The 57,671-nt window shown below is 69.9% G+C and carries 31 protein-coding genes and 2 pseudogenes (1 of these 33 running past the window's edge); 18 read left to right on the top strand and 15 right to left on the bottom strand.

Annotated elements, in window-relative coordinates; translation table 11 throughout:
* The 5 genes from hutH to K8612_RS33295 form a co-directional block, all read left to right on the top strand.
* On the top strand, positions 1-1,502 hold the 3' portion of the coding sequence (gene hutH / locus K8612_RS33315; RefSeq protein WP_223765191.1) for a histidine ammonia-lyase. 25 nt of this gene lie to the left of the window's left edge; only the last 1,502 of its 1,527 coding nucleotides appear in the window; its start codon lies beyond the left edge, outside the window; it ends in the stop codon at positions 1,500-1,502.
* Between the two features lie 82 nt (positions 1,503-1,584).
* Positions 1,585-2,484: a DUF6310 domain-containing protein gene (locus tag K8612_RS33310; RefSeq protein WP_223765190.1), complete on the top strand. Its 900-nt coding sequence runs from the start codon at positions 1,585-1,587 to the stop codon at positions 2,482-2,484.
* On the top strand, positions 2,485-3,234 hold the full coding sequence (locus tag K8612_RS33305; RefSeq protein WP_223738029.1) for a DUF5953 family protein: 750 nt from the start codon (positions 2,485-2,487) through the stop codon (positions 3,232-3,234).
* Between the two features lie 145 nt (positions 3,235-3,379).
* The gene (locus K8612_RS33300; protein ID WP_223765189.1) at positions 3,380-4,471 is read left to right on the top strand and encodes a serine hydrolase; all 1,092 of its coding nucleotides are present in this window, start codon (positions 3,380-3,382) and stop codon (positions 4,469-4,471) included.
* 2 nt (positions 4,472-4,473) lie between these two features.
* A complete protein-coding gene (locus K8612_RS33295) occupies positions 4,474-5,859 on the top strand; it encodes a serine hydrolase (protein WP_223765188.1) in 1,386 nt (461 codons plus the stop codon).
* Here the strand turns inward: K8612_RS33295 and tnpB are convergent.
* Both tnpB and K8612_RS33285 read right to left on the bottom strand, forming a co-directional pair.
* Positions 5,828-6,136 carry an IS66 family insertion sequence element accessory protein TnpB gene (gene tnpB, locus K8612_RS33290; RefSeq protein ID WP_255672550.1) on the bottom strand — a complete coding sequence of 103 codons (309 nt, stop codon included), beginning with the start codon at positions 6,134-6,136 and terminating at the stop codon, positions 5,828-5,830. The two genes, K8612_RS33295 and tnpB, sit on opposite strands and share 32 nt — an antisense overlap.
* Positions 6,121-6,549 (bottom strand): hypothetical protein, encoded by a 429-nt coding sequence (locus tag K8612_RS33285; RefSeq protein WP_223765214.1) that lies wholly within the window; start codon positions 6,547-6,549, stop codon positions 6,121-6,123. Before K8612_RS33285 ends, tnpB begins: the two co-directional genes overlap by 16 nt.
* 40 nt (positions 6,550-6,589) lie before the next feature.
* Between K8612_RS33285 and K8612_RS33280 the strand changes: the two are divergent.
* Together K8612_RS33280 and K8612_RS33275 are read left to right on the top strand one after the other, a co-directional pair.
* Positions 6,590-6,784 (top strand): annotated as a pseudogene (locus K8612_RS33280) (transposase domain-containing protein); the annotation flags it as partial.
* Between the two features lie 84 nt (positions 6,785-6,868).
* Positions 6,869-7,138 (top strand): annotated as a pseudogene (locus tag K8612_RS33275) (transposase); the annotation flags it as partial.
* Between the two features lie 180 nt (positions 7,139-7,318).
* On the opposite strand, the gene K8612_RS33270 reads toward K8612_RS33275, so the two are convergent.
* A complete protein-coding gene (locus K8612_RS33270) occupies positions 7,319-10,111 on the bottom strand; it encodes a hypothetical protein (RefSeq protein WP_223765187.1) in 2,793 nt (930 codons plus the stop codon).
* 103 nt (positions 10,112-10,214) lie between these two features.
* Positions 10,215-10,469 carry a hypothetical protein gene (locus K8612_RS33265; protein ID WP_223765186.1) on the bottom strand — a complete coding sequence of 85 codons (255 nt, stop codon included), beginning with the start codon at positions 10,467-10,469 and terminating at the stop codon, positions 10,215-10,217.
* Positions 10,470-10,695: 226 nt separating this feature from the next.
* Between K8612_RS33265 and K8612_RS33260 the strand changes: the two genes are divergently transcribed.
* Positions 10,696-15,765 (top strand): tetratricopeptide repeat protein, encoded by a 5,070-nt coding sequence (locus tag K8612_RS33260; protein ID WP_223765185.1) that lies wholly within the window; start codon positions 10,696-10,698, stop codon positions 15,763-15,765.
* 9 nt (positions 15,766-15,774) lie between these two features.
* Here the strand turns inward: K8612_RS33260 and K8612_RS33255 are convergent, their stop codons facing one another.
* Positions 15,775-16,512 (bottom strand): molybdopterin-binding protein, encoded by a 738-nt coding sequence (locus K8612_RS33255; RefSeq protein ID WP_223738022.1) that lies wholly within the window; start codon positions 16,510-16,512, stop codon positions 15,775-15,777.
* 109 nt (positions 16,513-16,621) lie between these two features.
* Here K8612_RS33255 and K8612_RS33250 point away from each other — a divergent pair, with 109 nt between their 5' ends.
* On the top strand, positions 16,622-17,776 hold the full coding sequence (locus K8612_RS33250) for an acyl-CoA dehydrogenase family protein (RefSeq protein WP_223765184.1): 1,155 nt from the start codon (positions 16,622-16,624) through the stop codon (positions 17,774-17,776).
* Positions 17,777-17,831: 55 nt separating this feature from the next.
* Here the strand turns inward: K8612_RS33250 and K8612_RS33245 are convergent, their stop codons facing one another.
* The 4 genes from K8612_RS33245 to K8612_RS33230 are packed head-to-tail and all read right to left on the bottom strand — an operon-like array spanning position 17,832 to position 23,280.
* Positions 17,832-18,836 carry an NADPH:quinone oxidoreductase family protein gene (locus tag K8612_RS33245; RefSeq protein ID WP_223765183.1) on the bottom strand — a complete coding sequence of 335 codons (1,005 nt, stop codon included), beginning with the start codon at positions 18,834-18,836 and terminating at the stop codon, positions 17,832-17,834.
* 4 nt (positions 18,837-18,840) lie between these two features.
* Complete coding sequence (locus K8612_RS33240) at positions 18,841-19,800, bottom strand: aldo/keto reductase (protein WP_223765182.1); 960 nt, start codon at positions 19,798-19,800, stop codon at positions 18,841-18,843.
* The gene (locus tag K8612_RS33235; protein ID WP_223765181.1) at positions 19,797-20,465 is read right to left on the bottom strand and encodes a YiiD C-terminal domain-containing protein; all 669 of its coding nucleotides are present in this window, start codon (positions 20,463-20,465) and stop codon (positions 19,797-19,799) included. Before K8612_RS33235 ends, K8612_RS33240 begins: the two co-directional genes overlap by 4 nt.
* A gap of 55 nt (positions 20,466-20,520) precedes the next feature.
* On the bottom strand, positions 20,521-23,280 hold the full coding sequence (locus tag K8612_RS33230; RefSeq protein WP_223765180.1) for a polyketide synthase: 2,760 nt from the start codon (positions 23,278-23,280) through the stop codon (positions 20,521-20,523).
* A 334-nt stretch (positions 23,281-23,614) separates the two neighbouring features.
* Between K8612_RS33230 and K8612_RS33225 the strand changes: the two genes are divergently transcribed.
* From K8612_RS33225 to K8612_RS33195, 7 genes are read left to right on the top strand one after another with little or no spacing between them, the layout of a single operon-like run.
* Positions 23,615-24,529: a hypothetical protein gene (locus K8612_RS33225; RefSeq protein WP_223765179.1), complete on the top strand. Its 915-nt coding sequence runs from the start codon at positions 23,615-23,617 to the stop codon at positions 24,527-24,529.
* Positions 24,526-25,437 carry an alpha/beta hydrolase gene (locus tag K8612_RS33220; RefSeq protein WP_223765178.1) on the top strand — a complete coding sequence of 304 codons (912 nt, stop codon included), beginning with the start codon at positions 24,526-24,528 and terminating at the stop codon, positions 25,435-25,437. The genes K8612_RS33225 and K8612_RS33220 overlap by 4 nt, the downstream gene beginning before the upstream one ends.
* Positions 25,434-26,663, top strand: coding sequence for an aminotransferase class I/II-fold pyridoxal phosphate-dependent enzyme (locus tag K8612_RS33215; protein WP_223765177.1), 1,230 nt, complete (start codon positions 25,434-25,436; stop codon positions 26,661-26,663). Before K8612_RS33220 ends, K8612_RS33215 begins: the two co-directional genes overlap by 4 nt.
* 17 nt (positions 26,664-26,680) lie before the next feature.
* On the top strand, positions 26,681-27,607 hold the full coding sequence (locus K8612_RS33210; protein WP_223765176.1) for an ornithine cyclodeaminase family protein: 927 nt from the start codon (positions 26,681-26,683) through the stop codon (positions 27,605-27,607).
* Positions 27,608-27,621: 14 nt separating this feature from the next.
* The gene (locus tag K8612_RS33205; protein ID WP_223738012.1) at positions 27,622-28,590 is read left to right on the top strand and encodes an isopenicillin N synthase family oxygenase; all 969 of its coding nucleotides are present in this window, start codon (positions 27,622-27,624) and stop codon (positions 28,588-28,590) included.
* Positions 28,591-28,599: 9 nt separating this feature from the next.
* A complete protein-coding gene (locus K8612_RS33200) occupies positions 28,600-29,955 on the top strand; it encodes a hypothetical protein (protein ID WP_223765175.1) in 1,356 nt (451 codons plus the stop codon).
* A 3-nt stretch (positions 29,956-29,958) separates the two neighbouring features.
* A complete protein-coding gene (locus tag K8612_RS33195; RefSeq protein ID WP_223738010.1) occupies positions 29,959-31,140 on the top strand; it encodes an ATP-grasp domain-containing protein in 1,182 nt (393 codons plus the stop codon).
* Positions 31,141-31,160: 20 nt separating this feature from the next.
* Here K8612_RS33195 and K8612_RS33190 read toward each other — a convergent pair whose 3' ends face one another.
* The 6 genes from K8612_RS33190 to K8612_RS33165 form a co-directional block, all read right to left on the bottom strand.
* Positions 31,161-32,807, bottom strand: a complete 1,647-nt coding sequence (locus K8612_RS33190; RefSeq protein ID WP_223765174.1) for a delta-60 repeat domain-containing protein — start codon at positions 32,805-32,807, stop codon at positions 31,161-31,163.
* Positions 32,808-33,023: 216 nt separating this feature from the next.
* Positions 33,024-33,866, bottom strand: coding sequence for a CPBP family intramembrane glutamic endopeptidase (locus tag K8612_RS33185; RefSeq protein WP_223765173.1), 843 nt, complete (start codon positions 33,864-33,866; stop codon positions 33,024-33,026).
* A 44-nt stretch (positions 33,867-33,910) separates the two neighbouring features.
* Complete coding sequence (locus K8612_RS33180; protein ID WP_223738007.1) at positions 33,911-34,738, bottom strand: aspartyl/asparaginyl beta-hydroxylase domain-containing protein; 828 nt, start codon at positions 34,736-34,738, stop codon at positions 33,911-33,913.
* Between the two features lie 55 nt (positions 34,739-34,793).
* On the bottom strand, positions 34,794-35,525 hold the full coding sequence (locus K8612_RS33175) for an FkbM family methyltransferase (protein WP_223765172.1): 732 nt from the start codon (positions 35,523-35,525) through the stop codon (positions 34,794-34,796).
* The gene (locus K8612_RS33170; protein ID WP_223765171.1) at positions 35,522-36,883 is read right to left on the bottom strand and encodes an MFS transporter; all 1,362 of its coding nucleotides are present in this window, start codon (positions 36,881-36,883) and stop codon (positions 35,522-35,524) included. The genes K8612_RS33175 and K8612_RS33170 overlap by 4 nt, the downstream gene beginning before the upstream one ends.
* A 60-nt stretch (positions 36,884-36,943) precedes the next feature.
* Positions 36,944-37,852, bottom strand: coding sequence for a cupin-like domain-containing protein (locus K8612_RS33165; RefSeq protein ID WP_223738004.1), 909 nt, complete (start codon positions 37,850-37,852; stop codon positions 36,944-36,946).
* A gap of 180 nt (positions 37,853-38,032) precedes the next feature.
* Between K8612_RS33165 and K8612_RS33160 the strand changes: the two genes are divergently transcribed.
* Positions 38,033-39,841, top strand: a complete 1,809-nt coding sequence (locus K8612_RS33160; protein ID WP_223738003.1) for a fatty acyl-AMP ligase — start codon at positions 38,033-38,035, stop codon at positions 39,839-39,841.
* A 10-nt stretch (positions 39,842-39,851) separates the two neighbouring features.
* Positions 39,852-57,671: non-ribosomal peptide synthase/polyketide synthase (locus K8612_RS33155; RefSeq protein ID WP_223765170.1), on the top strand; the 17,820-nt coding region annotated here is incomplete at its 3' end.

Below are 57,671 nucleotides of genomic sequence, written 5' to 3'. Positions count from 1 at the left end.
ATGGTGACACCCTGAAGCTGGAGGAGATCCTCCAGGTCTCCCGCCACGAAGTCACGGTGGAGCTCGCCCCCGAAGCCGCGAAGCGGGTGCAGGCCTCCCGGGCGTTGGTGGACCGGGTGGCCGCCGGAGACACGCCGTCCTACGGCATCAACACGGGCTTCGGCACGCTGGCGGAGGTGCGGATCGACCGGAAGGACCTGCGGGACCTGCAGCGGAACCTCATCCTGTCGCACGCCTGTGGCGTGGGAAATCCGCTGCCCCTGCCGGAAGCGCGCGTGCTCCTGCTCTTGAGGGCCAACGTGCTGGCGAAGGGCTTCAGCGGCATCCGGATGGAGACGCTGGGGCTGGCCATCGACATGTTGAACAAGGACGTGGTCCCGGTGGTCCCCGAGCGGGGAAGCGTGGGCGCGTCCGGAGACCTGGCCCCGCTGGCGCACCTGGCGCTGGTGCTGATTGGCGAGGGCGAGGCGTTCTTCGAGGGCGTGCGGATGCCGTCGAAGCAGGCGCTGGAGAAGGCGGGCCTGAAGCCGGTGGTGCTGGAGGCGAAGGAAGGCCTGACGCTGATCAACGGCACGCAGGCGATGTGCGCGGTAGGGACGCTGACGCAGCTCCGGGCGGAGATGCTGGCGGACGTGGCGGACATCGCGGGAGCGATGACGGTGGAGGGCCTGCTGGGCAGCCACAAGCCGTTCCTGCCGGAGATCCACGCGGTGCGCCCGCACGCGGGCCAGAAGGCGGTGGCGGAGCACCTGCGCCGGATCCTGAAGGGCAGCGAGCTGGTGGAGACGCACGTCAACTGCAGCAAGGTGCAGGACCCGTACAGCCTGCGGTGCATCCCGCAGGTGCATGGTTCCGCGAGAGAGGGACTGGCCTTCGCGCGGCGCATCCTGGAGGTGGAGGTGAACAGCGGGACGGACAACCCGCTGGTGTTCCCGGACACGGGCAACATCATCTCCGGAGGCAACTTCCACGGTCAGCCCATCTCGCTGGCGATGGACGTGGTGGCCATGGCGCTGACGCAGTTGTCTTCGATCAGTGAGCGGCGGGTGGAACAGATGGTGAACCCGAGCCTGTCGGGTCTGCCCGCGTTCCTGGCGAAGAACAGTGGGTTGAACAGCGGGTTCATGATCGCCCAGGTGACGGCGGCGGCCCTGGTGGCCGAGTCGCGAATCCTGAGCCACCCGGCCTCCGTGGACTCCATCCCCTCCTCCGCGGGCCGCGAGGACCACGTGTCCATGGGCATGACTGCGGCGTTGAAGGGGCGGCAGGTGTCGGAGTTCGCGCGTTCGTGTCTGGCGATCGAGCTGCTGGTCGCGGCGCAGGCGCTGGACTTCCGTCAGCCGGTAAAGCCCGGCAAGGGCGTCCTGGCAGCGTATGAGCTGGTGCGCAGCAAGGTTCCGCACATGGACCGGGACCGCGAGCTGCATCACGACATCTCCGCGGTCACGGCGCTCGTGGAGTCCGGGGCGATCCGTGAGGCGGTGCGGTCGGCGACGGCGTAATCACGGTCGCGAATCAGGCAGGGCCGGATCAGGTCTACTCCGGCCCTGCTTCCAGTCAGAAGCGTGTGCCCACTGAGAGGCTGTGACCTTGAAACTTGGAGCCCTCGCCACGCTTCTGTTGTTCCTGACGGCATGCGCGGCACCAGCAGCGCGTGAAAGCCGCTCTCCCAGGCGCACCAACCTCCAGCGAGCAGCGAACCTGCCGTGGACGGATGAAGGACGGTGCGTCGTCCGGGAGTCGACCGAGCCTTGGCCTGTCCTGGCGGAACGGTGCTTTCACGTCCTCGACCAGGATCGTGTCCGGTTCACTGATCGCGCAGGAAGATGCACGGTCGCCTCTGCTGAAGCCGCCACGCTGGGAATCGGGCTCTGCGTGCTGGCCGCTCCGGAGGTCATTGTTGGCGCGGTCATCGTCATCGGAGTGGTGGTGGTGGCGGTCGCCATCAAGGAAGCGATGGATGAGTCGGATTGGCCTGAAGCGGCCGAACACCCCATCCCCATGCAGAGGAGTGAAGCCGCCGAGCGGGAAGCATCAAGGAACCGAAACCCCAGCCCCCAGCCTTCAGGTCAGGACTTGTTTCCGCCATCGCCGAAGGACCCGTTCGAGCGGGATCGCAGGCCAGAGTGCAGACCCGTCTTGGGGCCACCCCGGGGCGGGAACGATCCGCACAATGAATGCGCCGACAAGATTCTCGGCAACAGCTTTCCCGGCTTCAACGTGCTCATCAATGGCAAGCACTACGACGCCCTGGTCCTGTCCCGTCGAACGCTGTGGGAGGTCAAGACCGACGACTTCGAGAAGCACTCCCCCCGCTCCCGACGATTCTTCGTCTCCATGAAACTGACCGAACTGCAACGCGAAGCCAGGCTCGCCAGAGAGTGTGGCTACGACTTCGTTGTTGGAGTGCGCAGCGAAGCGCATCGGAGCGAATTGAAGCTCGCGGATCCATCCCTCCACGTTGTCATCATGGATTGGTGCTGAATGCCCTCCAACCCTATCGAACTGGCAGTGATTGCATATGCACCTGGTTCCCAGGGCAACGACGGCCGCGCACTCACCATCATCCATAGGCTGGAGCAAGCACTTCCCGGTCTGCACCTGAAGTGGACCTCTTCAGCGACAGAGGACCTCATCCCGTTGTCCAACCGCGACGGGTGGGTTGTTGCAAACGGTCTGAGCGGCAAACTCCCCTTCCTGTGCAATGACGATGACAACAACCTCGTCACCATTTCAGGCTGGGAGAACCCGAACGGACTTTCTTCGGAGGGTCCACCGCACTTCGAGGTCCACGCTGATTTCCGGATGGAGGCTTTCAGCCCCATTGACGCAGCGAATGCGCTGGAAGCCATCGCGGTCGGAGCGCGAGCAATCTGGGGTCATGCCACGCCATTCAAGGCAGCGGTCGAAATCGCGGAGCAGACGGCCCCGACAATGGCCGGTCCCCCTTCCCCACCGAAAGGACTCCCAGCCCTCAAATGCGCCTGGGACATCTCCTCGCCTGAAATTCCACACCGCCTGGGATGGCTGAACTATTGGTCGGCGGAGTCTGCGAGAGCGATCGGATTTCCCGATCCTTCGCGCGACGCGGACCTGCTCTCGCGGACACGACGCACAGCGACGGATGGATGGATAGTAAGCCTCACAGACGCGCCACTCGATCTCGATAAGCCCGCGCATCTGGAAGCGCTCCTGAAAGCCTACGAGCGCTTCCCGAAGATCGGCGGGCGCTGAGGACGCAACTGTAGGCCGTGGGGCTCAAAGCAAGTCCTTGGATCGCTTGTTTCCTCAGAGGGAAAGGCGATTTCATGAAATCGGCATCGACTCCCGACGTACGCGGGATTCGACTGCCCCCCATCCATCGAGGCGCCTCTTGTCCATGAACCACTTCAAGCTGACCTGCCTGGGACTGACGGTCAGCCTCGGCTTCGCACTTCCTGCGCGTGCGGAAGACCCGCTCCAGGAGCAGATCCATCGATTCGTAGCGGACTCGCACTTCAATGGCGTCGTCCTGACCGGGAAAGGCGGGCGTGCGGAGTACGTCGAAGCGTTCGGGGTCATGGACACGGAGGCGAAGAAGTCGGTCCAACGGAACAGCCGCTTCTTCGTGGGGTCGGTGAGCAAGTGGCTCACGTCCATCGTGGTCCTGCGGCTAGTGGATGAGGGGAAGCTGGCGCTCGACGAGCCCATCCTCACCTATCTTCCGGAGTACCGCGCAGACACGGGCAAACAGATCACCCTGCGCCACCTGATCAGCCATGGCAGCGGCCTGCCCAATGGACTGATGGACGCGGCCAAGAAAGACCCCAGCATCGAGCGTGAGACACGGCCCCAGGCGGAAGCCGTCACCAAGTACGCGAGCGGCGACCTGGTGTTCACGCCGGGGAGCCGCTTTGACTACAACATCACCAACTGGATCCTCGTACAGGCCATCCTGGAACGAGTCTCCGGTCAGCCCTATGCGCAGCTCGCCCAGCGGCTCGTGTTCAAGCCCTTGCGCATGGCAAACAGCGGTATCGCGGCGGGTGAAGCCGGGAACGTTCCGCACCTGGCCCTGGGCTACCGCTCGCTGGAGCCCAAGTTGGAGCGTCGCGTGTACACGCTCCCGAACTACCTCGTGGTCGCTGGCGGCTTCTACAGCACCGCGGACGACATGCTGCGCCTGAACCACGGCGTGCTGTCGGGAAAGCTCCTGTCACCCGCCTCCAGGAAGGCACTGCTGACCATCGAGCGCCCTGAATCCAACTATGCCCTGGGCGGTCGCGTCCGGACCTTCGAGGCCAAGGGCCAGGCTCCCCGGACAGTCGCGACGAACGACGGGACTTGCGGCGCCTATCGCACCGTCGCCTGGCGTGACCTCGAAAGTGGCCGCACCGTCATCCTGCTGAGCAGCCTGCGGCCAGATGACGCGAAGCTCTTCGCCTTCACTGAGTCGCTCCTGGGTCTCCAGAGCGAGCAGAAGGAGAATTGATCATGTCTCTTCGACGCTGGAGCCTGTTATTTCTCCTTGGCTGGTCGCAGTGGGCCTGGGCCGCGCCGGACAAGGTGGATGCATTCCTGCGCGCGGAGATGGATCGCAATCACATTCCTGGTGCCGCAGTCGCAGTCGTCCGTGACGGCAAGGTCATCAAGCTCACGGCCTATGGCACGGCGAACCTGGAGTGGAAGGCCCCCGCGAGCACCCGCACGGCGTTCCAGATCGCCTCCGGGACCAAGATGTTCACGGCGGTCCTGCTGATGGACTTCGTGGGCCAGGGAAAGCTCCGGCTGGAGGACCGCGTCTGTCAGTACATCGCCGAGTGTCCTCCCGCCTGGAAGGACATCACCCTGCTCCACCTCGCCAGTCACACGTCTGGCTTGAAGCCGGGCCCGGTGGACGCGGACAACGCCAGCGTCACGGCCGGGATCGTTGCGGCGAAGGGGGCTCCGCTTGCGTCAGCCCCGGGCGAGAAGAATGCCTACGGATCGGACGACTTCGTCCTCCTCACCCATGTCCTGGAGAAGGTCGGCGGCGCGCCCTACGAACAGCTCCTGCGGGACCGCATCTTCAATCCCTTGGGCATGACGAACAGCGGCTTCGACCACGCCACCCTCACCGAGCAGCACGTCGTCATGACCAGCGACGTCGTCATGGAACGCTCTGCGACCTATCAATGGAAGACGGACCACCAGCAGCAATACTGGTTCATGTATCCCTATTACACGCTGTCGGCCGGTGGCCTTTTCTCCTCCGTGATGGACATGTCCCGTTTCACGGCCGCGATGATGAGCGACAAGATCCTGAACTCGGAGCTGCGGTCCGCCATGTGGACCCAGCCCAAGCTCAACGACGGTAAGCCCAGCAGCTTCGCGGTGGGCTGGACCGTGGGCCAGTACCGGGGACGCCGTGAGGTCGGACACAGCGGCGGCCCCGCGCTCTCCGACACGGTCATCTACCCGGACGACAAGCTCGCGGTGGTGGTGCTCACCAACCAGCGGAAGCTGTCCCCCACCCTGGCGCATGGCGTCGCGAACTTCTATCTGCCGCCCCCACCCTTCTTGACCGACTCCGGCATCACCGATGCCGCTCCCGAGCGGACGCAGGTCCTGAAGGAACTCCTGCCCGCCTTGTTCGAAGGCAAGGCGGAAGCCCGTCACTTCACCGGGGCCGCGAAAGAAGCGCTCGCGGACTTCAACGAGTGGCTGCCCATCGAACGCGGCGGATGGCCTCGGCTGAGCCGTCTGGTCCTCCTCCAGGACTCCTCGGACCATCTGTCGCGGACCTATCGCGCTGTGTACGGCAAAAATCAGACTCTGCGTTGGAAGGTCACGTTTGCTCCGGCCGGACTCATCTCCGAGTTGGAGCCGACGGACGAGTGAAGCTCCGGCAGGCCACGCGAATTTCGATGCCATCCAGGAGCATCGCCCACTGCGTGGCGTCCAGCGTCACCGCCTGCGCGCCCGCGTCCACCGGCGGCAGCCGGAATCGGCCCGACTCCAGCCGCTTGTAGAGGAGCACGAAGCCGCCCCGGCTCCACGTCAGCACCTTGATGCGGTCGCCCCGCTTGGAGACGAAGGCGAAGAGGTGCCCCGAGTAGACGTCCTCGCCCCACGCGCCGCGCACCAGCGCCATGAGGCCATCTATCGACTTGCGCATGTCCACTGGCTCCACCGCCAGCACCACGCGCACCGACGCAGGCAGGGCGAACACGGCTTACCGCCCCAGCGCCGCGACGAGCCGGGCCACGTACGCCACGTCGGTGCCCACGGCGAAGCGCACCCGCGCTCCGCGAAGCGCACCCGCGCTCCGCTCGCGGCCACCACCTCCAGCACGGACTCCGGCGCCTCGGAGGCGCTCGCCACTTGCACCGGCAACAGCCGCACGGCTTCGGCTCGCGACGGCGCGCTCCGCCGATGCCGGTACACCCACGACTGCAACGTGCTCAGTCGCATGCCGTGCGCCGCCGCGAACTCCCGCTGCGCCTGCCCGCTGGCCTCGAAGGCCTCCGCGACGCGCGCCCACTCCAGCTTCTCCACCTGCTTCGCCATGCGCGCCAGCGTCCGTCGCACGCCGCTACGTCGGCAATCCCTCACGGCACGTCGTTGGCCGGACGGATACGCCGGCCTCTACGCCCTCGTCGCCACTTGTGAGGCCAACCAGGTCAATCCCGAGGACTACCTCGCGGATGTCCTGCTGCGCGTCCAGACGCACCCTCACTCGCGCATCGGTGAGCTGCTACCCCACGAGTGGAAGCGGCGACATGCCGCCGACCCGCCCGAGTCACCCCTCCAGCCCAGTCCCTGAACAACTGACTCCTCGCGGCGCTCGCCGAGCACGGTCCGCGTCTGTCATCAAGCCTCCCGGCACGTCATTGGCCGGACGGCTACTGACTGCAGGCGCATGGGAGTGACGCCTCACATTGCCCAGACGACGGACACTCGACGCCGCTCGGCCATCGACAGGCGAACGACGAGGCCCGCCGGATACGCCCTCAGCCAGCGGATACGGAAGCGAATCGAAGAAGTCTGGGGCTGGATGAAGACGGTGGGCGGCTTCCGCAAGACGCGCTTCAAGGGAAGGGAGCGGACGGAGCTGTCGGCCTACCTGGTGGGCGCCGCGTACAACCTGGTGCGGATGGCGCGGCTGACTGCCGCATAGGCGCCCTTCGCCCTCTGCCTCCACCGGATGACAAGGTTGAGAACGGAGGGCACGAGAAGCCCGGTCTCATGCCTTCAAACCGGGCTTCTTCAACAGCCTGCTAGAACTTTCAGAAGAGTAACTGAGAATCCACAAACAATGTCAGCACCATCCGAGACACTCCCATCAACCCACAAGCACTTACAAGGAACTCTTTCGTCGCATCGACTTCATACGATCTTGAGCACGCATCTGATGCCTTGAGCCTTGTTGAGCGCGTGAGTACGCCGCGTCCAGATACGCCCTCGCCCTGGCATAGTAGACTTTCGCTTCCGCTTCCTTCTTCGCTCGGCGCGCCAACAACCCCAACCCCTCATTGGCCTGCGCAAGACGAAGGCGAAGATTCCTCCTATCTGGCTGCCCCTCAAACACAACACCAAGCAACTCCAAGGCCCGCCCATAGTTTCGCAACTTGATCAACAACTCACCATAACAAAAGAACACCAGGACTGAATTTGGATTCTCCTCCAGAAGAGCCTCATAAATCTCAACAGCCAAACCAAGATGCCTCGTTGCCCGAAGTGCCCTCGCAAACGAAACCTTAAATTCAAGCTCCGCCCCCTCAAAACGCTCAACATAAATCCGACGCAACACATCAACCCCAAGAAACACGGTCAATGTCCGCACAGCCTGATGAACCACAGACTCACCACAAGACCGGCATCCCAGAATTAATACGAGCGCCCGCTGCCGCAAATCCAAGCTCGTCAGCATCGGGACAACACCCAAAAGAGAGCGCGCGACATCGCTGGACACAAGACTCCCATCCATTCGACCCAACATGGCAACCATGATTTTTTCAACGGCCATCAACCGCTCACCGCCAGCATCTAAAAATCGCCGTTTCTTGCGCCCCCAAGACAAATAGCGATTCAACAGACGCAACACCAAAACCAGGTCCCCCTCTGCATCGAGCGTCAGAGTGCGCACAAAAGTCTCAAGCGGCTCAAGCAACACACCAACAGAGTGCTCAGCAACAAGTCGAAGATAAAGACGAAACGTCGCGCGCTCCTCTGGATGATCTTCGACCCACTGACGCATCACAGGAAGGAGCTTCCCCTTGACATCATCTCCCCGCAGCATCCCCAACACATTTGCCCACTCACTGGCGATCTTGGGCTGTCGATTTACAGCCAATTCCGCGACACGCTGCGCCTCGTCATCCAATCCCTGCGCCCGATAGAATGCATGCCAAATTGGCAACTCAGGAATAGGAGCAGCACAGATGCTTGCCGAAACCTTTGATACGGTGGCCACAGAAAACGTCACTACTTCCTGCGACTGCTGAGCAAACGCACGCATTAAATGCGCCCAGAACCGCCGATGCCGCTCATCCTGAGGATCTATAGTGGAAGCTATCTCATCCAGCAAGTTCAGTGGTGAACGGCCATAAATGGCACTTACTTCGCGCGCAACAAGAATATGCGCCGCACGTATCTGATTCGACCCATCCTCCTCAAAGAGAACCGAAGACGCCGCCTCCCTGTTTACGATGCGATAAAATCTACCCGCCTTGTCAAGCCGCTCCAAGACAATCGCCGGACACGAGACGCCAAATTGAAAAACAAAACAAACATATTCATACACAGCATAGACAGCCGAGTCTTTTTCGCGCAGCCACCTCAAGATGCCATCATAATGCTCGCGGAGCCCTTTCCCGGTTGACAAGACAGTCATCAACACCAGAAAAGAACTCGAAGCCTCGAAGTGCCTCCGCTGCTCGTCCGTTAGATCAGACATCTGCTTATTAAACAGCCGCAAAGCGCGCACCCGCTCGTCTACATCGACCCCCTTCAGCCTAATCTCATCTATTGGCTGACGAATCTGAGCACGACGAAGCTCTCCAGGCCACGCAGCAGTGACTATCGTCACAGGCACATCTAGCCCAACGCTATCCAACCCATCAAACACTCGCGCATCTCGAAACGCATCATCAACCACCAAGACAAACGAACGACGCACTTCTTTGTAGAAGGCACGAAGTTGCGTCCAAATCAGTTCACTTCCGCTTATTCGCGCACGCAGAACAGGCACCTGCATGCGGCGATGCGCCTCCCACGCACTTCGCAGCAGCATCGTGGATTTTCCTGATCCAGGATCACCCACCAAGCAAACTATCCGTGCGGAATCACACGGCTCAAGGATGCGTTCAAGAATCGATGCAAGTTGAGTCCGTTCAACGTCCGCAGACGCAGCCACAATTTCCCAAGACGCCGGATGCCCTTCATAGTACTGCTGCACTCGATGAGCGTTGACAGGCGAATTACCTTGCTCGTCCGTCAGAAGCTCAACAGTTCCAGCGAACCGCTCTAGAGCTGTCGTTTGAACAAAGCGCGAGACTAGCCGTTCAACATCTTCGGCAGAAAACTCAGCACGAGGCTGCAATGCTCCACGAAGCGCCGCAACGGCTTGACGTTGAATTTTCACATCGAAAATTCCCCGCTCCTCCATTCGACTTCGAGCCTGAAGTTCAAACAGCGTCTCTCCATCTGACTCGTCTCCACGCCCGAACTGCATTTCGATTTTTGAAACCAATTGCTCAACAAGAACGGCAAGTTTTTCCGGCTTAAGCCCCAAAAGCTTGTCCGGGGCCTTCACCGTGCCAGTGCTGAGCACGAGATGGCGTGCAATTTCCTCACGATCGCTGTTTGTCCCCGCTCTCGCTATCAAACGATCTACTGCTTCATTGCGATCGTGACTTCGAGCCACCAGCACAACCTGAACATTCGATTTCTCTCCTGCCTCAAGCAGATCAACTGCAAACGCCTGGAGTACAGGCCGCAAAGCAGCAATCGTATACCGTGTCCGAGGTTCGTTTTTCAGCTGAATATACTGCTCAAGTCCGCCCTCATAGAGCAGATCAACATCCTCAACCCCTTCATAGCGGACTTTCTTAAGACCATTCCGACCCACCAGTAAATTTGCGAGCTGCAAGACAGCATAGTCTTCTTGGTATTTTGTCCCATTAACAAGCGCTGCCCCTCCGCGGGTGCGCGAACCAGTGAGACTTGCTGTCCGAATAGACCAGGAGTGCATCTCAGTATCCAATCATGGATTTGTTTGTCCCATAGGACATCATCGCTCTTTCATACCCGCGGCCTTTTAACTGCTTCGTCGGCATCGAGCCTAATGCGCCCACCAAGCCTTGCGGGACTCCCGAGTTCATCCACATCTGCCGGTTCACATCGCAGCCTCGCACCACGAGCATCGATTTGACTTGGTCGAGGCATAGCGACTCGCCGTGTCCGACATACTTCTCCAGGGCCGTTTGGTCCTTGGCGGTAATGGTCATTCGAGGGTCGATCTTGAGGCTGAATCACTAAGAGTGAAGAGCCAAACACGCGCCTCCGCATCGAAGCAACGCGGCCTGCCCGGCACCGTCCCACCGCCCGTCCGCCTGTCCCCCCTGCACTCAAATCGCCAGGAAAGACGGGAAGTTGAGGGGCCGGGCGAGCGCGTGGTACGAACTCCCGTTCAGTCTCCCCCTCTCATTTCCAAAGTGCCTGGAGCCGGCTTCCATGAGCGAGAGCAATGACGTCACGCGGCCTTCGTCCTCCGCATCGGTGCCTCCCCCCGGGGCCCCCGAGGTGGGCGCGGCCCAGACACTCGCCCAGAACGTGAGCACCCTCCCCTCCCCCACCCCCCAGGCCAGCGCCGAGGACGATGCCCGCGAGCGCATCGCTTCCATGGAGCGCGAGGCCAAGGCGCTCGCCACCACCGAGCCGCAGACCGCCGCCCTCCTGTTCCATGAGGTCGGCCTGCTTTGGGAAGAGCCGCTCAAGAACCCTCGCAACGCCGCGGTCGCGTTCCAGAACGCGTACAAGCTGGCTCCGCGCTTCCTCGCCAACATCCGAGCCGCCCGCCGCCTCTTCGCGGACGTCGGCAACTGGCAGATGGTCGTGCAGCTCATCGACGCGGAGCTCGCCGCCTCCGAGGATCCTCGCCAGCAGGCGTCCCTCCTCTTCGAGAAGGGGCAGATCCTCGAGGAGCGCCTGTCCCGCGACAACGACGCCGCGGATGCCCTTCGCCAGGCCCTGGACCGCAAGCCCACCGACGTCACCCTCCTCACCCAGCTCGAGTCCGTCTACGCCGCGCGCAACGACGCGGGCGCGCTGGTGGAGATCTACCGGCTGCTCGCCACCGCCGTCGTGCCGCCGTCCCTTCGCGCCCACTACCTCACCTCCGCGGGCATGCTCCTGGAGGAGCGCCTCAAGCAGAAGGACGCCGCCGCCGCGGCGTTCCGTGAGGCGTTCGCGCTCGACCGCTCCGACCCGCTGCTCCAGGCCGCCGTCAAGCGCGTCGCCGAGCGCGAGGGCCGCACCGACGAGCTCCTCTCCGCCCTCCTCTCCGAGGCCGAGGGCCAGGGCTCCCAGGGCGCTCCCGCCTACCTCCACATCGCCAAGGTCCATGACCGCCTGGGCCGCAAGGACGACGCGCTGTCCGCGCTGCTCGCCGCCCGCCGCGTGAGCCCTCATGAGCCGCTCGTGCTCAGCGCGCTCGCCGGCATCTATGAGACCCAGGGCCGCTTCGAGGAGCTGGCCGACGTGCTGCTCGCGTGGGTGGGCTCCATCAACGACGAGAGCGAGCTCGTCGCCATCAACCTGCGCCTCGCCGCACTTTACGAGGACGACCTCAAGCGCGACCAGGAGGCCGCCGCCCGCTATCAGGCCATCCTCTCCCGCATCCCCAGCCACGCCGCCGCGCTCGCGGGCCTGGGCAAGCTGTCGTACCGGATGCAGAACTGGGAAGGGCTCGTCGCCGTCTTCGACGCGGAGGTCACCGCCGCCGAGGACGCCAAGGGCAAGGCCGCTCGCATGTACAAGGCGGCCGAGATCCTGGAAGAGCGCCTGGGCCGCCAGGAGGACGCCATTGCTCGCTACAACGCGTGCCTCCAGCTCCAGCCGGGTTACCTCCCCGCGCAGAAGGCCCTCACCCGCCTCTACGAGCGCCAGGGCCGCTTCGCCGAGCTGGTCCAGATGTTCGAGCAGGACCTGCTCCAGACGTCCGACCGCGATCAGGTCATCACCACGCTCAACAAGATGGCGGTCATCTACGAGGACCGCCTCGGGGACCTGGACCACGCCATCGAGTGCATGAAGCGCATCCTCGACCTGGCGTCGGATCACCTGCCCACGCTGCGCAACCTGGCCCGCCTCTACGAGCGCGCCGGGCGCTTCCGCGAGCTGCTGGAGACCAACGACCTGGAGGCGTCGTTCGCCGGTGACACCAAGCAGGTCCTGTCACTGCTCCACCGCAACGCGGAGATCCTCGACGAGAACCTGAAGGACCGCGTGGGCGCCATCACCGCGTATGAGCGCGTGCTCGCGCTGTCGCCCTCGTACTTGCCCGCGCTCAAGGCCCTGGGCCGGCTGTACGCGCAGGACGGGCGGTGGGAGAAGCTCATCGACATGTACCGCGCGGAGTCGGAGATCTCTCCGTCCACCGACGCGGCCGCCGCGCTCATCTACAAGATCGGCGAGCTGTACGAGCACCGCCTCAAGCAGGAGAACGAGGCGCTCGCGTCGTACCAGGAGGCGCTGATGCTGGCGCCCAGCTACTTCCCGGCGCTGCGCGCTCTGGCCCGCATCCACCGGGCCCACGGTGCGTGGGAGAGCCTGGTGGAGGTGCTTCGCGCGGACGCCGCCAACCGCACGGATCCGCTGGAGCGCGCCAACGCGATGTACCAGGCCGCCGCCATCTGGGAGGACCAGTTGGGCCGCCCGGAGCTGGCCATCGACGGCTACCAGGAGGTGCTGCGCCTCACGCCGGGCCACGCCGCCACGCTGCGCGCGCTGGAGCGCCTGTACGTCGCGCAGGACAACGTGAAGGAGCTGGTGTCCATCCTCGACCGCGAGACGCAGGTGGGCCAGACGCCCGCGGCCAAGGTGACCGCGTACCTGAAGCTCGCGCGGCTGTACCTGGACCGCTTCCAGGAGCCGTCCCGCGCCGCGCAGTGCTGCGAGTCCGTGCTGGGCCTGGAGCCCGGCAACCTCACCGCCCTCATGCTGCTGGAGCGCATCCGCGTGTCGGACCGCCTCCGCCGCGCGGAGCTGCGCGCCCGCATCGCCGAGCGCGTCACCGACCCGCGCCTGTCCAGCGCCCTGCGCATCCTGGCCGCCGCGGATCAGGAGAAGGGCCCGCCCTCCGAGCGCACCCTGGAGGTCTACCAGCGCGCCTTCGACGCGGACCCCTCCGACGCGCGCCTCGCCTTCGGCCTGGAGCGCGTGCTGCGCCAGAGCGGTGACACCGCCGCCCTGTCGCGCATGTACGGCATGCGGCTGGCCGTCACCACCGACGCCACGGAGGCGCTGGAGCTGCTGCTGCGCGCCGCCGAGCTGGCCGAGAAGAACCCCGACCAGGAGCAGGCCGCCGCGCTGTACCGGCAGGCGCTGGAGCTCCAGGCGCAGTGCCTCCCCGCGCTCCAGGGCGCCCGCCGCGTGGCCCTGCGCCGGGGCGACTTCGCCACCGCGCGCGCCATGATGGAGACCGAGGCCCGCGCGAGCCGCGACACCAAGAGCGCCATCGAGGGCTTCGTCGCCGCCGCGAAGCTCGCGGCCCAGAAGCTCAACGACCCCGACGGCGCCGCGGCCCTCTACCGCCTGGCGCTGGAGCGCGACCCGCTGCACCCGGGCGCGGCCACCGGCCTGGAGGAGCTGCTCGCGCAGCGCGGCGGTTCCTCGGACCTCGCGGCCCTGCACGAGCGGCGCGCGGAGGCCCGGCTCGCGCAGCGCGACGCGGAGGCCGCCGCGGCCGCGTACGTCACCGCGGCCCGCCTGCACAACGTGGCGCTGGGTGACCGCGCCCGCGCGCTCGCGGTGCTGGAGAAGGCCCTGGCGGCCCGGCCCGGCTTCCCCGACGCGCTGGAGACCCGCGGCCTGCTCCTCCTGGAGGCGCAGCAGTACGCGGAGGCCGCGCAGATGCTCGGCCAGCGCGTGCAGCAGGGCGGCGATCCCCGCGTGCTCGCGCAGCACCACCTGACGCTGGGCGCGCTCTACCAGCAGCACCTCAACGACCCGGGCCGCGCGGCGGCGCACCTCCAGACGGCGCTGGCCACCCTGCCCCGCCACCCGGAGGCGCTGGAGCGGCTGGCCACGGTGTACGCGCAGGGCCGCAACTTCGGCGGCGCGGTGGACTGCCTGCGGCGGCTGCTGGACCAGGACCTGCCCAACGACGCCCGCGCGCGCTTCACCGTGGAGCTGGCGCGCATCCACGAAGAGGGCCTGGGCGACGTCGCCTCGGCCACGGCGCTCTACAAGAAGGCGCTGGAGCTGACGCCGGGCGAGCCCGCGCTGGTGGACCGGCTGGTGGCCCTCTACGAGCGCCAGCGCAACCTGCCGGAGCTGGCGCAGATGCTGGAGGCCCAGGCCGCCGCCACCGCGTCCACGGACGTCAAGCGCGCGGTGTCCCTGCGCATCCGCGTGGCCAGCTTCTACGCGGGCCCGCTGGCGGAGCCGGCTCGCGCCACCGTCATCCTCCGGCAGCTCGTGGAGCAGGACCCGCAGAACCTCCAGGCCCGCGCCGCGCTGGCGGAGCTGTATGGCCGCGACATGGCCAGCTACCCGCTCGCCATCGAGGAGCACCGGCAGATCCTGCGCCAGGACCCGTCCAGCGTGGGCAGCCTGCATGCGCTGTTCAAGCTGTGGGACGCGCAGAAGCAGCAGGACAAGGCGTTCGCCGTCGCCGCGGTGCTGACCTTCATGCGCGCCACCAACGAGGTGGAGCAGGCCTTCTACTCGGAGGCCCGCGCCCGGCAGCCGCAGGAGCCGCGCGAGGCGCTGCCCGCCACGGACGTGGACACCGTCCTCATGCACCCGGCCGCGCGCGGTCCGCTGACGGAGCTGTTGCGCGCCATGGGTGAGCACCTGGGCAAGGTGTACCCGCCGCAGTTCGAGATGCTCGGCGTCAACCCGAAGCAGGACAAGCTCAAGCCGGACTCGGCCGTGTTCAAGGCCGTGCGCGCGGTGGCGCAGACGTTCGGCGTGGAGGACTTCGAGGTCTACCTCGCCCGGCGCGGCATGTTGCAGCCGGAGACGACGGAGCCCCTGTCCCTGTGCGTGGGCCAGGACGTCGTGCGCCGCTTCAACGCCCGCGAGCAGAAGTTCCTCATTGGCAAGGCGGTGCTGGGCCTGCTCAACAAGACGGCCGTCCTCTCCAAGCTGTCCCAGGGCGAGACGGTGGACCTGTTCGGCAACGCCATCCGCGTCCACGTGCCGCAGTTCAACGGCCTGGGCCGGCGCAACGACGAGATGTCGAAGCAGCTCAAGAAGGCCTTCAGCCGCAAGGCGATGAAGGCCTCGGAGGGCCCCTCGCAGACGCTGTCCGAGCAGTCGAAGATCGACGTCGCGACGGTGGTGGACGCGCTCGGCTTCTCCGCGGACCGCGCGGGCCTGCTCGTCTGCGGCGACCCGTCCGTGGGCCTCACCATGGTGCTGCGCGAGGATCCGAACATCGTGGCCAACCGCCAGGAGGGCAGCACCGACGCCATCCTCCAGGCGGTGCGCGAGCGCGCGGACCTGAAGGCCCTGCTGTCGTGGCTGCTGACGGACGACTTCTTCCGGCTGCGCCAGCGCATCGGCCTGGCGCTGTAGTCCGGCGCGTTACTCCCGGCGGACCAGCGCGTCCGCCGGGAACCCCGCGAGCAGCCGGCCCACGGCGTCGTCCACGTGGGCCCGCTCGGTGGCCTCCACCGTCACCTTCACGCGGTAGTCCATGGCCGCGTCGAACACCGGATAGGAGCCGATGGCCACGTGGGGCATGTCCAGCGCCACGCGGTCCAGCACGGCGGCCAGGGCGCTCTCGCCCAGGTTGAAGTACAGGTTGATCAGGTGCACCGGCGTGCCGCTCAGCCGTGAGAGCACCGTCTCCAGTTGCAGCCGGAAGAGCTGCGGCACCCCCGGCAGCAGGAACATGTCCCCCACCGTCAGCACGGGGAACCACATGCCCGGCTGGGCCAGGAGCACTGCGCCCTCGGGAGCGTCCGCCAGGCGCAGGGACTCTGGCGTCACCGGCGACGTGCCGGCGCGGGCCTGGATGGCCGACACCATCTCCGGCAGGCGCACCACGGGCCGGCCCAGCGCGAGCGCCACCGCGCGCACCGTGACGTCGTCGTGGGTGGGGCCAATGCCTCCGCTGGTGAAGACGTAGCGGGCCTTGCGCCGGGCGCGGGACACCGCGTCCACGATGGCGTCCACGTCGTCCAGGATGGTCTCCACCGAGACGAGGGGAATGCCCAGCTCCCGCAGCCGCTGGATGAGGTGGGGGCCGTTCTCGTCCTTCACCTTCGCGGTGAGGACCTCGTTGCCAATGATGATCGCCGCCGCGCCGTTCCGCTCCATGGAACCGCGGACTCTACTCCAACGGACCCCGGGGGTGGACTCGCGCGGTGCGCGGGCCCGGACCCGCCCTGTCCTGGAGTCAGCAAGGGGGGACGGACATCCTTCGCGCATGGATTCCACCGAGACCCGGGACGCGATCCGCGCGTCCGTGCGTGCCCTGTGCAACCGCTTCCCCCCGAAGTACTGGCGCACCCTCGACGCGGAGCGTGAATACCCTCACGCCTTCGTCCAGGCCCTCACTGAGGCCGGCTTGCTGGCCGCGCTCATCCCGGCCGAGTACGGCGGCGCGGGGCTGGGCCTGCGCGAAGCGGCGGTCGTGCTGGGGGAGATCAACCACTTCGGCGGGAATGCGTCCGCGTGTCATGCGCAGATGTATGTGATGAACGTGCTCCTCAGGCACGGCTCCGCGGAGCAGAAGCAGCGGTATCTGCCGGAGATCGCCGCGGGCCGGCTGCGGCTCCAGGCCTTCGGGGTGACGGAGCCCAACTCGGGCTCGGACACCACCGCCATCGAGACGACGGCGGTCCGGCGCGGGGACCGCTACGTCGTGAACGGGCAGAAGATCTTCATCTCGCGCGTGCTCCAGTCCGACCTGATGCTCCTGCTCGCCCGGACGACGCCCCGGGCGGAGGTGCGCAAGAAGACGGACGGGATGAGCGTGTTCCTGCTCGACCTGCGGAAGACGCAGGGGCTGGAGGTCCGGCCCATCCGGACCATGCTCAACCATGCGACGAACGCGCTGTTCTTCGAGAACGTCGAAGTGCCCGCCGAGGGGTTGATTGGCGAAGAGGGCAAGGGCTTCTCATACATCCTGGATGGCATGAACGCGGAGCGGGTGCTCGTCGCGTCGGAGGCCATCGGGGATGGGCGCTGGTTCATCGAGAAGGCCGTCACCTATGCGCAGGAGCGCGTCGTGTTCGGCAAGCCCATCGGGGCGAACCAGGGCGTGCAGTTCCCCATCGCGAAGGCGCACACGGCGCTCACGGCCGCGTCCCTGCTGACGGAGCAGGCCGCGACGCTGTTCGACAGCCACCAGCCCTGCGGAGCCGAAGCGAACATGGCGAAGTACCTGGCCGCCGAAGCCGCCTGGGAGGCCGCCAATGCCTGCATGGACACCTACGGGGGCTATGGCTTCGCCGAGGAGTACGACGTGGAGCGCAAGTTCCGGGAGGTGCGCCTGTTCATCAACGCGCCCGTGAGCCGGAACATGGCCCTGTCGTACATCAGCCAGCACGTCCTGGGGCTGCCCCGCTCGTTCACGTAGCGACGGGCGGCGCACGGAGCGACGGGCGGAAGGTCCCGGCTCTTGCCTCCGCGAGTCACCGGGTGTCGCGCGGTGCGTCCTGGTCCTCGCGGACGTGGACCACGACCTTGCCGATGGCGCGTCGCTCCGCGAGGGTGCGCAGGCCGTCGGCGGTTCGCGCCAGGGGGAGGCGCGCGGTAATGCGCGGGAGGATGCGGCCCTGCGCATACCAGGCGAAGAGCTGCTCCAGGGTTTCGCGGAGCGCCGCCGGGTCGTGGTAGCGGAAGTAACGCAGCGACGACCCCAGCACCGCGCGGTGCTTCACGAGCAGCCGGTTGGCGGGGATGTTCGGGACCTGTCCCGCGGCGAAGCCCACGAGCACGTAGCGGCCACCCCACCCCAGCGTCGAGAGCGCCGGGTCGAAGAGCGGGCCACCGACCGGATCGAAGCAGACGCTCACCCCGGAGGCTCCGGCGACTGCGAGGACCTGCTCCTTCCAGTCTCCGGCGGCGTGGCTGATGACGTGGTCCGCGCCCGCTTCACGCGCGATGGCGAGCTTGTCCGGCGTGCTCGCGACCGCGATGACGGTGGCCCCCAACGCCTTGCCCAGTTGCACCGCCGCGAGCCCCACGCCTCCGCTGGCGCCCAGCACGAGGAGGACCTCCGACGGCTTCAGGTGCGCGACGCGGATCAGCGCCAGGGCGGTGCTCACGTAGGCGCTGGTCAGCGCGGCGGCGACGTCGAAGGAGACGCCTGCTGGCAGCAGGAAGGTCTCCCTCACGGAGGCCACTGCCTGCTCGGCATAGCCTCCGTGCCACAGGATGGCCACGACGCGGTCTCCAGGCTGGAAGCCCGAGCCTTCGGGGGCGCTGGCGATGGTGCCGGCGGCCTCCAGCCCTGGGACGAAGGGCAGCGCGGGCCGCGTCTGATAGGTGCCTCCAATCATGAGGAGGTCGGCGAAGTTCACGCTGCAGGCGCGCACGTCGATCTTCACCTCGTCGGGCTTCGGAACGGGCTCGGGGACCTCCGCGAGGGTGAGCTGTTCGGGCCCGCCCCACGTCCCGCAGACAATCGCTCGCATGTCGTCACTCCTGGGTGGAAGGGGCCGCGAGGCTTCGCCAGAGGTCGTCGTTCGCGGGCAGGCTCGACGCCTCGGTCACCAGTTGCTCGAGCTGATCCGGGCTGCGCGCGCCGACGAGGATCGACGTCACGAAGGGACAGTGCACCAGCCACCAGGTGGCCAGGCCCGACGGTGACAGTGCGTGGGCGGCGGCCTTCGCCTTGAGCTGTTCGACGCGGGCCGCGTTCTCCGGAGTCCACGCCTTCGCGTAGAGGTCCCTGCGCTGTCCGATGCGCGTGCCTTCCGGGATGTCACCCGCGATGGCGTACCTGCCGCTCAGCAGGCCGCCCGCCAGCGGTGAATAGGGCGTGTACTGGAGCCCCAGCTTCGCGCAGGCCTCCAGCACGCCGTTGTGCGCGTCGTCCTGTTCGAGCAGGTTGAAGCGGTTCTGGACCCAGCCGAACCCCACCGGTCCGCCCGAGCGCGGAGCGGCGCAGCGCCAGAGGTCGCTCGCGGTCACGTTCGACAAGCCGAAGCGGCGGACCTTGCCTGCCCTCACGAGCGCCTGGAAGGTGTCCAGGACGTCGTCCCACGACGTGGCGGGGTCCGGCACGTGCGCCAGGTAGAAGTCGAGCGTGTCGACGCGGAGCCGTGCGAGCGACCGGTCCACCTCCGCGAACACGTGCTTCCGCGCGAGCCCGCCACGAAGTCCCACCTTGGACGAGATGAGCACCCGGTCCCGCGTCGCTGCGCCACGTGACGCCAACCACGCGCCGATGATGGCCTCGCTGGCTCCGTCCGCGTAGGTGCCCGCCGTGTCGATGAGGTTGATCCCCAGCGCCACCGCGCGATCCAGGAGCGCGTGCGCTTCGGCTTCGGTCTCTCCCTGGCCCAGCAGCTTCCGGGAGCTCCCGATGCCTCCGAAGTTGGCAGCCCCCAGCGCGAAGACCGAGACGTCGATGCCGCCCAGCTTTCGGTGGATCACGTCCGCCACGCCTCCGGAAAGGGCAACGCCAGGTCGCCTTCTCCTCCGCTGGAGGAAGCAGGCTGGCCCAGCAACGTGAAGTGCGCCGTGTAGGTCGCGGCGGGCTCGCCTTCGTCGATGAAGACCTGCGACGTCGCCGTGAGCCGCACCTTGCCTCCCTGACGAAGCGTGTCGGCCTCCAGCGCGGGCAGCGTGTCACAGCGGGCCCGGTAGTCGTGGGTGATGGGCCGATGGATGGCGAACTCGCAGCGGCGAAGGAGGATCTGCACGGCGAGCCGCTCCGCCCACGCCGCCCGTACCAGCAGCAGCCACGGCGCGAGCCCCGCCGAGGTGAACACCCCAGGACCGAAGGCCGTGCCCCGGTGGTTGAGCGAAGGTCCCAGTGGAGCCGTGAGCACGATGCGCCCAGGTTCGAATGACTCGAAGTGGATCCCGAGGAACTTCGTCATCGGGATGCGTGCATGAAGTTCCTGGGCCAACCGCGCCAGGACGTCCTCCGGTGCATCAAGGTGCGCCCCGTGCGCGGCCGGCGCCCCATGATTCGACCCGTGCCCTGGCCGGGAAGCGCTGTTCTCTTGCGCCTCATGGGGGTGCCCGTTCACGACCGGCCTCCCATGAACCGGGTCATGCCCTGCGCGGAACGCACTGTCTCCTGATGGGCCCATGCAGCGCCCCAAGCCATGATGCAGGGAGCGCTCTGTTCTGCGTCCGGGTGGAGGATCATGTTCCTGGCACCTGGAGGTCGGGCCCGGCTTCGAGCACGACGTGGTAGTGGGTGCCTCCGCTTCCCGCTGCGTTGACTCCCGCGAAGCGCGCCTCCTCCAGCTCTTGTGGCTCCGTGAGGACGCGCAGATTGTCGGCCGCTCCAGCGAGCGGAGCCGTCACGCCCAGGGTTGCCGGTGCCCGCTTCGCGGCCAGCGTGAACAGTGCCTTCATCAGGCTCGCGGCTCCCGCGGCCGCACCGGTGTGGCCGATGTTCGGCATGACGGCTCCCAGCGGGAGCGGCCGGGCTCGCGCTGCGCCGAGCGTCCGCCCCAGGGCCGCGAGCTCCGCGCGGTCGCTCGCGGCATGCCCACTTCCGAAGCACTCCACGAAGGCGAGCGCGTCCGCCGACACGTCACACCGGGACCAGGCGCGCCGGATGGCCAGGCTCATCGCGGGCTCGGAGACGAGACCGTGGTCCTCGGGCGTTCCGTACGCGCTCCCCACCGCACGGATGATCCCGAGCACCGGCTCCCCCCGCTCCCGCGCGTCCGACAAGCGTCTCAGCAGGCACACCGTGGCGCCTTCTCCCGGCAGATACCCGTCGGACGCCGCGTCGAACGCGGTCGGTGTCTCCCGCTGGGACAGGAGCCCCATCGCGCCTTCGTCGGCCATGCGCGTGACTCCGAGTCGCATGTCCGCGGTCGCCCAGAACACCGCGTCCGCTTCACGCGATGACAACCGGCCGCATGCGACCTCCAGACCGCCCATGGACGCCGCCGCGCCTCCCGCTTCGATGGCGCAGGTCGGGCCGGTCAGATCGAACGCTCGGGCGATCCTCGCCGCCATGAAGCTGGGCGACAGGTTGAACAGGCTGCCGGCCCACAGCTCCGGCAGGTCGTTCGACAGGCGCTTCATCGCCGCACGCACGGTCCGCGCCACGCCCTTGGGGTCCTTGCCCGTCTCGCGCAACACGCGCTGAAGGTGTTCCTCGATCTCCGGCAGGCGCGCAGCGGCGACCTGACGCAGTCCGTATTCGCTGCAGTGCTCCGCGGAGACGACCACCGGGATGTTGCTCCCCCGCTCGATGGAGACTTTCGACGCCGCGCTGCGCGCCAGGTCCACCAGCAGGTAGTGGAGCGGATCATGCCGGAGGATGTCGACCGGTCGTTCGTCGTACTGGCTGGCGTTGCCCGTGAATCGGGACGCATCCAGGTCCAACGGCGCCCCGAACCCGAACGCCAGCCTCCGGAAGGCCCTGCGGCCATGGAGCAGGTTCCTCCACAGCGCGCCCAGGTCAGGAGCGTCCGCGAACGCACCGGCCATCCCGACGATGGCGATGGGTTCGTCGCTCCTCCCGGTACGCCTCCGCGTGCCTCGCAGCAGCGCCTGGGCTCGCGCGGGAGAAGGCCGGTCCTCCACCACCGCGTGGTAGTTCTGGCCTCCGCTCGCGATGGCGCTCACACCTCCCATGCGCGGCTGCTCGCCCGCTGGCCATGAGCGGGCGGTCTTCTCGACCTCGATGAGTCCTCCCGGTTCGAGCAGGCTCCGGGGCTTGTCCCCATGCACCGGTCCCGGAATGGCTCCGGACTCGAACAGGGCGAGCAGCGCGACCAGGTTCGCCAACCCCGAGGCCTCCTTCGCGTGCCCCAGGTTCCCCTTGATCGACATCACCGGCACCGGCGACGTGGGTCGGGCCTCCTCCCCATGCGCCTTCAGCGCGCGATCAAAGACCTTCGCCTCCACGGCGTCACCGGCCCGCGTCCCCGTCCCGTGCGCGAGGATCACCCCCAGCTCCCGAGGCTCCACGCCTGCCTGCTCGAGCGCACGCCCCACCGCCAGCCCGTGGCCGCGCGGGTTCGGGACCAGCATGTACGCCTCGGCCGCGCCGTCGTTCGCCCCTCCGACGCCGCGGATCACTCCGTGGACGGGGAGCCGCTCCTGCGTCGCCCGCTCCAGGCTCGTGAGCACCAGCAGCACCACGCCGTCGGAGATGACCGTGCCGTTCCCCTTCTGGGCGAACGGGAAGCAGCCCTCGGACGACAGGAGGCGTGAGTTCGAATAGAGGACCTGGTTCACCGTGTCGACGTAGGACAGCGCCCCCGCGATGGCCCACGGCGCTCCCTTCGCGAGCTCCCGCGCCGCCAGTTCAATCGCGGCCAGACCGCCGGTGCAGTTCCCATCCACGAGCAGCGCCTTCTCCGTCGTGCCCAGCGCCTCCGCGATGGCGCTCGCGAGCCGGTGCGTGGCGCGCTCCCTCGGGTCCTCCACGAAGTCCGGTCCGAACGACTCCCGAAGCGACTGGCGCACCTTCCGGGTGAGGTCCGTCAGCTCCTGATGGGAGAACTCATTCGGATGCGCGCCGTGCACCAAATACGGCTGGAGCTGGCCCGCCACGGCCAGCACCGCGGCGTCGTAGAGCCCGTGGCCACCACCGCGTGAGTGCGCCAGGAACACCGGGACGGGCTGCCCACCCAGCGAGCCGGGAGCCAGCCCCGCCGACGCCAGGGCCCGGTGCGCCGTCTCCACCACCCACGGCCGCTGGGAGGCGTCCTCCACGACGCCTCCCAGCAGCGTGGACGTCCGGGCCGCGCCCACGGCCGCTGAAGGATCCAGATACAGCCCCCGGGGAATGCGCTCCTCCGGCCACTGGCCATACGTCGTCTTCCCCCCGTGAAGCACCTCCGCCAGCTCATCGAGGGTGCGAGCGCCAGGCAACGCAAACGCAAAACCAGAGATCGCCACCGGCGCGATCCCATCCAGATTAACCTTCCGCATTACCAATCAATGTAAAGCCATGATCCGGATGCGTCCACGACCAGCCAAATCACATACACCCAGGCCGACATGAGACGGCGCCAGCGCGATCCTACCCAACGTATTCAAGGGGTTTCGTCGAGAGAGCGCGACCGCCCTCCTGGGAGCGTCGTTCCGGAGCCCGGGAGCGGCTGATATGTTTTCAAGCGGCGCGCACCATCTTCAATCCCTATCATCCAGCCAAATCCAGGGTGGATTGACGCCAGACTTTCGCATCTGTATATCAAGTCAGACATCGCGGCCCGCCATCCAGGCATTGGCTGCCGCCCCATTCCCCTCATCCCCTGGACAGCCCATGAAAAGACTCGATCCGAGCCGTCTCAAGGATTCGTTCATCAATGTCTCCACCTTCCCGGCGGACCTGGGTGAAGGCCGCTCGGCGGCTCCGGCCGGTGCGCTGCTCGACGCCGTGGTGGAGGCCGTGGAGAAGAAGAACGGCTTCGCGGTGGTGTTCGGCGTGAACAAGCTGCTCGCGGAGCGCGGGCTGGACATCCACACGGAGTCCGGCGCCGCGCTGGCCCGCGACTACCTGGAGGGCATCTTCCGGGCGATCGCGCCGCGCTTCGACCTGGCCCGCTACAGCCCCACGCCCGTCGCCTATGACCGGGTGGCGAAGATGGACGTGGACGGGTTCAACAAGAACCGGAACTTCACGCCCAACAGCGACCACACGGAGAGCCGCGAGTTCGTCACCACGAAGTGCGTCCACTTCGACTCGGCGACGCCGTTCATCGCGAACCTCTACGGCCCCAACCAGAACATCAGCGGCGGCATGCCGATGATCTGCGACACGCGCCGGTTCTGCCAGGACAAGGGCCTGGACCCGCGCGAGCTCATCGAGAACATCCCCAACAACTACAACGTCGCCGTGAAGGCGGAGTTCTCCGAGGAGATCCTGCGCGACTACTCGTTCGCGCTGAAGCTCGACCTGGAGAACGACATCGTGATGATCGTCCTCCACAACGAGGTGGTGGGAGGGCTCGCGCACGCGGCCACCCAGCCGTCCCTCACCGACGCGAGCAAGGCCGCCAGGCGCCCCATCCGCCACGTCGAGTACCAGGTCGCGGGCACCGACGACCTCAAGCGCTGGTACGACTACTACGGCCTGTCGCTGGAGAAGGCGACGAACCACAAGGACGACGCCAACATCACCCGCTTCGTCCAGGGCGAGCTCAACCCGTACCCGAACGTCATCGAGGTGCGGGCATGACCTCGCGACAGCACGCGGAGCGCAACGCGGCGGAGATGAAGGACCTGCTCGCGTACCTGGACGCGCGGCCCTGGCCGGACGGGTACGAAGCGGCGCGGGTCCACTACGATTCGCTCGGGCTCCCCATCGCCTCGGACATCGGGGTGGAGCCCATCCACGTCAACGGCATCCGTGCCCAGTGGCTCACGCCGCCGGAGTGCGATCAGGACCGCGCCCTGCTCTTCCTGCACGGCGGCGGGTTCGTGTTCGGCTCGCTCGTGAGCCATGGGCACATGGCCGCGGACATGGCACGGCAGGCGCGCTGCCGGGTGCTCCAGCTCGACTACCGCCGGGCACCGGAGCACCCCTACCCCGCCGCGCTGGACGACGCGACCAGCGCGTACCGCTGGCTGCTGGAGCGGGGGTTCAAGCCCGGCCACATCTCCATCGCGGGGGACTCCGCCGGTGGCGGCCTGGTGGTCTCCATGCAGGTCAACGCGCGGGCGAAGGGGCTTCCGCTCGCGGGCGCGCTGGTGTGCATCTCGTCGTGGTTCAACCTGGGCATCCAGGGCGAGAGCTACGAGACGCGCGAGAAGGCGGACGCGCTCGTGCAGCGCAAGGTCGTGGAGGAGGTCGCCCGGCACTACCTCAACGGACAGGACGCGCGGCAGCCCACGATTTCCCCCATCCACGCGGACCTCACCGGCTTCCCGCCCCTGCTCATCCAGGTGGGCGAGCGGGAGCTGCTCTTCAGCGACTCGCAGGCGATGGCGAAGAAGGCCCAGGCCCAGGGCGTGGACGTCACGTTCGAGGAGTGGCCCGACATGGTCCACGTCTGGCACCTGCACTTCCAGCGCCTCACCAGCGGCCGTGAAGCCCTCCAGCGCATCGGCCAGTTCGTGATCGACAAGACAGGAGCGCGGAAGTGACGACGCCCAGCGACGCGGTGATGGGTCCCCACGTTCACCGCAACAACCAGAAGATGATCCCCGCCAGCGAGAGCGCCTGGGCCGTGGCCCGGGAGTCGAACATGCTCAACATCCGCGTGGAGGCGGTGGACGGCCAGAACCGGATGCGCGAGGTGGACACCGGGCACGAGTTCGCCAACCTGTGCTCCTGCTCCTACCTGGGGCTCAACAGCCACCCGGACGTCCTCCAGGGCGGCATCGACGCGCTGAAGCGCGCGGGCATCACCGGCCTGTCGATGGCGGAGTTCCGCATCCGGCTGGGCCTGATGGAGGAGCTGGAGGAGCAGCTCGCGGACCTCTTCGGCGGGCCGGTGCTGCCCGCCGTCACCTCCAGCGCGCTCACGGCGGCCATCCTGCCGGTGCTCGGGTCGGGCCACCTGACGGACAGTGAGCCCCTGGTGATGGTGTTCGACAAGTTCGCGCACTTCTCCATGGCGTTCGTGAAGCCCATCGTCGCAGACGAGACGCGGGTGCTGAACTGCCCGCACAACGACATGAACTACCTGGAGGACGTCTGCCGGAAGTATCCGCGCGTGGCCTACGTGTGCGACGGCGTCTACTCCACGGGCGGCGTCACGGACCTCCAGGCGCTGCTCACGCTCCAGGAGAAGTACGGCCTCTTCCTCTACATCGACGACTCGCACTCGCTCTCCACGCAGGGGAAGAACGGCGAGGGCTACATCCGCTCGCGGCTGCGCGAGATGAACGACCGCACGCTGATCATCGCCTCCATCGCCAAGGCGTTCGGCAGCACGGGCGGCATCGCGATGCTCGGCTCCCGCAAGCACTACGACTTCCTCTACCGGACGGGCCCCATGGGCTGGTCCCAGAGCCTGCGGACGGCGGCCATCGGCACCTCCATGGGGAGCATCAAGGTGCACCGCAGCCCGGAGCTGGCGAAGCGGCAGGAGCAGCTCCGCCGCAACATCGCCCTGTTCGACGAGCACATCCAGACCGAGCAGCGCGGCGACGGCCTGCACATCAAGGTCGTGGAGGTGGGCGAGCAGGACAAGGCCGTGAAGCTCTCGCGCGAGCTCTACAAGCGAGGCTTCTACTGCTCCGCGGTCTTCTTCCCCATCGTGCCCGTGGGGAAGGCGGGCATCCGGCTGATGCTGCGCGGCGACCTGCCCACGGAGCAGGTCCAGGCGTTCATCGGCCACCTGAAGGAAGTCCTCGCGACGCTGTAGGCGGAGGAGCGCGCGCGATGGCTGCCTTCCTTTCACATGAGGTCGTCACCGCGCACGGGAACCTGTCCCGGCTCGTGCGCGAGCTGGAGGCGGCGCTCACGGCGGGCCTGCATGAGCGCATGCAGATCCCGCTGCGCGTCGCCGTCCCCTCCTCTTCCCGGCACGCCGCGTTCGTGTCGATGCCGGCCGTGTCGGAGCACCTGGGCCTCTACATCAACAAGGTGGCGACCCTCTTCGAGCGGTCCGCCACGGACCCGCTGCCCACCATGAACGGCGTGGTGGCGGCGTTCTCCGCGCGCACGGGGGAGCTGCTCGCGCTGCTCGATGGCGCGGCGGTGACGGAGCTCAAGTGCGCCGCCGTGTCCGCGCTCGTCACGGACTTCTGCGCGCGCACGGATGCCCGGACGCTGGCGGTGGCCGGCACCGGGGCGCAGGCCCGGCAACAGGTGCTGGCGGTCCGCGCGGTCCGCCCCATCCAGGAGGTGCGGCTCTGGGCGCGGAACCCCACCCGGCGCGCCGCCTTCGCCGCGGAGCTGCGCGCGTCCCTGGGCGAGGCCGTGCACGTCGTCGCCTGTGCGTCGCTGGAAGAGGCCATCCGGGGCGCGGATGTCATCGGCACCGCGACGTCGTCGAAGACACCGCTGGGGCGCTTCGAGGGCCTCTCCCCCAGCGTGCACATCAACTGCATGGGCGGGCACACCGTGGAGGCCCGGGAGGTTCCGCTCGAACTGCTGCGCACCTCGACGGTGATCGTCGAGGACCTGGCCACGGCGCTCGCGGAGGCCGGGCCGGTGCACGCCAACGCCATCACCCTGGGGCAGCTCGTGCGGAGGGACAGCGGTCCCCTGCGCTCGGGCCGCACCGTCTTCAGCTCGACGGGACACGCCTTCCTGGACGTCCTCACGGTCGCGCACGTGCTGCGTGAACGCGAGCTGAGCCATTGAACCTGGAGGAGCACATGATGAAGGAGTTGCCCCGAATCGATTTGACGTCCGCGACGCCAGGGTCCGAAGCCGAGCGCCGTGCGGCGTTCGAGATCGACCGGGCCTGCAAGCAGGTGGGCTTCTTCACCCTGAGCGGCCACGGCATCGCCCCCTCGGTCTTCGAGGACGCATATGCCCTGTCGCGGGCGTTCTTCCGCCTGCCGCTGGAGGCGAAGAACCGGTGCCGGTTGAAGTCCGGCTTCACCATGGCCGCGGACGACTACACGCCCTACGGCTACAGCGGCATGCTGGAGGAGAACGCCTTCGCGTACATGGGCCGCAAGGGGCTCCCCAGCGACTACGTGGAGAAGTTCAGCGTGGGCCGGCTCATCGAGGACGACAGCGCGAGCCTGCCGTTCAGCGAGGACGCGGAGGGCCAGCGGCTGCGCGCGGCGCTCAAGGCGTACTTCCGGGAGTGCGAGGCGCTGACGGCCCGGCTCACGGAGCTGTTCAGCATCGCGCTGGACCTGCCCCGGGACTTCTTCGCGAAGAAGACCTCCGCGTCCACCGACTCGCTGCGCTCCCTGCTCTACCCCCAGCTCAGCGCGGAGCTGACCAACGACCAGGGCATGGGCGAGCACACGGACGGGACGCTGTTGACGGTCCTGGCGCAGACGGGCCCCGGCATCCAGGTGAAGGAGCGCGGGGGTTCGTGGATCACGCCCACGCTGGAGCGGAGGGATCACCTCATCGTCAACATCGGGGACCTGATGGCCCGCTGGTCCAACGACGAATACGTGTCCACGCCACACCGGGTCGTCCTGTCCGGAGGCGAGCGTCAATCCCTGGCGTTCTTCAAGCTCGCCAACGACGACGCGCTCATCGAGTGCTTCCCCAAGTTCTGCAAGGACACACCCGCGAAGTACGAGCCCGTCGTCTACAAGGCCTTCTCCCTCCAGAAGATGAACGCGCTGTTCGGTGTCACCGACGCCGGACGCTCCTGAGGCCCACCCATGATCGGTGCATTCAACGAAGCGTTCCTCGACGCCGTGGAGGAAGGATGGTCGCCCGAGCGGGATGCCCGGGCGCACGCGAGCACGATCGCCGCCATCCACGACCTGGACTCTCCCATGTACGAGAAGAGCCAGTTCGCGCACCCGCTCCTCTTCAGTGAAGCGGAGTTCCAGGAGCTGAGCCGCGCGTGCCGCCACCTGCTCTCCGCGCAGTTGAAGCTCATCGGCCACCTCATCGACACGCGCTCGCGGGAGGGCCTGTTGGACCTGTTGCGGATGCCCCGGCGGCTCGTGGACTTCATCCACTGGGACAACCTGCGCCACGGCGACGCGACGATTGGCCGGATGGACGTCGTGCCGACGCGGCAGGGCTACTTCTTCTGCGAGTTCAACATCTTCCCCGGCGTGGGCGGAGGCGAGGCCTACGAGGGCTCCCGCGCGGCCACGGAGGCGCTGGGCCATCCCACGGCCGGGTTGATGAACAGCCCGCTGAAGGACCTCGCCGTGCTGTACGCGGAGACGTGCCGCGAGCGGGACCTGCGCCGGGTGGTGATCCTCGACTCCAGGGGGCACTCGGGCCTGGGGTATCCCCGTCAGGATTACCTGAAGCGGTACCTGGAGGAGCTGAACCCGGGCGTGCCGGTCCACATCCTCGACGAGGTGAGCTACCCGGAGGCCTGGCTGAAGCGTGAGGAGGGCGAGCGCACGCTCATCCACCGCATGTTCACCTACGAGGAGGTGACGGACGGCTTCGTGTTCCTGGAGAAGCTCTGGGCCAGCGGCGCGGTGCTCACCAACGGCTTCGAGCCGGAGCTGCGGATGAGCAAGCGGTTCCTCGCGCTGCTGTGCGAGCCGGGCCACCACGCGCTGTTCAGCGACGACGAGGTGGCCGCCATCCGGAGGTACCTGCCCCACGCCTTCTCCCTGTCCGAGGAGAACCTGGCGGACGCGCTGCGCGACAGGGCCGAGTGGGTGTTCAAGATCGACGACAGCAGCTCCTACGGCGGCAGCGGCGTGCTGATGGGGACGGACTGGCCCGCGGACGTGCTGGAGCAGAAGCTGCGCGAGCCGGGCATCGAGCGGTGGATCTGCCAGCGCGTCGTGGAGGCGGAGACCGTCCGGCTGCGCGCGGCGGGCGACTCCGCCCCGGCGGAGTACCGGCTGGTGCTGGGCTTCTACTCGTATGGCGGAAAGCCCAACGGCTTCCTGGTGCGCGGCAGCCGCACTTCGAAGGTGGTGAACATCACCAGTGGAGGCAAGCTGGGGTGGGCGTTCGTCGTCTCCGAGGAGGGACGCCAGGCCTTCATCCGTCACGCGCGGAGCCGCGCGGTGGACGTCACTGCAAGGAGTGCATGAACCATGGCGGCGAACCTCATCCTTCTGGGCGCGAGGCAGTTCATCACGGAGCGGGCGTGGCAACTGGGCCTGCGGCCGTTGATCATCCAGCAGCCGGGCCTGTCCGATGACCACGTGAACCGGCAGTCCGACCGGGTCCTCCTCATGAGCTACGACGACCCGGCGCTCATCCCCATGCTGAAGGCCGCGCACGCGGTGACGCCGTTCGTGAGCGCCGTCACCGTCGCGGAAGAGGCGCTCATCACCTGCGCGCGCATCAACGACGCGCTGGGGCTGCCCGGGACGCCGCTGGAGCTGGTGGAGAAGACGCGCGACAAGCCGGCCATGCGGCGGGTGCTCGACTCCGGCGGGTTCTCACCCGTGCAGTGGGCCCCGGTGAAGACGCGGGAGGAGGCCGTCGCGTTCGCCGAGCGCCAGGGCTATCCGTTCATCCTGAAGCCCGTGGACGGCGTGGGCAGCATCGACGTGCGGCTCGTGCGCTCCGCCGCGGACCTGGAGGGCGTGCTGAACGGCCGCGCGTCGTGGATCGCCGAGGAGTACCTGGACGGCCCCGAGTACTCCGTGGAGTGTTTCTCCTTCGCGGGGCGCCACGTCATCCTGGGCATCAACGAGGAGACGAAGAGCACGGACCCCAACGGCAGCGCGTTCCTGGAGGTCGCGCACCAGGTCCCCGCGCCGATGAGCCCGGAGCGGGACCGCGAGGTGCGCGACTTCATCCGGAGCTTCCTGGACGTGCTCGGGCTGAAGGACGGCCCCTCGCACACGGAGCTGAAGTACACGTCGCGCGGCCCGCGCATCGTGGAGACGCACACGCGGCTGGGCGGCGATCGCCTGTGGGACCTGGTCCGGCTGACCACGGGGCATGACCTGCTGGACATGACGCTCCAGTGGGCCATGGGGACGCTGAAGCCCCTGGAGGCGGATCCGGTGCCCCGGGGCGGCGCGGCCATCCAGTACTTCACCCCGCCCCCCGGCAAGCTCAAGCGCATCAACGGCGCGCTGGCGCTGAAGCGGCTGCCGGGGGTGGTGGACATCTCGCTGGCGGTGGAGCTGGGCGCCACCATCCGCCAGGCCCTGAAGTCGGAGGACCGCGCGGGCTATGTGCTCGCCTACGCGGACACCGTGCAGCAGGCGCAGTCCGTGTGCAGGGAGGTCAGCCAGCGCATCGTGCTGGAGACCGCCTGAGGAACCGCGGACCTCCGCCGTCAGTACGGGTGGAAGCGCGTCACGAAAGGCACGGCTTCGCTCTTGCCCGCCGGGATTCGCGTCCCGGTGACGCGCAGATAGCCCTGCGCGTCCAGCAGCGCGGCCGTGGGCTGCTCGTCACCGGGCAGGTCCGTCCGGTGCGAGCGGAGGATGCTCGCGCCGTTCGGGGACAGGTGGACGACTCCCACTCCGGATGCGCCCTTCGCGTCCTGACTCCAGGTGGCGACCGCGAGGGTTCCATCCGCCAGCACGCCCGTGCCCACGGCCGTGTCCCGCACGCCCGTGAATCCCGCCGTGAAGTAGGTGTAGCCCTCGCGGCCGAAGGACGTGTCCTGTCCCGCGCTCGCGGTCAGCCGCGCCACCATGGCCTGGGTGTCGCCGTCGGAGAACACCGCCTTCCCGCCCACCAACCAGCTCCCGTTCGGCAGCCGCCGCAGCGTTCGCGGCGTGAGGTCCGGCGAGCTGAACGCCGCCAGGTAGCGGAAGCTGTTGTCCGCGGTGCCGTTGGCGTTGAAGCGGCGCACGACCAGCGTGTCCAGGCTCCCCGTGGAGGTCCCCGCCACCACGACCTTGCCGTCGGGCTCGGCTGCGACGCACAGGCCGTCATCCTCGCGGCCCACGTCCATGCTCGCCACGCCGTCCGCGCTGAAGGTCGTGTCCGGGACCCCGGCCGGTGTCAGGCGGACCACCAGCAGGTCCAGGCCGTCGTTCTCCACGGTGCCCGCGCCGACGATGTTGCCGTTGGCGTCCGCGGTGACCGCGTGCAGGGTGGAGATGCCCGTGGAGATCTGGAGCGTGCGCACGCCCGTGCCACCGAACGTGGTGTCCAGGACGCCTGCCGACGTGAACCTCGCCAGCAGCACGCTCTGATACTTCGTCCCCGAGCAGGTGTTCGTGCCGGCGATGGCCCCACCCGCGACGACGATGCGGCCATCCGACTGCATGGCGACGGCGTCCACGTAGTCATCGCCACCGCAGATGTCGCTGACCACCACGCCCTGCGTGCCGAACGTGGCGTCCGGCGTCCCATCCGCGAGCAGCCGCGCCACCAGCACGTCCCGCTGGCCCGTGGCACCGGTGGACCCCACGAGGATCCACTTGCCGTCCGCCTGCTCGGCCATGCCGTTGATCTTCACCGCGGGAAGGCCGAGCTCCACCGTCGCCACGCCTTCCGTTCCAAAGGCACTGTCCAGCGCGGCCGATCCGGGCTGCACCTCCAGCGTGACGGGGAATTCCACACGCGTGCCGCCCCCCTCCCCCACGAGCTTGAGGGAGAACCGGCCATAGGCCGCGAACTCGTCCGGGATGTAGCCCAGCGGCGTCGAGGTCGCTCCCTCGGGGATGATCACCGGCAGCACCTGGGTGGTGCGCACGTGGGGAGGCAGCCCCTCCACCGAGAGCGAGACTGCTCCAGTGAAGGCCGCATCCCGGTCGACCTGGACCGCGAACGCGGTCGAAGTCGAAGGATTGAAACGCACCGTCTGCTCGGAGGCCGTCGACAGGGTGAACGCGGGAGGCGGCCCCCCTGCATCCGGCTCCCCGGTGCCAGCGTCCTGCTCCTGCGTCCCCGCGTCCGAGCCGCCATCCGAGGTTCCCGTCCCCGCGTCCACCCCCGCGTCACGAGGCGGCGTCGGAGAGGGGTCCACGGGCGCTTCCGACGAGCCGCAGGCGCCCGCCATCAAGGCGGCCACCACCAGCACGAGCGCCGGAAGGCTTCGGAGGTGGAACAGTGAGCGGCGGTCAGGACCCGGGGAACGAAGCACGATTGGGCGCATACCAGTCTGGGATGAAGGGTGCGCCCCACCTGATAATGGACCCCGGCGCCGGTGATAAATGAATTCGGAGCGCCGAGGGATGCGGGCTCAGGGTCCAGGCGCGGGACGCGGTGTGACGCCCGCCGGTTGCCGCGGCGCCCACCACCGCGCGATGAGCGCCGCGCCCAGGAGGCTCGTCAGGCAGACCAGGAGGCCGGACTCGCCCACCCAGAGCGAGGCATCGCTCGACGAAGCGTCGAACGCGGCCTGCACCACCGCGTTGGAGCTGGAGTGCAGCATGACGGCCGGCCAGACGCTCCCGGTGGTGAGACGCAGCCGCGCCATCACGTAGGACGCCGCCAGGATGGGGATCAGGAACAACACCGGCGACAGCCAGGGCTCCGGCCCCACCCGGTAGCGACCGCTCACCAGGAGCGGCAGGTGCCAGGCCCACCAGATGAGCCCGCTCCACAGCACCGGGTAGCGCACCCCCGCCGCCATCAGCCGCGTCAGCAGGTAGCCGCGCCAGCCCAGCTCCTCCCCCGTCGCGGTCACCGCCGAGATGAGCAGTCCCCCGGTGAGGTTGATGGCGAGCAGCACGCCGAACCGGGCCAGTGGGGGGAGCCCCTCCAATCCGAAGTCGCGGAGCGTCGGCGGTGAGAAGGCCACCAGCCCGGCCCCCCACGCCACGCCATAGGCGAGCCCCGAGGCCAGCGCCGGCAGCAGCCACGCCACCAGCACGGCCCGGCGTCCTTGCGCGCCGCCCAGGCGGAACGACACGTCCTGGAAGCCCTCGCGCAGGGCCAGCCGGGCCACGACCGACGCCACGGCCGGCGTCCACATGAACGCCAGGGCCAGGCCGAGATGCTCCTCCAACAGCCCCTGCGTGCGCAGCAGCGCCGCCATGCACGCGGCCAGGAGCAGCCCCAGCACGCCGAGAAAGAGCGCCACGCCCCGGCGCGCCGTCCCCGCCTCCGATCCTCCGGGCCCGGCCACTACGCCCACCACTTCTGCCCGTCGAGCCGGCCCTGCGCCGCGTCCACCATCTGATCCACCGCCCCGCTCTTGCCGAGGATGACATCGCAGCGCTCCAGCAGCTCGATCTCCACGTCGGTGAGCTCCGGATGCCACAGGTCCGCCAGCAGCACGAAGCGCGTCTGCGTGCTGTCGTTCCAGACCTCGTGCTCGAAGCTCTCGTCGAACACGAGGCACCGGCCGGGCTGCCACGTCCGCGACTCCGAGCCCACGCGGAAGCGGCAGTCCGGCGGGATGACGAGGCCCAGGTGCACCGTCAGCCGGACGTTCATCGGCCCGCAGTGCGGCTCGATGTGCCCTCCCGGGTTCACCGCCGACAGCATGGCCATGCTCCCCGCGCCGGAGCGCGGAATCGCATCCACCAGCCGCGCCGTCCTGGGGAACAGCTCGCGATTCTGGAGCACCTTGCGGGAGTTGCCCTTGAGATAGACGACGTTCCAGTCCGCGCGCTCCTCGTTTCCCTCCGGGAAGCGCTGGAAGCCCTGCCGCGTCTCCAGCACCGCCAGCAGCTCCTCCCGGACCCCGGCCGCGGCCGACTCCAGCAGCTCCACGGTGGCGGCGACGGCGGGATAGCGGGACGCCTCATGCCAGGGCCGCGCCGTCAGCCCCGGGAAATAGAACGCCGGATCCTGCAACGGAGCGAGCTGGGGACGGGGCACCACGCCCGCGGCGCCCAGCAGGGCCTGCTCGAAGCGCTCCAGCTCGGACGGGGCGAACCGCCCCCGCGCCTCGGTCAGCAATTGCTGGATGGCCTCGAACTGCGACTCGGACACGAATGGCTGATGCATGGACGTCCTTCCTCGAAGGGGGCGCCGCTTCCAGGCACGCCCCGCGAACGGATGCTCAGGCGTATTCCTTGAACGCTTGCGCCGCGGCGCGCGAATAGATGGCCTCACCGTGGGTGTAGCGCCCGTCCTGGTAGCGCCACAGGTAGATGAGCCCGAACCCCGCGGCCTTCAGGTAGGCATCCACCTCGTCGAAGGTGGCGCAGCCGTCGTAGCGGCGCACGAAGTTCACCTCGGTGAAGATGGCTTCGATGTGGGGGAGGATCTGCCGGGCCCCCTGGAGCACCTTCAATTCGGAGCCCTGGGTGTTGATGTAGAGCGTGTTGAACGCCTCCGCCTTGCCCGCGAGCAGCGTGTCCAGCCGCGCGGCCGGCACCTCGCTGCGCTGCACCGGGTGGCGGTCCACCAGCTCCGGGCCGGCCACCTTGAGCCAGTAGTCCCGGTCCGGCTCCAGCGTGGAGTTCAGCGTCGGCACGTCGCTCACCGCGAAGTACGGCGTCGTGCCATCGCGGTCCCCCACCGCCACGTTCACGCACTCCACCCCCTCGAACCGGGGCGCCACCTGCCGCAACTGGGCGAAGGCGACCGGGTTCGGCTCGATGGCGAGGATGGGCTTGAAGCCGCCGGCCGAGAAGAGCGGCACGTGCTCACCGATGTGCGCTCCCGCGTAGATGAGCCCCCGGGGCCCCGTGTCCACGGGCAGCGCGGAGCAGAGCATCGTCTTCCACCAGGCCGCGCCAAACTCGACGCCATCGCTGGCGACTTCGACAACAGGGAGGGTCTGCGTCATGGGTTTCCTTTACCATGTCCAAGGGACTGCCCGTCTGTCATTGGCAATCCGGTTTCAAGTTCCACGGCCCGCACGCGCGGATGGAGCAGGGCCGTCACCGCCACTGCCATTGCGCAGACGCCGCCCAGCACGAACAGCAATGACAATCCCCGGCCCGGCCCCGCGCCCAGCAGCCGGCCCAGTCCCCCGGGCCCGCCGCCCAGCCACAGCCCCTGCAGGACGCCCTCCGACAGGGGGCCCGCGAGCAGCGCGCACACCGGCACGCAGAGCCCCTGGATGACGGCCCGCACGGAGTACACGCGGCCCCGAACCCCGGGCGCGACGCACCGCGCCCAGAGGGCCTGCACGCAGGTGGAGAGCCACGACAGGCACAGGCCGCTGACGAACAGGCCGCCAGCAATCCACGGCACCGAGCGCCACAGCCCGATGGCGCTGATGGCGAGCCCCCCGACGAAGGCAGCGCCCAGCAGGCCGTCCACCAGCCGCCGGGGGCCCCCCCAGGCGCTCATCAGCAGCGCGCCCGTCAGGATGCCCGCGCCCCCGGCCGCGAGCGTCGAGCCGAGCGCCACGGGGCTCGCGAACGACAGCACCAGCGGAGAGACGCCCAGCGTCACCAGCTCCACGATGAAGCTGAGGGCGGCCCAGACGAGCAGCACGCCGAACAGGCCGGTCCGCTGACGCAGGTACACCCAGCCCTCCGCCGCCTCGCGCAGCAGGCCCTGGCGCGGCGCCTCCGCGCCCGCGAAGAGGCGCGGGGGGACGCGCAGCCGGGCCAGCGTGGACAGCCCGAACAGCGCGGTCACCAGGTCGATGACCACCACGCCCGTCAACCCCACCGTCGACACCAGCAGCCCGGCCACGATGGGGGCCGCCAGCCCACAGAGGGCGTCGCTGATCTGCAACATCCCGTCCGCGCGCGCCGCCTCCTGCCGGGCGACGAGCTGCGTGACGAGCGCGAAGTGCGCCGGCTGTCCCAGCGAACCGCACAGCGAGTTGGCCGCGACGATGAGCCAGATGTGCCAGGTGTCCAGCCGCCCCACGAACAGCAGCGCCACGAGCGCCAGGGTGCAGAGCGTGGCGCCCACGTCACTGAGGATGAGCGCCCGGCGGCGGTCCATCCGGTCCACCAGCGCGCCCGTGAAGGGCATGACGAGCACCGCCGGCAGCGAGCCGAACAGCACGATGAGGCCGAACTGGGAAGCCGACCCGGTGCGCTGGAAGACCCAGACGCCCAGGGAGAAGCGCGTCAGGGCGGACCCCGCCTGCGTCACCGTCTGGCCCAGCCAGAACAGCAGGAAGGGCCGTGACCAGACGCGTACGCCGCCCTCCATCCTGTCGGCGGCTCCGGATGGCGTCATCGGTCCCTGCATGGCGTTGGCGGGCCGCGCCCGGTCGGGAGCACCGCTCCCTCCCGCGCGTCAGAAGCCCTCGAGGTTCAGCCTCCGCCCGAGCCGCGCGTACCCCTCCAGCAGCCGCAGCACGGGCCGCCGCAGCGCGGGCGGGGAGAGCTGCCGCGCCGCCTCCGACGCGACGTAATGCACCGCGAAGGGCATGTACCGGGCCGCCTCCGTGACGTGGGCGAAGTTGTAGGTGAGCGAGACGCTGGCGCTCAGCGTGTACACCTCATGCAGCCAGCAGCCCGGGATGAACAGGATGTCGCCCGGTTCGAGGACGGTCTCCACCACGCGCGCGCCCGCGTAGGCCTCCCGCAGCCGTGGCGAGTCCCACCGCTCCGGCGTGCGGGACTTCAGGTCCGGGAAGAGGGGCGCCTGATCCGGGGAGATGAGGAAGCACTGCTTGCGGCCATGCACCTGGCACAGCACGGCGTTCGTCAGCCCGGAGTCCGCGTGCAGCTTCGTCACCGCCCCCTTCGGGGAGACGTAGATGCCGGACGCCGGATGGCGCAGCGTCGTGGGATCCGAGCGCAGCACGTGCGGGTGCAGGTAGAAGCGCGCGGGGAGGAAGGAGGGGCGCGCCCAGTCATCCCGGACGCACCGGAACAGCGCGTCCGTGAACCCGCCGTCCTCGTCCGACCAGCGCAGGTAGGGCACCTCCCCGCCCGCGGGCACGTCGCCGGACTCAAAGCGTGGCAGCAGGTCGACGTAGTCCGCGAAACGCATCCGGCGCGTCTCCTGGAAGCCGCCCCCCTGCAAGCACACGGTCATGTCCCCCAGCAACCCCTTCAGGTAGTCGGGCGTCCACTTCCCCAGGGCGGCCCAGTCGCGCATCGCGTCCGTGACCACCACCGGCCTGCGCTGGCGGAGGTAGTCCCGGACGAAGGCGTGGTCGCTCAGGCCTGCTCGGCGTTCAATCTGTGGAAACTGCACGGACGGTCGTCCTCGCGAGGGCGGATTCGCGGCTGGAAACTATCACCATTCCTCTCCTGGGAAAGCCCCCTTACCTGGACACAACTCGATATGACATATTGGCCGGATTCCAGGCGGCGACTCCAAATGCCTCCCACGCCCCGGACTGAATTCCTCCCAGAACGTCTTGAACGTCCGTCCATGGAAACCACTCGCGTCCGTCCTCCGCATTTCACCGACGAGCAGCCCGCGACACTGATTGAACTCGGACGCCTGCGGGCCGCGAGCCAGCCGGACCGCGTCGTCCACACCTTCCTCCGGGACGGAGAGCGTGAAGACGCCTCACTGACGTTCGGGCAGTTGGACCAGCGGGCGCGGGCCATCGCCGCGGTGCTGCAACAGGGAAGCGCCGTGGGGGAGCGCGCGCTGCTGCTCCAGCCTCCGGGGTTGGACTTCATCGCCGCCTTCATGGGGTGTCTGTACGCGGGCCTCATCGCCGTGCCGGCGTACACGCCCGGCCGAGGCAACCTGAAGCGGACGCTGCCGCGCCTGCTGTCCATCGCGGCGAGCGCCCGGCCGTCGGTGGTGCTGACCTCGCGGGAGATCGAACAGTTCCTGCGCCCGCGCGCGCCCGAGCTCCCGGTGTCGCGCTGGTGCGCCACGGACGTGCTGCCCGCCGGGGCGGAGTCGGCCTGGGTGCCGCCCGCGGTCTCCGGCGAATCGCTCGCCTTCCTCCAGTACACCTCCGGCTCCACCTCCGCGCCCAAGGGCGTGAGGGTGAGCCACCGCAACCTGCTGCACAACCTGGAGGCCATCCACGCGGGCTTCGGGCACACCGAGGACAGCGTCGCGGTGACGTGGCTGCCCGCCTTCCACGACATGGGGCTCATCGACGGCATCCTGCAGCCGCTCTACGGCGGCTTCGTGAGCCACGGCATGGCCCCGCTGGCCTTCCTGCAACACCCGCTGCGGTGGCTCCAGGCCCTGTCGCGCTACCGCGCCACCCACAGCGGCGGCCCCAACTTCGCCTACGAGCTCTGCGTCAGCCGCATCCCGCCCGAGCAGCGCGCGGCGCTGGACCTGTCGCGCTGGCGCGTGGCCTACAACGGCGCGGAGCCCGTGCGGCGGGACACCCTGGAGCGCTTCGCCGATGCGTTCGCGGCCGCCGGGTTCCGCCGCGGCGCCTTCTACCCCTGCTACGGGCTGGCCGAGGCGACGCTCAAGGTCAGCGGCGGACAGTCCGCCACCGGGCCGGTGTACGCCCGCGTGCGGGCCGCGGCGCTGGAGCGCCACGAGGTCATCGACGCCACGGAGGCGGGGGACGACTCACGCTGGCTCGTGGGCTGCGGCACGCCCCCGGCCGACCTCACCGTCGTCGCCGTGGATCCGGAGACCCGGCGCCCCTGTGGCCCGGAGCGGGTGGGAGAGCTCTGGGTGCGCGGCCCCAGCGTCGCGCAGGGCTACTGGGAGGAGCCCGAGCAGACCGCCCACGCGTTCCAGGCGCGGCTCGCCGGGGAGCCGGAGGCGGGCCCCTTCCTGCGCACCGGCGACCTGGGCTTCCTGCGGGACCAGACCGTGTTCGTCACCGGGCGGCTCAAGGACCTCATCATCCTCCACGGGCGCAATCACTATCCCCAGGACATCGAGGAGACCGTCGAGCGCAGCCACCCCTCCGTGCGCCAGGGCGCGTGCGCGGCGTTCCCGGTGGACGTGGACGGCGAGGAGCGGCTGTTCGTCGCGGCGGAGCTGGACCGGCACGCGCCGGGCGTCCGGGCCTCCACGACCCCGGACGCGGAGGAGCGGCTGGACGACATCGTGCGGGCGGTGCGCAAGGCCGTCGCCGACGCCCATGAAGTCCAGGTCCACCAGGTGCTGCTGCTGCGCCCGGGGACCCTGCCCAAGACCTCCAGCGGCAAGCTGCAACGGCGGGCGTGCCGCCAGGGCTTCCTCTCCGGAAGCCTGAGCACGCTCCAGGCCGGCCCCGAACGCCAGTCCCCTGGCCACGACTGAGCCCCATCTCATGACACCGGTACTCACGGCGCAGGACATCCAGGCCTGGTTGACGGCGCGGCTCGCCGAAAGACTGGGGCTGCCCCCGGAACAGATCGACCTGAGGGAGGCCTTCGCCGGCTACGGCCTGGGCTCGGCGGAGGCGGTCATCCTGTCGGGCGACCTGTCCCGCTGGCTCGGCCGTCCGCTGTCCCCCACGGTGCTCTGGGAGCACCCCACCCCCCTGGCGCTGGCCGCGTTCCTGGCCGGCGCCGCCGTGGCCCCGCCCGAAGCCGCGCCCCAGGCCGCCGTCGAGTCGGAGCCCATCGCGGTGATTGGCCTGGGCTGCCGCTTTCCCGGCGCGGACTCCCCGGAGGCCTTCTGGGAGCTGCTGGTGAACGGGACGGACGCCATCACGGAGGTGCCCGCCGAGCGCTGGGACCTGGGCGAGTTCTATGATCCGGACCCCACCCGCCCGGGCCGGATGAGCACGCGCTGGGGTGGCTTCCTCCGGGACGTCGACCGCTTCGACCCCGGGTTCTTCGGCATCTCGCCGCGCGAGGCCATCCGGTTGGATCCGCAGCAGCGGCTGCTGCTCGAGGTGGTGTGGGAGGCCCTGGAGGACGCAGGGCAGCCGGTGGAGCGGCTCGCGGGCACGCGCACGGGGGTCTTCATCGGCATCTCCAACAGCGACTACGGGCGCATGCAGTTGGATGACCCGCTGCTGGGCGATGCGTACGTGGGCACGGGCAGCGCGCTGAGCATCGCGGCCAACCGCATCTCCTATCAGTTCGACCTGCGCGGCCCGAGCCTCGCGGTGGACACCGCCTGCTCCTCGTCGCTGGTGGCCGTCCACCTGGCCTGCCAGAGCGTGCTGCGCGGCGAGTCCACGCTGGCGGTCGTCGGCGGCGTGAACCTGCTGCTGTCTCCCGCCGTGACGGTGAACTTCACCAAGGCCGGCTTCATGGCCCCGGACGGGCGCTGCAAGGCGTTCGACGCCGGGGCGAACGGCTACGTGCGGGGCGAGGGCGCGGGCGTCGTCGTGCTCAAGCGGCTGTCCCGGGCGCTCGCGGATGGCGATGCCATCCACGCCGTCATCCGGGGCAGCGCCGTCACCCAGGACGGCCGGAGCAACGGCCTGACCGCGCCCAACCGCCAGGCCCAGGAGGCCGTGCTGCGCGAGGCCCACCGGAGCGCGGGCACCGTGCCCGGCGCGGTCCAGTACGTCGAAGCGCATGGCACCGGCACGTCGCTGGGAGACACCATCGAGTTGGAGGCGCTCGGGAGCGTGGCCTCCGTGGGCCGCGAGCCCGGCCGGCCCTGCCGCGTCGGCAGCGTCAAGACGAACATCGGGCACCTGGAGGCCGCCGCCGGCATCGCCGGGCTCATCAAGGTCGTCCTGTCGCTCAAGCACCGCCGGCTGCCGCCCAGCCTGCACTTCCAGACGCCCAACCCCCTCATCCCCTTCGACCGGCTGGCCCTGGCGGTGCAGACGGAGGCCACCCCGTGGCCGAGGGCGGACGCGGCCCTGCTCGCGGGCGTCAGCTCGTTTGGCTTTGGCGGCACCAACGCGCACGTCGTGCTCGACGCGCCACCGTCCGCGCCGGCCTCCGAGGCGACGTCGCCGGAGCACCGGGACGCCACGGACGCAGCGCGGCTGCTCACCGTGTCCGCCCGGGACGCCGCCGCGCTGGAGTCCCTGGCCCGGGACTACCGCGAGCTGCTGACGCGAACCCCGGAGGCGCCCTCCCTCTCCGACGTCGCCTCCACCGCCGCACGGCGCCGCGGCCAGCATGACCACCGGCTGGCGCTCGTCGCCCGGGGGAACGCCGAGGCCGCGGGGCTGCTGGAGTCCTTCACCCGGGGCGAGCCCCGGACGGGGCTCTTCTCGGGGCCCCGTCGCGCGAGCCGTCCCCGGGTGGTGTTCGTCTTCCCGGGGCAGGGTTCGCAGTGGGCCGGCATGGGCCGGGAGCTGTTCGCGTCCGAGCCCGTGTTCCGCGAAGCCGTGGAGCGGTGCGAGACCGCGCTCCAGGCCCACGTCGACTGGTCGCTCGTGGAGGTGCTGACGGGAGGCCCGGCGGCCACGCGGCTCCACGAAATCGACGTCCTCCAGCCGGTCCTGTTCGCGGTGGAGGTCGCGCTCGCGGCGCTGTGGCGCTCCTGGGGCGTGGAGCCGGACGCCGTCGTGGGCCACAGCATGGGTGAGGTGGCCGCGACGTACGTGGCCGGGGGCCTGTCGCTGGAGGACGCGGCGCGGATCATCTGCGTGCGCAGCCAGTTGCTCCTGCGCCTGCGGGGCCAGGGCGCCATGCTCGCGGTGGAGCTGTCCGCGGAGCAGGCCACCGCGCTCATCGCGGGCATGGAGGATCGCGTCTCCGTGGGGGTGAGCAACGGCCCCCGCTCCACCGTGCTCTCCGGGGCGCCGGACACGCTCCGGGAGCTGCGGACGAAGCTGGAGCGCGAGCATGTCTTCTGCCGCGAGGTGAAGGTCGACGTCGCCTCGCACAGCCCCCAGGTGGAGCCGCTGCGCGCGGAGCTGCTGGACGCGCTCGACGCGGTGGAGCCTCGCACGCCCACGCTGACGTTCTTCTCCACGGTGGAGCGCGAGGGCGAGCCGTACCTGGATGCGCACTACTGGTGGTGGAACCTGCGGCAGCCGGTGCGCTTCGCGGAGGCCGTGGCCGACCTGCTGGCCCAGGGCTACGACACCTTCATCGAGGTGAGCCCCCACCCCATCCTCGCCATGCCCCTGGCGGAGAGCATCGCGCTCAAGGGCGGCGACATCGCGGTGCTGCCGTCCCTGCGCCGCGACGAGGACGCGCGCACGGTGTTGCTCGGCGCCCTGGGCGCGTTCTACGTGCGTGGAGGCGCCCCCCGGTGGGAGCGGGTGCATCCCCGGACTCCGCCCGTCCCGCTGCCGCGCCACCCCTGGCGGCGGGAGCGATACTGGCTGCCGGCGCAGGCGCCCTCCCGCACGCGGACCGCGCGGCGCTCGCCAGCGGAGGTGGCGCTGGAGGCAGGCCAGCGTCAGGCGGCCCAGGCCCCGCTGGATCTGGCGCTCCATGCGCAGCCAGACACCCGCCGGCGGCTGGACGCCCTCACGCAGGGCTTCATCGTGGCGGCCCTGCGAGCGCTGGGAGCCTTCCGTCAGTCCGGCGAGCACGTCACGCTCGAAGGGCTGGAGACCGCGCACGGCGTGGCGCCGCGCTATCGCAAGCTCATGTCGCGGTGGCTGCGCCGCCTGGTGGACGCGAGGCTGCTGGAGCCGCACGGTGACGCGTTCGTCGCCCGCCTGGCGCTGCCCGAGCCCTCCGTCGGCACGCTCGTGGCGGAGGCGCGCACGCACTGCGCGGGCCTTGGCTTCCTCGTGGACTACCTCCAGCGCTGTGGCGAGCAGTTGCCCGGCGTCCTGCGCGGAGCGGTGGATCCGCTGGAGCTGATGTTCCCGGGCGGCTCCCTGGCCACGGCCGAGGGGCTGTACCAGACGTCCGCCATCGCCCGGTACTACAACGCCATCGTCCGGTCCGTCGTGGAGTCCGTGCCGCGCGTCCTGCCGGGCCCCGTGCAGATCCTGGAGATTGGCGCGGGCACGGGCGGCACGTCCGCCACGCTGCTGCCCGCCCTGTCGGACCTGGGCGTGACGTACTGGTTCACGGACGTGTCGGAGTTCTTCTTCGCCCGGGCCGCCGAGCGCTTCGCCGCGCATCCATTCGTGCGCTACGGCGTGCTCGACATCGAGAGGGAACCCCGGACGCAGGGCTTCGCCCCCGGCGGCTTCCAGCTCATCGTGGCCTCCAACGTGCTGCACGCCACGCGCGACCTGCGGGAGACCCTGGAGCACGTCCGGTCGCTGCTCGCGCCAGGGGGCGTGCTCGTCCTCTGGGAGGTGACGCACCCGCAGCCGTGGTTCGACATCTCCTTCGGCCTCATCGAAGGGTGGTCCCGGCACGAGGACGCCTGGCGCGAGGACCAACCGCTGCTGCCCGCCACGCGCTGGACGGAGCTGCTGCGCACCCAGGGCTTCGTGGACGTCCAGGCCTTCCCGCCCCCGGGCTCGCCCGCGGAGGTGCTGGAGCAGCACGTCGTCGTCGCGGCGCTGCCGGACGGCCCCGCCCGGCGGGCGCCCGCGGACGTGCCGGACGTGGAGCCCGAGGCCTGGACGGCGGCGCGGGAGGCCGTGCTGCCCGTGGGCGTGCCCCCGCTCGTGGCGCTCCAGAACGCGGCCACTCCCGGTGAACGCGCGGAGCTGCTCGCCCAGGGCGTCACGGGACAGGTCGCCGCCGTGCTGCGCCTGCCTCCGGCGCGCGTGGAGCTGGGCAAGCCGCTCAACCGGCTGGGGCTCGACTCCCTCATGGGGCTCGAGCTGAAGAACCGCATCGAGCGGACCTGGTCCCTGAAGCTGCCCCTCGCGGAGATCTTCCTCGCGGAGGGCGTCACGGACCTCGCGGGCCGCGTGCTCGCGCGCTGGAACGCCGACCACGCCGTGGAGGCCGCCGCCGTCGCCGAGGGGATTCCGCGCGGAAGCGAGGCGCTGGGAGAGGCGCCGCTGTCGCACGCCCAGGAGCTCATCTGGATCAACACCCAGTTGGAGCCCGAGCAGGCCTTCTACAACGTGCCCTACGCGGTGCACTTCGACGGGCCGCTGGACGTCCCCCGGCTGGAGGCGAGCCTCGCCGCCCTGCTGCGCCGGCATGAGGTTCTTCGCACGACCTTCCACTCGCGCGAGGGCCACGCGTATCAGGTCATCCCACCGGCCACCGACTTCCGCCTGCCCGTCGTGGCGCTGCGCGGATCCACCTCCGAGGCGCGCGCCATGGAGGCGGAGCAGGTGCTGGCCCGGGAGGTGGGGCGGCGCTTCGACCTGGACCGCTCCGCCCTGCGCGCCTGCCTCCTTCCCCTGGCGGAGGACCGGCACGTGCTGCTGCTCGTGCTGCACCACCTGGTGGTGGACGGCTGGTCGGGCGCCCTGCTCATGCGGGAGCTGGGAGCGCTGTATCGCGCGGGGGGCGACAGCGGCGCCGCGGCCCTGGACGCGCTCCCGGTGCGCTACGCGGACTTCGCCGTCTGGGAGCGGGCGCGCCTCACGCGCGAGGCGCTCTCGGACTCCCTGGCGTACTGGCGCGAGACGCTCGCGGGCGCGCCCCCGTCCGTGGACCTGCCCACGGACCTGCCCCGGCCCTCACGGCGCGGCTTCCGCGGGGCCCTGCACTCGGAGACGCTGCCCGCGGCGCTCGCCGCGGAGGTGCGCGAGTGGGCCTGGCAGGAGGGCGCCACGCCCTTCATGGTCCTCAAGGCGGCGCTGGACGTGCTGCTGTACCGCTGGACGGGGCAGACGGACCTGGTCGTCGGGACCGTCGTGGCGAACCGGGGCCGGTCGGAGCTGGAACCGCTGGTGGGCAACTTCATCAACTTCCTGCCCCTGCGCACGCGCCTGTCCGGGGACGACACGGCGCGCTCGCTGCTGGAGCGGGTGAAGGCGTCCGTGCTGGAGGCCTCCACGCACCAGGACTGTCCCTTCGCCGCCATCGTCGAAGCGGCCCGGCCCCAGCGCACCGGCGGCCCGTCGCCCCTCTACAACGTGGCGCTGCTCTTCCATGCGTTCGACCTCCCCGGCGACGAGTGCTTCGCCGGCACCGGGCTGCGCACGCGGTTCGAGCTGGTCCACAACCGGTCCTCCGCGCTCGACCTGCGCTTCGTGGTGACCGAGCTGCCGGAGGGGCTGCGGTTCGAGTGCGAGTACGACCCCGACCTCTTCAGGCCCGACACCGTGAGCCGGTGGATGGGCCACTACCGCACGCTGCTGGAGGGGCTGTGCGCCGAACCCGGCGTCACCCTGGCGCGCGCACCGCTCCTCACGGCCCCCGAGCGGCACCAGCTCCTGCGCGAGTGGAACGACACGCGCGTGGAGTTCCCCCAGGACACCTGCCTGCATGAGCTGATCTCGCGGCAGGCGGCGCGCGCTCCGGACGCCGTGGCCGTCGCGTTCGAGGAGGCGACGCTCACCTACGCGCAGGTGGAGGCGCGGGCGCACCAGCTCGCGCACCGGCTGCGCCGGATGGGCGTGGGCCCCGAGGTCCGGGTCGGGGTCTGCCTGGAGCGCTCGCTGGAGCTGGTGGTGGCGCTGCTGGGCGTGCTCAAGGCGGGCGGCGCCTACGTGCCGCTGGACCCCGAGTACCCCGCCGAGCGGCTCGGGTGGATGCTGGAGGATGCCCGGGCCCCGGTGGTCCTCACGCATTCGCGGCATGCGAAGACGCTGCCCGTGGGCGAGGCGGCGGTGCTGTGCCTGGACACCGAGGCAGCGGCGATCGCGCGGGAACCCACCCACGCCCCGGAGACCGGGGTGACCCCCGACCATCTGGCCTACGTCATCTTCACGTCCGGCTCCACGGGGCGCCCCAAGGGCGCGATGAACACCCACGGCGCCATCGTCAACCGGCTGGTGTGGATGCAGCGGGCCTATGGGCTGGGCCCCTCGGACGTCGTCGTCCAGAAGACGCCCTTCGGGTTCGACGTGTCGGTCTGGGAGTTCTTCTGGCCGCTCATGACGGGCGCGCGGCTGGTGGTGGCGCGGCCCGGGGGACACCGCGACGCCGGCTATCTGGCCTCGCTGGTGGCGCGCGAGCGCGTCACCACGATGCACTTCGTGCCCTCGATGCTGGGCGCCTTCCTGGAGGCCCCGGGCCTGGAGGCATGCACGGCGCTCACCCGCGTCCTGTGCAGCGGCGAAGCCCTGCCCGCGGAGCTCCAGGCCCGCTTCTTCGCGCGGTGGGCCACCTGCGCCCTGCACAACCTGTACGGCCCCACCGAGGCGGCCGTGGACGTCACCGCGTGGGAGTGCCAGCGGGGCGACTCCCGGCTCGCGGTGCCCATCGGGCGGCCCATCTCCAACGCCGGCATCTACCTGCTCGACGGTGAGCTGCAGCCGGTCCCCGTGGGCGTCGCGGGCGAGCTGTTCATCGCCGGCACGCCGGTGGGGCGCGGCTACCTGGGACGGCCGGACCTGACGGCGGAGCGCTTCATCCCGGACCTCCATGCGGCCACGCCCGGCGCCCGCATGTACCGCACGGGGGACCTGGCCCGCTTCCATCCGGACGGAGCCATCGAGTTCCTGGGCCGCTTGGATCATCAGGTGAAGATCCGCGGCTTCCGCATCGAACCGGGCGAGGTGCAGGCGCTGCTCGCGCGGCAGCCCGCGGTCCAGGAGTGCGTGGTGCTGGCCCGCGAGGACGTCCCGGGCGACAAGCGCCTCGTCGCGTACGTGGTGCCGCATCCGGCCCCCGCGTGGGACGAAGGGGCGGCCCGGGGCGCGCTGGGGGCGCTGCTGCCGGAGTACATGGTGCCGTCGGCCTTCGTCACACTCCCGGCCCTGCCGCTCACCCCCAACGGGAAGCTGGATCGCAAGGCGCTGCCCGCTCCAGCCCGGGGCATCCCCGCGTCGGGCGCGGCGACCCAGCGTCCGCTCACGGCGGTGGAGGCGCGGATCGCCGCGACGTGGGCGGACGTGCTGGGCCACGAACGCGTGGGCCCCTCGGACGACTTCTTCGCGCTCGGCGGCCATTCGCTGCTCGCCACCCGCGTCATCTCCCGCCTGCGCGCGGCCTTCTCCGTGGAACTCGCGGTGCGCGACCTGTTCGAGGCGACGACCGTGGAGCGGCTGGCCGCCCGTGTCTCGGCCGCGCTCGCCAGCACCCCGGGGGTCCCCCAGGCTCCGCCGCTCGTGCCCGCGGCCGGCGCGGACGCCGGACGCCTGTCCTTCTCCCAGCAGCGGATGTGGTTCCTGGCCCAGTTGGAGCCGGACAACCCGTTCTACAACCTGCCCGCCCTCGTCCGGTTGGAGGGCGCGCTGGACGCCGAAGCGCTGGTGCGGAGCTTGCGCGAGGTGGTCCGCCGGCACCGGGTGCTGCGGACCACGTTCCCCCAGCGGGAGGGACACCCGGCCCTGCACGTCCTGGAGTCGCCGCTCACCGTGGAGCGGAGGGACCTGCGCGCGCTCGCGCCCGAGGCGCGTGAAGCGGAGGCCCTGCGCTTCGCCACCGCGGAGTCGCGGCGGCCCTTCGACCTGGCCGAGGGTCCCCTGCTGCGGGCCCACCTGCTGCAAGTGGAGGACACGCGGCACCTGCTCCTCCTGGTGATGCACCACATCGTCGCGGACGGAGCGTCCATGGCCGTGCTGGTGCGCGAGCTCATGGCGCTCTACCCCGCGTTCAGCGCCGGCAGCCCGTCCCCCCTCCCCGAGCTCCGCCTCCAGTTCTCGGACTTCGCCGCCTGGCAGCGGCGGTGGATGGACGGGGACGCGCTCGCGGCGGTGCTGGGCTGGTGGCGTGAGCGGCTCACGGGGGCGCCCCGGGTGCTGGACCTCCCCATGGCCCGCGCCCGTCCCGCCGTGCAGCGCTACCGGGGCGCGCGCCAGCCGGTCCACCTGCCACTCGCGACGACGCGGGCCCTGGTGGAGCTGGGCCGCGACACGGGGACCACCCTCTTCATGACGCTGCTCGCGGGGTTCCAGACCCTGCTGCACCGCTACTCGGGCGCCACCGACGTGGTGGTCGGCTCCCCCGTCGCGAACCGCGACCCCGTGGAGGTGGAGGAGCTGATCGGCTTCTTCGCCAACGTCCTCGCGCTGCGCACGGACCTGTCCGGGGAGCCATCCTTCCGGGAGCTGCTCGCGCGCGTCCGCGAGGTGACGCTGGGCGCCTACGCGCATCAGGCCGTCCCCTTCGAGAAGCTGGTGGAGGAGCTGCGCGTCCCCCGCGGCTTGAGCCACGCGCCCCTCTTCCAGGTCCTCTTCGCGTTACAGGGCACGCCGGTGCCGGAGCAGGCGCTGCCGGGCCTGCGCCTGACACCGGTGGAGGTGGAGCCCGGCACCGCGCGATACGACTTGACGCTGACGCTCGAGGAGGGTCCCCAGGGGCTGCACGGCAGCCTGGAGTACGACACGGACCTCTTCGACGCGCCGACCGCCGGGCGCATGGTGCGCCACCTGGAGCGGCTGCTCGAAGGGGCCGCGCGCACCCCCGACGCACGCATCGGCCTGCTGCCGCTGCTCCCCGAGGCAGAGCGTCACCAGGTGCTGCGCGAGTGGAACGCCACGCGCAGGGAGTCCTCAGTAGGGTGCGTGCACGAGCGGATCTCCGCCCAGGCCGCGCGGACCCCGGACGCCCTGGCGGTGATCACTCCGGAGGCCACGCTCACGTATTCGGCGCTGGAGCGCGGCGCCAACCAGCTCGCGCACCACCTGCGGTCGCTGGGTGTCGGGCCCGAGGTCCGCGTGGGCCTCTGCCTGGACCGCTCGGTGGAGCTCGTCGTGGCGCTGCTGGGCGTGCTCAAGGCCGGAGGGGCCTACGTGCCCCTGGACGCGGCCTTCCCGGCCTCGCGCCTGGCTCAGATGGTGGAGGACGCGCGGCCGACGGTCCTCCTCACGCGCACGGCCCTGCGCGACGCCGTGGATGCCGGTGACGCGGCCGTGGTCTGCCTGGACGCCGCCACGGACCTGCTGCGGACGCTGCCCGCCACTCCGCCGAGGGTCGGGCTTTCGCCCGAGCATCCCGCGTACGTGCTGTACACCTCCGGCTCCACGGGACGCCCCAAGGGCGTGCAGGTGACGCACGGGGGCTTGAGCAACTTCCTGGACGCCATGCTGCACGAGCCCGGCATGGGTGACGGGGACGTGCTGCTCGCGGTCACCACGCTCTCCTTCGACATCGCGGGCCTGGAGCTCTACCTGCCGCTGCTGGCCGGCGCGCGGCTGGTGCTGGTGTCTCGCGAGGTGGCGGTGGACGGCACGCGGCTCGCGGACGCGCTGCCGCGCCACGGCGCCACCGTCATGCAGGCCACCCCCGCGACGTGGCGGCTGCTGCTCGCGAGCGGCTGGAGCGGGAAGGCCGACCTGCGCGTACTGTGCGGAGGCGAGGCCCTGCCGCGAGACCTCGCGGCCACGCTGCGAGCGGCGACGGCCGGCGTCTGGAACCTCTACGGTCCCACCGAGACGACCATCTGGTCCTCCGTCCACCGGGTGGAAGACACGCGGGCGGACATCCCCATCGGGAGGCCCATCGCCAACACCACGTTCTACCTCTTGGACGCGGCGCTCCAGCCCGTCCCGGTGGGCGTCCCGGGGGAGCTGTACATCGGCGGCGCCGGGCTCGCGCGCGGCTACCTGGACCGGGCCGACCTGACGGCCGCTGTCTTCACGCCGGATCCCTTCAGCGACGCACCGGGCGCGCGGCTCTACCGCACCGGCGACCTGGCCCGGTGGAGGGCGGACGGAACCGTCGACTATCTGGGCCGGAGGGATCAGCAGGTGAAGGTGCGCGGGCACCGGATCGAACCGGGTGACATCGAGGCCGCGCTCACGCGCCACGAAGGCGTGCGCGCGGCGGTCGTCGTCGTGCGCGAGGACGTCGCCGGAGAGAAGCGGCTGGTGGCCTACGTCACCGTGAGCGGTGAGCCGCCCACGCCCGCCGGCTTCCGGGATCACCTCCGCGCCCTGCTGCCGGAGTACATGGTGCCGTCGGCCTTCGTGGTCCTGGACGCGCTGCCGCTGACCCCCAACGGCAAGGTCGACCGCAAGGCGCTGCCAGCCCCGGGACCGCTCCAGCCCGCCGCGGGCCTCGTCGCGCCCCGCACGCCCACCGAGCAACGGCTCGCCAGGCTCTGGGCCGAAGTCCTCCGCCTGGAGCACCTGGACGTCACCGCGAGCTTCTTCGAGCTGGGAGGCGACTCCATCCAGGGCGTGCTGCTCATCGCCCGCGCGAACCAGGCCGGGCTGCCGCTCACCGTCCGCCAGCTCTTCGAGCACCAGACCGTGGCCGCCCTGGCCCAGGTCATCGACGGCGCGCCCGCGCCGGAGTCCCCCACCGCGTTGGAGGAGCCGGCCGCGTTCTCCAGCCTCGCTCCGGCGATCCAGGACTGGCTGCGGGCCCGCATGCCCACGGCGGAGGACGCCTTCACGCTCACGCCGCTCCAGGAGGGCATGCTCTTCCATGCGCTGAACGCTCCGGCGCAAGGGGCGTACTTCCAGCAACTCCACTGCACGGTGGAGGGGGAGCTGGAAGCGGACGCGTTCGCGCGGGCCTGGCAGCACGTGGTCCAGCGCCACGCCGTGCTGCGCACGTCCTTCCACTGGGAGGCCGTGGAGCACCCCGTCCAGGTGGTCCACCGGGAGGCCACCGTCCCCGTCGAACACCTCGACTGGAGCACCCTGCCCGCCCCCGAGCAGGCCTCGCGGCTCGCGTCGTACCTCGAAGCGGATCAGGCCCGGGGGTTCACGCTCGACAGCGCGCCCCTGATGCGGGTGGCCTTGCTCCAGACCGGGGCGCGGAGGTGGACGCTGGTCTGGAGCTACCACCACCTGCTGCTCGATGGCTGGTCCGCCGCGCGCGTGGTCCACGAGGTGGCGATGGCGCAGGCGGCGCTCCTCCAGGGGGAGCCCCCGCCGAGCCCGCCGTCCCGGCCCTACCGCGCCTATCTGGACTGGTTGCGACGCCAGGACCTCGCGGCGCCGGAGTCCTTCTGGCGCCGGACCCTGGCGCCCTTCACCGCGCCCACGGCCCTGCCCCGCTCGGGCCCGGAAGCCCCCGGTATTGCCTCCCCCCACCGGGAGCACCAGACCCGACTTCCGGCCGAGGTGACCGGACAGCTCCAGGCCCGGGCCCGGCGTCACCACCTCACGCTCAACACGCTGGTCCAGGGGGCCTGGGCCCTGCTGCTGGCCCGTTACAGCGGTGAGCGGCGGGTCCTGTTCGGCGCCACCACCGCGGCCCGTCCCGCGGAGCTCCCCGGCGCCGACACGATGGTCGGCCTGTTCATCAACACGCTGCCGGTGCCCGTGACGGTGGACGAACACGCGCCGGTGGACGCGTGGCTCAGGGCCCTCCAGCAGCAGCAGTCCGAGGCCCGCCAGCACGAGCACGCCCCGCTGGCGCGCATCCAGGGGTGGAGCGCGCTGCCGCGCGGCCAGGCGCTGTTCGACACGCTGCTCGTGTACGAGAACTATCCGCTGGAGCACGCGCTGGAGGATCCGGCGCTCGGCCTTCGGATCAGCGACGTCCACACCCTCGAGCGCACCGGCTACCCGCTGACGGTGGTGGCCGTGCCCGGCCCGGACCTCGCCTTCCGCTTCCTGTACGACGCCCGCGACATGGACGACGCCACGGTGGCGCGGCTCGCGGAGCACCTGGGGACGATCCTCTCCACCCTGCTCGCACTGCCGGAAGGACGCGTGGGCGACGTGACGCTCCTGTCCGAGCAGGAGCGTCATCGCCTGCTCGTCGATTGGAGTGAGGGCCCGGCGACCTTCCACGGCGGCGCCAACGTTCCATCCCTGTTCGCGGCGCGGGTCGCGGCCACGCCGGACGCGGTGGCCGTCGTGCGCGATGGCGAGCCCCTGACGTATGGCGCCCTGGAGGCCCGCGCGAACCGGCTGGCGCACCACCTGCGCGGGCTCGGTGTCGGCCCCGACGTCAAGGTGGGGGTGTGCGTCGAGCGCTCGTTCGAGCTGGTGGTGGCGCTGCTGGGCATCCTGAAGGCCGGGGGCGCCTACGTGCCGCTCGATCCGGAGTACCCCCGCGAGCGACTCGCCTTCATGCTGGAGGACTGTCAGCCACGGGTCGTGGTGACACGGGCGCGGCTGGCCGACGCGCTTCCCCCGGCCTCCGGGCACCGCGTGTTGCTGGACGCGGAGGAAGCCGCGTGGACCCGGCACCCCGCCACCCCTCCGGAGGTGCGCCTCTCCGATGAGCACCTGGCCTACGTGCTGTACACGTCAGGCAGCACCGGCCGGCCCAAGGGCGTGCAGGTGACCCACGCGGCCATCGTGCGGCTGGTGCACCAGGTGGACTACGTCCGGCTGGGCCCAGCGGAGCGGGTGCTCCACTTCGCGCCCCTGGCCTTCGACGCGTCGACGTTCGAGCTGTGGGGACCGCTGCTGACCGGAGGACGGCTGGTGCTGGCCCCTCCCGGAGCCCTCTCCCTGGAGGCGCTGGGCCGGGTCATCACCCAGGAAGGCGTCACCACCCTGTGGCTCACCGCGGGCCTGTTCCATCAGGTGGTGGAGCACGCCCCGGAGATGCTGCGCGGCGTGCGCCAGCTCCTCGCGGGCGGCGACGTGTTGTCGGCGTCCCATGTCCAGCGCGTGCTGGCGTTGCATCCGGACTGCCAGGTCATCAACGGCTATGGCCCCACGGAGGTGACGACCTTCGCCACCACGCACGCGGTCTCGCGCTCAGAGGACGCGCGGGCCCCGGTGCCCATCGGGAGGCCCATCGCGGGGACGCGGGTGCGGGTGCTTGCCCCGGACGGCGCCCCCGTTCCCGTTGGCATCGCGGGAGAGTTGTTCCTCGGCGGAGCGGGGCTCGCGCGCGGCTACCAGGGCCGGCCGGAGCTGACGGCGGAGCGCTTCGTTCCGGATCCGTTCTCCCCGGAGCCGGGCGCGCGGCTGTACCGCACCGGCGACCTCGTGCGCTGGACCGAGGGGGGCCGGCTGGAGTTCCTGGGCCGCGTCGACCACCAGGTCAAGGTGCGGGGCTACCGCATCGAGCCCGGAGAGATTGAAGCCCTCCTGCGCCAGCACCCGGACGTGCGCGAAGCCGCCGTCGTGGTGCGCGAGGACCGTCCGGGAGACAAGCGCCTCACCGGCTATGTGTCGTGGCGGGGAGACCGGCCGCCGGAGCCCAGGGCGCTCCACGACTTCCTGCGGGCGCGCCTCCCGGAGTTCATGTGCCCCACGGCCTTCGGCGTGCTCGCGGAGCTGCCGCTCACGCCCAACGGCAAGGTGGACCGCCGGGCCCTTCCGCGCCTGGACGGTGGAGGCCTGGAGCGGAGCGCGCCGCACGTCGCGCCCCGGGACCCACTGGAAGCCTCGCTGGCGGCGCTCTGGGCGGACGTGCTGGGCCTGGAGCGGGTGGACGTCGAGGACAACTTCTTCGAGCTGGGGGGCCACTCGCTGCTAGCGCTCCGGCTGATCGCGCGCGTGCGCCAGGTCTTCCAGCGCGACGTGCCGCTGGCGGCCCTCTTCGAGTCATCCACCGTGGCGGCCCTGGCCCGGCGGCTGGCCGACACGCCGTCGTCCGGGGATGGGCGCGACCCGAGCCCCATCCCGCGCCGGAACAGCGCCGTGCCGCCGCCGCTGTCCTTCGCCCAGGAGCGACTGTGGTTCCTGCACCAGTTGGAGCCCACCTCCTCCACGTACACCCTCCGCGCGGCGGTCCGGCTGACGGGCACGCTCGACGTGACCGCGCTGGAGCGGAGCCTCGATGAAGTCCTGCGGCGGCACGAAGCGCTGCGCACGACGTTCGTGCGGACCGAAGCGGGGCCCGTCCAGGTCATCGCGCCCCCGAGCCGGCTGTCGCTGCCCGTCGTCGACCTGGGCCACCTCGCGCCGTCCGCGCGCGAAGCCGGTGCACGGGAGCGCGCGTTCGCCGAGCACCTGCGCCCGTTCGATCTGGAGCAGGGCCCGCTGGTGCGCGCGACGTTGCTGCGCCTGACGGCGGACGACCACGTGCTGTTGCTGCCCATGCATCACAGCGTGTCGGATGGCGCGTCCCTTGGCGTGCTGCTCCACGAGGTGGGCAGGCTTTACGAGGCCTTCCGCTCCGGTGCGCCCTCGCCGCTGCCCGAGCTTCCCCTCCAGTACGGAGACTACGCGGCGTGGCAGCGAGAGCAGGAGCGCGGCCCGGTGCTGGAGGTCCCGCTGTCCTGGTGGGTACGCCAGCTCGAAGGCGCCCCCACCGTGCTGGAGCTGCCCACCGACCATCCCCGGCCCCAGGTGCGCAACGGTCACGGCGCCGTGCACGCCGTCGCCTTCCCGGCGTCCCTGACGGGCGCGCTGAACGCGCTCGCCCTGCGCGAGGACAGCACCCTGTTCATGGTGCTGCTCGCGGCGTTCGAGACGCTGCTGGCCCGCTACTCCGGCCAGGAGACACTGCTGGTGGGAACCCCGGTGGCGGGCCGCTCGAGGGAGGAGCTGGAGCCGCTCATCGGCATGTTCGTCAACACGCTCGTCCTCCGGGCCGACCTGACGGGCGATCCCTCCTTCCGGGAGCTGCTGGGCCGCGTCCGGAAGACGGCGCTGGAGGCGTACGCGCACCAGGAGGTCCCCTTCGAGAAGGTGGTGGAGGCGCTCCAACCCGCGAGGGATCCAAGCCGGACCCCCTTGTTCCAGGTGATGTTCGCCTACCAGGACACGCGCTCGCGTCCGCTCGTGCTGACGGGGCTGGAGCTGCGCGCGTTCGAAGTGGAGGCCCGCGGCTCGGCCTTCGACCTGACGCTGTCGCTCGCCCAGGGCCCGGACGGACTGACGGGAGAGCTCGAGTACGACAGTGACCTCTTCGAGGCGCGGACGGTGGCCCGGATGGTGGGCCATCTGGGAGTGCTGCTCGAAGCGGTCGTGGCAACGCCGGACGTGCCCGTCTCCGCGCTGCCGCTCCTCGCGGCGGATGAGCGCCACAGGATGCTGGTCGAGTGGAACCAGCCGCGCGCCTCGCTGCGAGAAGGCGTCTGCCTGCACACGCTGTTCGAGGAGCAGGCCGCGCGGACGCCCGACGCCACCGCGCTCGTCTTCGAGGACACGGCGCTGACGTACGCGGCGCTGGAGTGGCGCGCCAACCAGCTCGCGCACCGGCTGGTGGCGCTGGGCATCGGCCCGGACGTGCCGGTCGGCCTCTGCATGGAGCGCTCCCTGGAGGTCGTCGTCGCGATCCTCGGGACGCTCAAGGCCGGAGGTGCCTTCGTTCCGCTCGACCCGGCCCATCCGAGGGAGCGCCTGGCGACGTTGATCGCCAACGCCTCCATCCCGCTCGTGCTCACCCACCCGGCCACGGCCGCGACGGCGCGCGACGTCGCGGCCCGGGTGCTGCACCTGGGGCCAGACGGAGCGGAGCTCGCTTCGGAGCCCGGGGTGCCGCCCGCGAGCGCCGTGGAGTCACGGCACCTCGCGTACCTGCTCTACACGTCCGGCTCCACGGGCGTCCCCAAGGGCGTGATGATCTCCCATGGGGCCATCGCCAACCGGTTGCACTGGGAGCGCCAGCGCCATCCGCTCGCGCCGGGAGACGCGGTGTTGCAGTCCGCGGCGCTGACCTTCGATGCCTCGGTCTGGGAGGTCTTCGCGCCGCTGGTGAGCGGGGCCCGGCTGGTGCTGGCCCGTCCCGGGGAGCACCGCGATCCGGCCTACCTCGTGAAGCTGCTCGCGGAGCAGCGCATCACCACCGCGGGCTTCGTGCCGTCCATGCTGCGGGTGCTGCTGGAAACGCCCGGCATCGAAGCTTGCCGTCCCACGCTGCGCCACCTCCAGTGCGGAGGCGAGGCCCTGAGCAGCGACCTGCGGGAGCGGTTCTTCGAGAAGCTCGGCGACACGCAGTTGCACAACTTCTACGGCCCCACCGAAGCGACCATCGACACCACCTCCTGGACCTGCGGGCCCGGAGATGAACGCCGGGTCGTTCCCATCGGGCACCCGGTGGCGAACCTGCGGGTGTTCCTGCTGGATGCGAGGAGGGAGCCAGTCCCGGTGGGGGTCGCGGGGGAGCTGTACGTCGGAGGCCCGGGGCTCGCGCGAGGCTATCTGGGACGGCCGGACCTCACGGCGGAGCGCTTCGTTCCGGATCCGTTCGCGCTGGAGCCGGGAGCCCGGCTGTACCGGACGGGAGATCTCGCGCGCTACCGGGCGGACGGCGCCATCGAGTTCCTGGGCCGGATGGATCACCAGGTGAAGCTGCGCGGCTTCCGCATCGAGCTGGGAGAAATCGAAGCGGCGCTGCGCCAGGTGCCCGGCGTCGTCGACGCGGCGGTGGTGCTGCACACGCTGACGCCCGGCGAGAAGCGACTGGTGGCCTACCTCGCCAGCCACGAGGCACCGCCCGACGCCGCGGCGCTGCGCGCGTTCCTCCGGGGACGGCTGCCGGGCTACATGATCCCCGCGGCCTTCGTCGCGAGGGAGCAACTCCCCCGCCTGTCGAGCGGGAAGCTCGACCCGCGCGCGTTGCCCGCGCCGGTCTGGGACACGGAAGAAGCGTCCGTGGAGGACTCCGGCCCTCGCGGGCAGGTGGAGGAGGTCATCGCCAGCAGCTTCGCTCGGCTGTTGGGGCGCAAGCGCGTGGGCGTGCACGAGGACTTCTTCACGCTCGGAGGTCACTCGCTGCTGGCCACCCAGGTGGTCTCCGAGCTGCGCTCGGCGCTCGGCGTCGAGCTGCCCCTGCGAACGTTCTTCGAAGCCCCCACCGTCGCGGGGCTGGCGCTACGCGTGGAGGCCGTGAGGGGAGAGCACCCGAAGCCGCCGCCCATCCTGGCCGTGTCTCGTGAAGTCCCCCTGCCCGCGTCCTTCGCGCAGGCGCGACTCTGGCTCGAACACCAGATGAATCCGGAGGCGGCCCGCTACCACCTGCCGACCCTGGTGCGACTCAGTGGAGCGCTGAAGGAGGAAGCGCTGCGGCTGGCATTGGAGGGGCTGGTGCACCGGCACGAAGCCCTGCGCACGGTGTTCGCGCCGGGCGAGGATGGCCCCTTGCAGCAGGTGCTCTCCGCGAGCCCACTGCCCGTGGCCACGCTCAGCGTGGAGGCCCTGCCCCCAGAAGCCCGCGAAGCCGAAGCGCTGCGTCTGGCGCGCCAGGAAGCCCAGCGCCCCTTCGACCTGGCCAAGGGGCCTCTGGTGCGCGCGCTGCTGGTGCGCCTGGGGCCGGACGACGCGGTGCTCCTGCTGGTGCTCCACCACATCGTCACTGACGGCTGGTCCATGGGCGTGCTGGTGCGCGAGCTGGGCGCCCTCTACGCCGCGCACATCTCCGGCCAGCCTCCGGCCCTGCCCCCGCTGCCCGTGCAGTACGCCGACTACGCCCAATGGCAGCGCCAGTGGTTG

The sequence above is a fragment of the Corallococcus sp. AS-1-6 genome (assembly GCF_020037015.1).
Classification (GTDB): Bacteria; Myxococcota; Myxococcia; order Myxococcales; family Myxococcaceae; genus Corallococcus.
The sequence above is the reverse complement of the archived record's forward strand: the minus strand, read 5'-3'. Positions and strand labels throughout refer to the sequence as shown.

What these genes read in the sequence shown, in the direction of transcription:
- K8612_RS33170 (WP_223765171.1), bottom strand. Translation starts at nt 36,883, where the DNA reads ATGACGCCATCCGGAGCCGCCGACAGGATGGAGGGCGGCGTACGCGTC.
- K8612_RS33205 (WP_223738012.1), top strand. Translation starts at nt 27,622, where the DNA reads ATGATGAAGGAGTTGCCCCGAATCGATTTGACGTCCGCGACGCCAGGG.
- K8612_RS33230 (WP_223765180.1), bottom strand. Translation starts at nt 23,280, where the DNA reads ATGCGGAAGGTTAATCTGGATGGGATCGCGCCGGTGGCGATCTCTGGT.
- K8612_RS33180 (WP_223738007.1), bottom strand. Translation starts at nt 34,738, where the DNA reads ATGCATCAGCCATTCGTGTCCGAGTCGCAGTTCGAGGCCATCCAGCAA.
- K8612_RS33305 (WP_223738029.1), top strand. Translation starts at nt 2,485, where the DNA reads ATGCCCTCCAACCCTATCGAACTGGCAGTGATTGCATATGCACCTGGT.
- K8612_RS33200 (WP_223765175.1), top strand. Translation starts at nt 28,600, where the DNA reads ATGATCGGTGCATTCAACGAAGCGTTCCTCGACGCCGTGGAGGAAGGA.
- K8612_RS33210 (WP_223765176.1), top strand. Translation starts at nt 26,681, where the DNA reads ATGGCTGCCTTCCTTTCACATGAGGTCGTCACCGCGCACGGGAACCTG.
- K8612_RS33225 (WP_223765179.1), top strand. Translation starts at nt 23,615, where the DNA reads ATGAAAAGACTCGATCCGAGCCGTCTCAAGGATTCGTTCATCAATGTC.
- K8612_RS33265 (WP_223765186.1), bottom strand. Translation starts at nt 10,469, where the DNA reads ATGACCATTACCGCCAAGGACCAAACGGCCCTGGAGAAGTATGTCGGA.
- K8612_RS33250 (WP_223765184.1), top strand. Translation starts at nt 16,622, where the DNA reads ATGGATTCCACCGAGACCCGGGACGCGATCCGCGCGTCCGTGCGTGCC.
- K8612_RS33220 (WP_223765178.1), top strand. Translation starts at nt 24,526, where the DNA reads ATGACCTCGCGACAGCACGCGGAGCGCAACGCGGCGGAGATGAAGGAC.
- K8612_RS33175 (WP_223765172.1), bottom strand. Translation starts at nt 35,525, where the DNA reads ATGACGCAGACCCTCCCTGTTGTCGAAGTCGCCAGCGATGGCGTCGAG.
- K8612_RS33235 (WP_223765181.1), bottom strand. Translation starts at nt 20,465, where the DNA reads ATGGGCCCATCAGGAGACAGTGCGTTCCGCGCAGGGCATGACCCGGTT.
- K8612_RS33245 (WP_223765183.1), bottom strand. Translation starts at nt 18,836, where the DNA reads ATGCGAGCGATTGTCTGCGGGACGTGGGGCGGGCCCGAACAGCTCACC.
- tnpB (WP_255672550.1), bottom strand. Translation starts at nt 6,136, where the DNA reads ATGCGCAAGTCGATAGATGGCCTCATGGCGCTGGTGCGCGGCGCGTGG.
- K8612_RS33300 (WP_223765189.1), top strand. Translation starts at nt 3,380, where the DNA reads ATGAACCACTTCAAGCTGACCTGCCTGGGACTGACGGTCAGCCTCGGC.
- K8612_RS33160 (WP_223738003.1), top strand. Translation starts at nt 38,033, where the DNA reads ATGGAAACCACTCGCGTCCGTCCTCCGCATTTCACCGACGAGCAGCCC.
- K8612_RS33195 (WP_223738010.1), top strand. Translation starts at nt 29,959, where the DNA reads ATGGCGGCGAACCTCATCCTTCTGGGCGCGAGGCAGTTCATCACGGAG.
- K8612_RS33295 (WP_223765188.1), top strand. Translation starts at nt 4,474, where the DNA reads ATGTCTCTTCGACGCTGGAGCCTGTTATTTCTCCTTGGCTGGTCGCAG.
- K8612_RS33260 (WP_223765185.1), top strand. Translation starts at nt 10,696, where the DNA reads ATGAGCGAGAGCAATGACGTCACGCGGCCTTCGTCCTCCGCATCGGTG.
- K8612_RS33255 (WP_223738022.1), bottom strand. Translation starts at nt 16,512, where the DNA reads ATGGAGCGGAACGGCGCGGCGGCGATCATCATTGGCAACGAGGTCCTC.